The 56,741-nt window shown below is 71.9% G+C and carries 52 protein-coding genes and 1 riboswitch (2 of these 53 running past the window's edge); of the genes, 21 read left to right on the forward strand and 31 right to left on the reverse strand.

All coding sequences use genetic code 11. The features are described from left to right. The 4 genes in view from ACZ6TU_RS10705 to ACZ6TU_RS10720 are tightly spaced (at most 1 nt apart) and all read left to right on the forward strand, a layout consistent with a single transcriptional unit that may run on beyond the window. A protein-coding gene (locus ACZ6TU_RS10705) for a pectinesterase family protein (RefSeq protein ID WP_467673757.1) crosses the window boundary here: on the forward strand, positions 1–110 show its 3' end. Its footprint begins 1,015 nt before the window's first position; only the last 110 of its 1,125 coding nucleotides appear in the window; its start codon lies off the left edge, out of view; its stop codon occupies positions 108–110. Position 111: 1 nt separating this feature from the next. After that, positions 112–1,143, forward strand: a complete 1,032-nt coding sequence (locus ACZ6TU_RS10710; RefSeq protein ID WP_469547770.1) for a pectinesterase family protein — start codon at positions 112–114, stop codon at positions 1,141–1,143. After that, the gene (locus ACZ6TU_RS10715) at positions 1,136–2,401 is read left to right on the forward strand and encodes a pectate lyase family protein (RefSeq protein ID WP_469547772.1); all 1,266 of its coding nucleotides are present in this window, start codon (positions 1,136–1,138) and stop codon (positions 2,399–2,401) included. Before ACZ6TU_RS10710 ends, ACZ6TU_RS10715 begins: the two co-directional genes overlap by 8 nt. Beyond that, positions 2,388–3,545 (forward strand): dienelactone hydrolase family protein, encoded by a 1,158-nt coding sequence (locus ACZ6TU_RS10720; protein WP_467673751.1) that lies wholly within the window; start codon positions 2,388–2,390, stop codon positions 3,543–3,545. Before ACZ6TU_RS10715 ends, ACZ6TU_RS10720 begins: the two co-directional genes overlap by 14 nt. A gap of 3 nt (positions 3,546–3,548) precedes the next feature. Here ACZ6TU_RS10720 and ACZ6TU_RS10725 read toward each other — a convergent pair whose 3' ends face one another. After that, complete coding sequence (locus ACZ6TU_RS10725) at positions 3,549–5,756, reverse strand: glycoside hydrolase family 43 protein (protein ID WP_469547775.1); 2,208 nt, start codon at positions 5,754–5,756, stop codon at positions 3,549–3,551. A gap of 265 nt (positions 5,757–6,021) precedes the next feature. On the opposite strand from ACZ6TU_RS10725, the gene ACZ6TU_RS10730 reads away from it, so the two are divergent. After that, entirely contained in the window at positions 6,022–7,176 is a 1,155-nt protein-coding gene (locus tag ACZ6TU_RS10730; protein ID WP_467673747.1) for a right-handed parallel beta-helix repeat-containing protein, read from the forward strand. A gap of 246 nt (positions 7,177–7,422) precedes the next feature. Here the strand turns inward: ACZ6TU_RS10730 and ACZ6TU_RS10735 are convergent, their stop codons facing one another. The 3 genes from ACZ6TU_RS10735 to ACZ6TU_RS10745 all read right to left on the reverse strand — a co-directional run bounded on the left by ACZ6TU_RS10735 (position 7,423) and on the right by ACZ6TU_RS10745 (position 9,788). After that, positions 7,423–8,256 carry a pectate lyase gene (locus ACZ6TU_RS10735; RefSeq protein WP_467673745.1) on the reverse strand — a complete coding sequence of 278 codons (834 nt, stop codon included), beginning with the start codon at positions 8,254–8,256 and terminating at the stop codon, positions 7,423–7,425. Positions 8,257–8,340: 84 nt separating this feature from the next. After that, entirely contained in the window at positions 8,341–9,186 is an 846-nt protein-coding gene (locus tag ACZ6TU_RS10740) for a hypothetical protein (RefSeq protein WP_467673743.1), read from the reverse strand. Continuing rightward, entirely contained in the window at positions 9,183–9,788 is a 606-nt protein-coding gene (locus tag ACZ6TU_RS10745; RefSeq protein WP_467673741.1) for a SigE family RNA polymerase sigma factor, read from the reverse strand. The genes ACZ6TU_RS10740 and ACZ6TU_RS10745 overlap by 4 nt, the downstream gene beginning before the upstream one ends. A gap of 270 nt (positions 9,789–10,058) precedes the next feature. On the opposite strand from ACZ6TU_RS10745, the gene ACZ6TU_RS10750 reads away from it, so the two are divergent. Next, positions 10,059–11,516 carry an NCS2 family permease gene (locus ACZ6TU_RS10750; protein WP_467673739.1) on the forward strand — a complete coding sequence of 486 codons (1,458 nt, stop codon included), beginning with the start codon at positions 10,059–10,061 and terminating at the stop codon, positions 11,514–11,516. A 69-nt stretch (positions 11,517–11,585) separates the two neighbouring features. Here the strand turns inward: ACZ6TU_RS10750 and ACZ6TU_RS10755 are convergent, their stop codons facing one another. The 6 genes from ACZ6TU_RS10755 to ACZ6TU_RS10780 form a co-directional block, all read right to left on the reverse strand. Then, positions 11,586–13,043: a peptidoglycan D,D-transpeptidase FtsI family protein gene (locus ACZ6TU_RS10755; RefSeq protein WP_469547856.1), complete on the reverse strand. Its 1,458-nt coding sequence runs from the start codon at positions 13,041–13,043 to the stop codon at positions 11,586–11,588. 54 nt (positions 13,044–13,097) lie between these two features. Continuing rightward, positions 13,098–13,760, reverse strand: coding sequence for a response regulator transcription factor (locus ACZ6TU_RS10760; protein ID WP_467673737.1), 663 nt, complete (start codon positions 13,758–13,760; stop codon positions 13,098–13,100). Next, on the reverse strand, positions 13,757–15,028 hold the full coding sequence (locus ACZ6TU_RS10765; RefSeq protein ID WP_469547781.1) for a sensor histidine kinase: 1,272 nt from the start codon (positions 15,026–15,028) through the stop codon (positions 13,757–13,759). The genes ACZ6TU_RS10760 and ACZ6TU_RS10765 overlap by 4 nt, the downstream gene beginning before the upstream one ends. Beyond that, the gene (locus ACZ6TU_RS10770) at positions 15,025–16,032 is read right to left on the reverse strand and encodes a hypothetical protein (protein ID WP_469547783.1); all 1,008 of its coding nucleotides are present in this window, start codon (positions 16,030–16,032) and stop codon (positions 15,025–15,027) included. The genes ACZ6TU_RS10765 and ACZ6TU_RS10770 overlap by 4 nt, the downstream gene beginning before the upstream one ends. Before the next feature lie 87 nt (positions 16,033–16,119). Beyond that, positions 16,120–16,590, reverse strand: a complete 471-nt coding sequence (locus tag ACZ6TU_RS10775) for a GNAT family N-acetyltransferase (protein ID WP_467673731.1) — start codon at positions 16,588–16,590, stop codon at positions 16,120–16,122. A 3-nt stretch (positions 16,591–16,593) separates the two neighbouring features. Next, a complete protein-coding gene (locus tag ACZ6TU_RS10780; RefSeq protein WP_467673729.1) occupies positions 16,594–17,367 on the reverse strand; it encodes an IclR family transcriptional regulator in 774 nt (257 codons plus the stop codon). Positions 17,368–17,499: 132 nt separating this feature from the next. Between ACZ6TU_RS10780 and ACZ6TU_RS10785 the strand changes: the two genes are divergently transcribed. From ACZ6TU_RS10785 to ACZ6TU_RS10805, 5 genes are all read left to right on the forward strand, one after another. Further along, the gene (locus ACZ6TU_RS10785; protein ID WP_467673727.1) at positions 17,500–19,029 is read left to right on the forward strand and encodes an aldehyde dehydrogenase (NADP(+)); all 1,530 of its coding nucleotides are present in this window, start codon (positions 17,500–17,502) and stop codon (positions 19,027–19,029) included. A gap of 100 nt (positions 19,030–19,129) precedes the next feature. Continuing rightward, positions 19,130–19,738 carry a DUF1349 domain-containing protein gene (locus tag ACZ6TU_RS10790; RefSeq protein ID WP_467673725.1) on the forward strand — a complete coding sequence of 203 codons (609 nt, stop codon included), beginning with the start codon at positions 19,130–19,132 and terminating at the stop codon, positions 19,736–19,738. Between the two features lie 44 nt (positions 19,739–19,782). Further along, a complete protein-coding gene (locus ACZ6TU_RS10795) occupies positions 19,783–20,286 on the forward strand; it encodes a GNAT family N-acetyltransferase (protein WP_467673723.1) in 504 nt (167 codons plus the stop codon). 76 nt (positions 20,287–20,362) lie between these two features. Then, positions 20,363–21,076 (forward strand): DsbA family oxidoreductase, encoded by a 714-nt coding sequence (locus tag ACZ6TU_RS10800; RefSeq protein WP_467673721.1) that lies wholly within the window; start codon positions 20,363–20,365, stop codon positions 21,074–21,076. A 95-nt stretch (positions 21,077–21,171) separates the two neighbouring features. Further along, positions 21,172–22,224 (forward strand): aminotransferase class V-fold PLP-dependent enzyme, encoded by a 1,053-nt coding sequence (locus ACZ6TU_RS10805; RefSeq protein ID WP_469547787.1) that lies wholly within the window; start codon positions 21,172–21,174, stop codon positions 22,222–22,224. Between the two features lie 83 nt (positions 22,225–22,307). Here the strand turns inward: ACZ6TU_RS10805 and thpD are convergent, their stop codons facing one another. The 6 genes from thpD to ACZ6TU_RS10835 form a co-directional block, all read right to left on the reverse strand. Next, entirely contained in the window at positions 22,308–23,207 is a 900-nt protein-coding gene (gene thpD, locus ACZ6TU_RS10810) for an ectoine hydroxylase (RefSeq protein WP_467674408.1), read from the reverse strand. A 16-nt stretch (positions 23,208–23,223) separates the two neighbouring features. Next, positions 23,224–23,622, reverse strand: coding sequence for an ectoine synthase (locus tag ACZ6TU_RS10815; RefSeq protein WP_059422332.1), 399 nt, complete (start codon positions 23,620–23,622; stop codon positions 23,224–23,226). A 42-nt stretch (positions 23,623–23,664) separates the two neighbouring features. Beyond that, positions 23,665–24,936, reverse strand: a complete 1,272-nt coding sequence (gene ectB / locus ACZ6TU_RS10820) for a diaminobutyrate--2-oxoglutarate transaminase (RefSeq protein ID WP_467673717.1) — start codon at positions 24,934–24,936, stop codon at positions 23,665–23,667. 52 nt (positions 24,937–24,988) lie between these two features. Then, positions 24,989–25,495 carry a diaminobutyrate acetyltransferase gene (gene ectA, locus ACZ6TU_RS10825; protein WP_467673715.1) on the reverse strand — a complete coding sequence of 169 codons (507 nt, stop codon included), beginning with the start codon at positions 25,493–25,495 and terminating at the stop codon, positions 24,989–24,991. A gap of 338 nt (positions 25,496–25,833) precedes the next feature. After that, positions 25,834–26,373 (reverse strand): DinB family protein, encoded by a 540-nt coding sequence (locus ACZ6TU_RS10830; RefSeq protein WP_467673713.1) that lies wholly within the window; start codon positions 26,371–26,373, stop codon positions 25,834–25,836. Positions 26,374–26,416: 43 nt separating this feature from the next. Continuing rightward, the gene (locus tag ACZ6TU_RS10835) at positions 26,417–27,517 is read right to left on the reverse strand and encodes a pyridoxal-phosphate-dependent aminotransferase family protein (protein ID WP_469547790.1); all 1,101 of its coding nucleotides are present in this window, start codon (positions 27,515–27,517) and stop codon (positions 26,417–26,419) included. 186 nt (positions 27,518–27,703) lie between these two features. Between ACZ6TU_RS10835 and ACZ6TU_RS10840 the strand changes: the two genes are divergently transcribed. From ACZ6TU_RS10840 to ACZ6TU_RS10865, 6 genes are all read left to right on the forward strand, one after another. After that, positions 27,704–28,543, forward strand: a complete 840-nt coding sequence (locus tag ACZ6TU_RS10840) for a basic amino acid ABC transporter substrate-binding protein (RefSeq protein WP_467673709.1) — start codon at positions 27,704–27,706, stop codon at positions 28,541–28,543. Further along, complete coding sequence (locus ACZ6TU_RS10845; protein WP_467673707.1) at positions 28,540–29,376, forward strand: amino acid ABC transporter permease; 837 nt, start codon at positions 28,540–28,542, stop codon at positions 29,374–29,376. Before ACZ6TU_RS10840 ends, ACZ6TU_RS10845 begins: the two co-directional genes overlap by 4 nt. Beyond that, entirely contained in the window at positions 29,373–30,164 is a 792-nt protein-coding gene (locus ACZ6TU_RS10850) for an amino acid ABC transporter ATP-binding protein (protein WP_467673705.1), read from the forward strand. The genes ACZ6TU_RS10845 and ACZ6TU_RS10850 overlap by 4 nt, the downstream gene beginning before the upstream one ends. Positions 30,165–30,185: 21 nt before the next feature. After that, positions 30,186–31,277, forward strand: coding sequence for an amidohydrolase family protein (locus tag ACZ6TU_RS10855; protein WP_467673703.1), 1,092 nt, complete (start codon positions 30,186–30,188; stop codon positions 31,275–31,277). Positions 31,278–31,446: 169 nt separating this feature from the next. Further along, the gene (locus ACZ6TU_RS10860; protein ID WP_467673701.1) at positions 31,447–32,355 is read left to right on the forward strand and encodes an SCO1860 family LAETG-anchored protein; all 909 of its coding nucleotides are present in this window, start codon (positions 31,447–31,449) and stop codon (positions 32,353–32,355) included. Between the two features lie 95 nt (positions 32,356–32,450). Beyond that, positions 32,451–33,104, forward strand: a complete 654-nt coding sequence (locus ACZ6TU_RS10865; RefSeq protein WP_467673699.1) for a hypothetical protein — start codon at positions 32,451–32,453, stop codon at positions 33,102–33,104. A 4-nt stretch (positions 33,105–33,108) separates the two neighbouring features. On the opposite strand, the gene cobC is transcribed toward ACZ6TU_RS10865, so the two are convergent. From cobC to ACZ6TU_RS10935, 14 genes are all read right to left on the reverse strand, one after another. Beyond that, positions 33,109–34,200, reverse strand: a complete 1,092-nt coding sequence (gene cobC / locus ACZ6TU_RS10870) for an Rv2231c family pyridoxal phosphate-dependent protein CobC (RefSeq protein ID WP_467673697.1) — start codon at positions 34,198–34,200, stop codon at positions 33,109–33,111. Beyond that, positions 34,190–35,116 (reverse strand): sirohydrochlorin chelatase, encoded by a 927-nt coding sequence (locus ACZ6TU_RS10875; protein WP_467673695.1) that lies wholly within the window; start codon positions 35,114–35,116, stop codon positions 34,190–34,192. Before ACZ6TU_RS10875 ends, cobC begins: the two co-directional genes overlap by 11 nt. Before the next feature lie 40 nt (positions 35,117–35,156). Further along, a complete protein-coding gene (gene cobJ, locus ACZ6TU_RS10880) occupies positions 35,157–36,839 on the reverse strand; it encodes a precorrin-3B C(17)-methyltransferase (protein WP_467673693.1) in 1,683 nt (560 codons plus the stop codon). Between the two features lie 49 nt (positions 36,840–36,888). After that, on the reverse strand, positions 36,889–37,707 hold the full coding sequence (cobM, locus tag ACZ6TU_RS10885; protein WP_467673691.1) for a precorrin-4 C(11)-methyltransferase: 819 nt from the start codon (positions 37,705–37,707) through the stop codon (positions 36,889–36,891). 54 nt (positions 37,708–37,761) lie between these two features. Then, positions 37,762–38,511, reverse strand: a complete 750-nt coding sequence (cobI, locus tag ACZ6TU_RS10890) for a precorrin-2 C(20)-methyltransferase (protein WP_467673689.1) — start codon at positions 38,509–38,511, stop codon at positions 37,762–37,764. Next, a complete protein-coding gene (locus ACZ6TU_RS10895; RefSeq protein ID WP_467673687.1) occupies positions 38,508–39,971 on the reverse strand; it encodes a cobyrinate a,c-diamide synthase in 1,464 nt (487 codons plus the stop codon). The genes cobI and ACZ6TU_RS10895 overlap by 4 nt, the downstream gene beginning before the upstream one ends. Then, positions 39,971–40,570 carry a cob(I)yrinic acid a,c-diamide adenosyltransferase gene (gene cobO / locus ACZ6TU_RS10900; RefSeq protein WP_467673685.1) on the reverse strand — a complete coding sequence of 200 codons (600 nt, stop codon included), beginning with the start codon at positions 40,568–40,570 and terminating at the stop codon, positions 39,971–39,973. Before cobO ends, ACZ6TU_RS10895 begins: the two co-directional genes overlap by 1 nt. Beyond that, positions 40,570–42,585, reverse strand: a complete 2,016-nt coding sequence (locus ACZ6TU_RS10905; RefSeq protein ID WP_467673683.1) for a putative cobaltochelatase — start codon at positions 42,583–42,585, stop codon at positions 40,570–40,572. The genes cobO and ACZ6TU_RS10905 overlap by 1 nt, the downstream gene beginning before the upstream one ends. Next, the gene (gene cobN / locus ACZ6TU_RS10910) at positions 42,582–46,244 is read right to left on the reverse strand and encodes a cobaltochelatase subunit CobN (protein ID WP_467673681.1); all 3,663 of its coding nucleotides are present in this window, start codon (positions 46,242–46,244) and stop codon (positions 42,582–42,584) included. The genes ACZ6TU_RS10905 and cobN overlap by 4 nt, the downstream gene beginning before the upstream one ends. Further along, complete coding sequence (locus tag ACZ6TU_RS10915) at positions 46,241–47,752, reverse strand: cobyric acid synthase (protein WP_467673679.1); 1,512 nt, start codon at positions 47,750–47,752, stop codon at positions 46,241–46,243. The genes cobN and ACZ6TU_RS10915 overlap by 4 nt, the downstream gene beginning before the upstream one ends. Then, complete coding sequence (locus ACZ6TU_RS10920) at positions 47,749–48,690, reverse strand: cobalamin biosynthesis protein (RefSeq protein ID WP_467673677.1); 942 nt, start codon at positions 48,688–48,690, stop codon at positions 47,749–47,751. The genes ACZ6TU_RS10915 and ACZ6TU_RS10920 overlap by 4 nt, the downstream gene beginning before the upstream one ends. A 101-nt stretch (positions 48,691–48,791) precedes the next feature. Continuing rightward, positions 48,792–48,930: riboswitch (cobalamin riboswitch) on the reverse strand. Positions 48,931–49,107: 177 nt separating this feature from the next. After that, positions 49,108–49,329 carry a hypothetical protein gene (locus ACZ6TU_RS10925; RefSeq protein ID WP_467673675.1) on the reverse strand — a complete coding sequence of 74 codons (222 nt, stop codon included), beginning with the start codon at positions 49,327–49,329 and terminating at the stop codon, positions 49,108–49,110. Between the two features lie 34 nt (positions 49,330–49,363). Next, entirely contained in the window at positions 49,364–50,614 is a 1,251-nt protein-coding gene (locus tag ACZ6TU_RS10930; protein ID WP_467673673.1) for an inorganic phosphate transporter, read from the reverse strand. A 144-nt stretch (positions 50,615–50,758) separates the two neighbouring features. Then, on the reverse strand, positions 50,759–51,511 hold the full coding sequence (locus ACZ6TU_RS10935) for a lysozyme (protein WP_467673671.1): 753 nt from the start codon (positions 51,509–51,511) through the stop codon (positions 50,759–50,761). A gap of 196 nt (positions 51,512–51,707) precedes the next feature. Here ACZ6TU_RS10935 and ACZ6TU_RS10940 point away from each other — a divergent pair, with 196 nt between their 5' ends. The 3 genes from ACZ6TU_RS10940 (at position 51,708) to ACZ6TU_RS10950 (ending at position 55,792) form a co-directional block, all read left to right on the forward strand. Next, positions 51,708–52,439, forward strand: a complete 732-nt coding sequence (locus ACZ6TU_RS10940) for a class II aldolase/adducin family protein (protein WP_467673669.1) — start codon at positions 51,708–51,710, stop codon at positions 52,437–52,439. Between the two features lie 556 nt (positions 52,440–52,995). Next, positions 52,996–54,123: an alpha/beta hydrolase gene (locus ACZ6TU_RS10945; protein WP_467673667.1), complete on the forward strand. Its 1,128-nt coding sequence runs from the start codon at positions 52,996–52,998 to the stop codon at positions 54,121–54,123. A 343-nt stretch (positions 54,124–54,466) separates the two neighbouring features. Beyond that, a complete protein-coding gene (locus tag ACZ6TU_RS10950; RefSeq protein ID WP_467674406.1) occupies positions 54,467–55,792 on the forward strand; it encodes a hypothetical protein in 1,326 nt (441 codons plus the stop codon). A gap of 23 nt (positions 55,793–55,815) precedes the next feature. Here the strand turns inward: ACZ6TU_RS10950 and ACZ6TU_RS10955 are convergent, their stop codons facing one another. Beyond that, positions 55,816–56,229 (reverse strand): VOC family protein, encoded by a 414-nt coding sequence (locus tag ACZ6TU_RS10955; RefSeq protein WP_469547799.1) that lies wholly within the window; start codon positions 56,227–56,229, stop codon positions 55,816–55,818. Positions 56,230–56,477: 248 nt separating this feature from the next. On the opposite strand from ACZ6TU_RS10955, the gene ACZ6TU_RS10960 reads away from it, so the two are divergent. Further along, positions 56,478–56,741, forward strand: the 5' end (the start) of a protein-coding gene (locus ACZ6TU_RS10960) for an ABC-F family ATP-binding cassette domain-containing protein (protein WP_467673663.1). It continues 1,335 nt past the right edge of the window; only the first 264 of its 1,599 coding nucleotides appear in the window; it begins with the start codon at positions 56,478–56,480; the stop codon falls past the right edge of the window.

Consider the following 56,741-nt stretch of genomic DNA (forward strand, 5'->3'; position numbering starts at 1 on the left):
GCGCCGTCGTCACCGTCCCGGAGAACCGGCCCCAGCTCACCGACGAGCAGGCCCGGTCGGCGACCCGTGCCACCTGGCTCGGCGACTGGCGGCCACCGGGGGCGTGCTGAGATGCGCCGCCGCACTCTCCTGCTCACCTGCGTCGCCGGCGGCCTGACCGCCGCCGGCTCCCGGTCCGCCTCCGCCGCGCCGCGCCACCGCGTCCTGCACGTCCGCCCCGGCGGCTCGGTCCAGGCGGCCGTGGACGCCGTGGCCGGGCCGGGCTGGACCGTCGTCGTGCACCCGGGGACGTACCGCGAGGTCGTCAGCGTCCCGGCGGGGAAGGAGGGGCTGACCCTCAGGGGCGCCACCCGGGACCCGCGGGACGTCGTCATCGTGTACGACAACGCCAATGGCACACCCAGGCCGGACGGCTCGGGCACGTACGGCACGGCGGGCTCGGCGACCTTCACCTCGGCGGCCCCCGGCCTGACCGTCCGCGACCTGACCCTGGCCAACGACTGGCTGCGCGCCGACCACCTCGACATCACCGGCACGCAGGCGGTCGCGGCGTACACGTACGGCGACCGCACCCGCTTCGAGAACGTCCGGCTCCTGGCCCACCAGGACACCCTCTTCGTCGACACGACCGCGCTCGGCACCTTCGACCGGCAGTACTTCCGGCACTGCTACATCGAGGGCGACGTCGACTTCGTCTTCGGGCGGGCGACCGCCGTGTTCGAGCAGTGCCACTTCCGCACGCTGGCACGGGACGTGGACTTCACACCCAAGGGCATGGTCTTCGCGCCCTCCACGGCCCGGGCGAACCCGTACGGCATCCTCGCCGTCCGCTGCCGCATCACCTCCGGCGCCGAGGCCGGGGCGTACAAGCTGGCCCGGCCCTGGGTGCCGTCGTACGAGACCACGGCCTGGCCGTCGCTGGTGGTGCGGGAGACCCGGATCGGGCCGGGCATCGACGCGGTCGCCCCGTACACCAACATGCGCGAGGCCTATCCCTGGCAGTCGATGCGGTTCGCCGAGTACCGCAACACCGGGCCGGGCGCCGCCGTCTCCGTGCCGGAGAACCGGCCGCAGCTCAGCCGCGCGCAGGCCGCGCCGCACACCAAGGAGACGTACCTCGGCGACTGGCGGCCCGGTGCGTAGGGCCGCGGCGCTCCTCCTCGGTGTGTGCCTGCTCTGGCCGGCCCCTGTGGCCTCCGCCGCCGAACGCGCCCCCGTCGGCTGGGCCTCGGCCGGCTCCGGCACCACCGGCGGGGCGGGCGGCAGGAGCTGGACGGTGGACACGCGCGCCGAACTCAAGACGGCCCTGGCGAACGACGGCGATCCCACCGCTCCCAAGGTCATCCGGATCGTGGGTGACATCAACGGCCACGAGAGCGACGACGGTTCCCTGCTCGGCGAGCAGGACTACGCGCCCGGGTACGACCTCCGCAGGTACATGTCCTGCTTCGGCGAGGACGGCGCCGTCTGGTCCGACACCCGCTTCGACCACTGCAAGCAGCAGCGGCAGCTGCGCCAGACCGGGTCGAACAAGGAGAAGGCGCAGATCCAGCTCACCGTGCCGAGCAACACGACCCTCGTCGGCGCGGGCCGGGACGCCCGGCTGCTCGGGGTGTTCCTGACGGTCAACACCGGCAGCAACATCGTCGTGCGGAACCTGCATCTGGAGGCGCCCGTCGACCACTTCACCAGCTGGTCCCCGGGCGACGGCACACGGGGCAGCTGGGACGCCCGCTTCGACGCACTGACCGTGATCACCGGCAGGAACATCTGGATCGACCACTGCACCTTCACCGACGGCCGGTTCCCCGACCGCGAGGCACCCTTCGGCTTCCATGGCGAGCGCGTCCAGCGGCACGACGGGCTGCTGGACATCGAGGACGGCTCCGACTTCGTCACGGTCTCCGACAGCCGGTTCGAGGATCACGACAAGGCCATCCTGATCGGGTCGGGCGACGGACGCGGCGACCGGGACCGGGGGCATCTCAAGGTGACCTTCGTCCGCAACCTGTTCAGCGGCATCGTGCAGCGGGCCCCGCGCGTCCGCTTCGGGCAGGTGCACGTCGTCAACAACGTCCACCGGGGGCAGGCGCCTCTCTACGCCCTGGGCGTCGGCGTGGAGTCCGCGATCTTCTCCGAGCGCAACGTCTTCCGGTATCCCGGGGGACGGCCGTCGCTCGCCGTCGCGGACTACGGGGGCGAACGGTTCCACGACACCGGCTCCTGGTTCAACGGCCGGCCCGCCCGGCTCAACGCCGTGGCGAGCGGTCTCGGCCTCGGGACCGATGTCGGCTGGGATCCGGCCGGTGTGTACGACTACCGCGCCCTGACGTCCCCGTCGGCGGTAGAGCGGTACGTGCTGCGGCACGCCGGAACAGGGAGGTCGTATGGGCACCCATGAGCCGCTCGGACGGCGGACGTTCGTGGTCGGGGCGGGCACGGCCCTGCTGACCGGGGGAGCGGTGAGCGGGGCGGAGGCAGCGGTCGTGGACGGCCCGCTGCCCGACTTCCACCCGGCGCTGAAGGACGCCCTGACCTTCCCGCTCGCCTGGGGGAGATCCCCGATCAGTGACTTCCGCGCCTGGCGGCGTGCCGCCCGGGCCACGGTCGAGGAGCACCTCCTCGTCGAGCGGCAGGACCGGACGCCGTACGCACCGGAGATCGTTGGGCGTGCCCAAGGGGAGGGATACACACGGGAGTTGGTCACCGTCGCCCTCACCCGCCACGAGCGGGTGCGCGGCGCCCTGCTCACCCCGCACGGCCGCGGCCCCTTCCCCGCCGTGCTGCTCCTGCACGACCACGGCGCCAGGTTCGACATCGGGAAGGAGAAACTCGTCCGGCCCTGGTACGACGACACCCGTCTCGCCTCCGCCCGGGCCTGGGCGGACAAGTACTTCAGCGGGCGGTTCGTCGGCGACGAACTGGCCCGGCGCGGCTATGTGGTGCTGTGCCTGGACGCGCTCGGCTGGGGCGACCGCGGGCCGCTCACCTACGAGCAGCAGCAGGCCCTCGCCTCCAACTTCTACAACCTCGGCTCCTCGCTCGCCGGGCTCATGGCCCGGGAGGACCAGCGGGCCGCCGCCTTCCTGGCGGGGCTCGACCGGGTGGACGCCCGGCGGGTCGCGGCCGTCGGCTTCTCCATGGGCGCCTACCGGGCCTGGCAGACCGCCGCCCTCAGCGACCACATCGCGGCCGCCGCGAGTGTGTGCTGGATGACCGGTCTGAAGGAGATGATGGTGCCCGGCAACAACACGCTGCGCGGGCAGTCGGCGTACTACATGCTGCACCCGGGGCTCGCCCGGCACCTCGACATCCCCGACGTGGCGAGCATCGCCGCGCCCAGGCCGATGCTGTTCCTCAACGGCGGGCTCGACCCGCTGTTCCCGGCTGAGGGCGTACGGGTCGCGTACGACAAGCTGTGTGCCGTGTGGCGGTCGCGCCACGCCGAGGGGCGGATACGGACGAAGACGTGGCCGGAGCTCGGCCACGTCTTCACCCACGAGATGCAGGACGAGGTCTTCAGCTGGCTCGACGACGTCCTGTGAGGTTCATCGCCGTACCGGCTTGATCCCCTCCAGGGTCGGCACCACCGGCTTGATGCTGCCGTCGGCCGCGAACTCCATGCGGTCGATGGTGGTCTCCCGGTGCATGCCGTCGCCGCCCGGCCTGCCGGGGCCGTTGAGGGCGAAGCGGTGGTAGACCATGTACCAGTCGTCGGTGCCGGGGGTGTTCACCACCGAGTGGTGACCGGTGCCGAGGATGCCGTACTCGGGCCGCTTCTCGAGGATCGTCCCGCGCTTGGTCCACGGGCCGAGCGGGGACGGCCCGGTCGCGTACGCCACGTGGTAGTTCTCGCTGCGGGTGTCGTCCTCCGACCACATGAAGTAGTACGTGCCCTTCCGCTTGATCACGAAGGAGCCCTCGCGGAAGTTGTCCGGGGTGATGTCCTTCACCTTCGACGCGTCGAAGGACACCATGTCGTCGTTGAGGGGCACGACGTACCCGCGCCCGTTGCCCCAGTACAGGTACGCCTGGCCGTCGTCGTCCGTGAAGACCGACGGGTCGATCATCTGGCCCTTGAGCGCCCCGCCCTTGGCGACCAGCGGCTTGCCGAGCGCGTCCTTGAAGGGGCCGGCGGGGGAGTCGGCCACTGCCACGCCGATCTGCTGCTCGGCGCAGAAGTAGAAGTAGTACTTGCCGTTCCGCTCGGCGATCGCGGGCGCCCAGGCGTTCTTGTCGGCCCAGCTCACGTCCGGCCCGAGGTCGACGATGACGCCGTGGTCCTTCCAGTGGACCAGGTCCTTCGACGAGTACGCCTTGAACTTGGTGCCGCTCCAGCCCTGGAAGCCGTCCGTCGTCGGGTAGATCCAGTATCTGCCGTTGAGGTAGTGGACGTCGGGGTCGGCGTTCAGACCGGGCAGCATGGGACTGCGGGTGCGGACCGCCTCGACCGTCCAGGTGCGCTTGGTGCCGTCGGCCGCTGTCACGGTGTACTTCTGCGGCGTGCGGAAGTCGCGCCGGGTGCCGGACTTCGGGCTCAGCGTGGCGCCCTCACCGGCCCACAGCTTCGGGGCGAGGCCCCGGAGGTCGGCCGCGGGCTCCATCGGCAGGACGACCTTCGAGGCGGTGTCGGTGACGATCGAGTACCCCTTCTGGTGCTTGGCCGTCGCGTCCACCACGGAGGTGGGAGTGCTCGGGTATGCCGCCAGCAGCCGGTCGTACTCCTTCTGCGTCACCGGGAGCACCGTGCCGTGCCGAGGGCTCGCCGGGAGCTGGTAGTCCGTGGACGGGGTCCACTTGCCCGAGGCGAGGTCGGTGGTCTCGAACGGGACGTAGCCGCGGCCGCCGTACTCGTCGATGAACAGGTACCACTTCTTCTCGGTGTTCGACTTGAACACCGTCGGGCCCTCACCGCGGTCCATCGCGCCCTTGCCGATGCAGTCGGCCACGAAGTCGTACTTCGTCGCGGTCAGGGACGTCGACTTCTCACCGGTGATGAACTTGGAGCAGGGGCTGGAGGAGCTGGGGTCCCGCTCGTCCTTGGTGTAGCGGTAGTAGGTGTCCTTGTGCTTCACGACCGTGGAGTCGATCACCGAGTAGCCGGGGTCGTTCCAGATCTTCGGCTCGCTGAAGGTGCGGAAGTCCTTCGTCGTCGCGTACATCATCTTGTTGTACGTGTTGCCCTTGTGCTCCGGGTCGTCGTCGGCGTACAGCTTCGACGCCCAGAAGACGACGTACTCACCGAGCTCGTCGTCCCAGTAGGCCTCCGGGGCCCAGGTGTTGCCCGCGTTGTCCGGGGAGACCTTCACCAGGCGCTGGTCGGTCCAGTTGACCAGGTCGGTGGACTCCCAGACCATGATCGACTTGCTGCCGTGCCGCTGGACCTGGTCCCAGCTGCCGCTGGAGTTCTTGTACATCCTCAGGTCGGTGGCGATCAGGTAGAACTTGTCGCCCTTGGGGGAGCGGATCACGAACGGGTCCCGCAGGCCCTTCTCGCCGATCGTCGACGTCAGGACCGGCTTGCCGGCGTTCAGCTCACGCCAGTGCAGCGCGTCGTTGCCCCGGCTGAGGGCGTAACGGATCTGCTCGCCGTCGGCGGTGCCCTCGCCCGTGAAGTAGGCGAAGAGATAGCCGGCGTACTTGGACTGCTTCACGGGTGGTGCTCCGGAGTCTGCGGTACTGGGTGGCGCCGTGAGAAGGGTCAGGAGGAGGCCGGTCAGGGCCAGGAACGGCAGCAGGAGCGTGCGGGGGCGCATGACACTTCCTGTCGGAGTCTGGGGGATTCTGTTGGATAGCGGCCTTCGGAGTTTCACCGGACGGGGACAGGGCGTCAACGGGTGTGCGTGAGGCGGGTGGTTCCGAAACTTTCGGAGACTCGGGCACGCCCGTGCACGTGACAGCGGCAACGGTGGCAACGGCGGCAACCCTTTCGCGGCGCGGCGGCGACTGCTGGTCGGAAACGGGTCGGAGCGGGCCCCTCCGGACCGTTTCCGTCCCCATCGCCTAGGAAAGGAACGCTCCGTGCTGCTCAGCACAGGACGCCACCGCAGGACCCGTACGCTCACCATCGCCGCCGCGGTGGTCTGTGCCTCGGGGGCGGGCGGCGTCTATCTCGGGCTCTCGGGCGGCGGTGCGCAGGCCGCCTCGTCGACGGTCACCGTGTCCACCGCGGCCCAGCTCGAAGCGGCCGTGAAGAACGCCACCGCAGGTACCACCATCCAGGTACGCGGCGGCACCTACTACCCGACCGCGACCCTCAAGTCCACGGCGAACGGAAGGAGTTCGGCACGCATCACCCTGCGGGCACACGGCAGCGAGAAGGTCCGGATCGACGGCTCCAAGCTGCCCGCCGGATCCTGGCTGGCCGCCATCCACGGCGACCACTGGACCGTCGAGAACCTCGCCTTCGTCAACTCCCCGGCCCAGGGCTTCGTCGCCACGTCCTCGGCCGGCGGCGTCTTCAAGAACCTCGTCACCGCGGACAACGGCGACTCGGGCTTCACCCTGCGAGGCGACGGCACCACCGGCAACCTCGTGCAGAACCTGGACAGCCACGGCAACTACGACCCGGCCGGTCACGGCCAGAACGCCGACGGCATCGCCGTCAAGTTCGGCTCCGGGACGGGCAACAGGATCACCGGCGCCCGGCTGTTCAACAACTCCGACGACGGCCTCGACCTCTGGCAGTTCTCCTCACCGGTCACCATCGAGCACTCCTGGGCCTTCGGCAACGGCGAGAACCGCTGGAACGACCCGGCCTTCGAAGGCAACGGCAACGGCTTCAAACTGGGCGGCGGGGGAGCGTCGGTCGCCCATGTCGTCAACAACAACGCGGCCTGGGAGAACACGCTGCACGGCTTCACCGAGAACTCCAACACCGGCGCCATCGCCCTGAACCGCAACACCACGTACGCCAACGCCCAGAACGGTTTCTACTTCGCCACCGGCAAGGCCCGCCTCGGCAAGAACCTCGCCGTGAGCGACAAGGGCGGCCTCGCCAAGCCGGGATCCGCGGCCGTCTCCGCGGGCAACAACTGGGACAGCGGCGTGGCCACCCCGCCCTTCCGGTCGACGGACGCGAAAAGCGCGTACGGGGCGCGCGGGGCGGACGGCTCCCTCCCGGCGACGAGGTTCCTGACGACCGGCTCCACGACCATCGGGTCGACGATGGACTAGGGGGTGTCCTTCGACCGTGCGCACACGACGACCGAGTGCACACACGACGACGCCCCCGCCGGTGCGAACCGGCGGGGGCGTCCTGCCGACCGGCCGAGGGGGGCTCGGCCAGGGCTGTTCGGCCGTCCGGAGGGGGGCTCCGGAGGGCCGGGGTGCCGGGGAGTCCGACTGGGGGCCCGGACATCCGGCATCCGGCCAGGCCCGAGGGGGATTCGGGCCGGGCCGGAGCTCACACGTGCTGCGGCATCACTGGTAGCTGATGTCCGAGGCCTTGAACTTGCAGGTCTTGCCGTCCGGGCCGGGCGGGGTCAGCTCCTTGGGCTCCTTGCCCGTGTTGTTGCCCTCGAAGCGCACACACGTCTTGATCTTCTTCTTGCTGTCGCCGTGGATGCGGATCTTCGACAGCGTGGCGGTGTCGCCGTAGTTGGCGTTCACGCCGACGATCGAGTTCATCGGCGCCGTCACGTCGATGTCGTTCAGCACGACCGTGCGCTTGTGCTGCGTTCCGCAGTTGCCGCAGGAGCGCACCAGCTTCCCGGCGTTCTGCACCTGGAAGCCCGACACGTTCAGCGTTCCGGCGCCGTTGAACTGGAGCACCTTGTCGTCGGCGTTCTTCGCGCCGCCGCCGATCACCTTGTACACGGCCGACGACGACTTGCCCTTGAAGCTGGCCGCGTCCTCGCCGACGTCCGTCCACCACACGTTCTGGAGCGTGCAGCTACCCTTGCAGTGAACGCCGTCCGCGGCCGGGGTGCCGATGATGACGTTCTTGAGGACCGCGCCGTCGGCCAGCTCGAAGAGGGGGTCCTGGCCCTCGTCCTGGCTGTCTCCGCCGAGCGCGCCGGTGCCGTAGAACATCTTCATCCCGCCGTCGCGGACACCGGAGACCGGGATGGTCTTCGACACGGGCGTCTTGCCCTTGTCCGTGGGCCAGGAGGACGCGGCGCCCGCGGTGGACAGCATCGACGTGGTGACGATCGCCGCTCCCGTGATGCCGAACGCGGATAACCCGGCGATCACCGCCCGCCGCTTGGTGACCCGGCGGCGATGGCGGACGCGCTGTTCTGCTGGTGCAGTCATGTACCGATTCCTCAATGGGGGGTGACTCTTGCGCCTGGTGGTCGCCACCGGTGAGGAAAGGGTTGCCATGACTTCAGGAATTTTTCACGAGTCGTCTTCGGTGTCGTCCACGGCCGCGAAACCGCCGCCCACGGACAGCCGCTCCGAACCGGCGGCGGCCGTCACCGCGTAGCGGTCGGCGCCGGCGTCACGGCCACCGCGCTCGTGGTCGAACTGGCCCGCGAACACCCACTCGCCCGCCGGGACCTTACGGCCCTCCTTCAGTGTCCAGGTGTAGACGAGGAAGCCGTCCCGCTCACCGACCGTGAGCGAGAAGTCCTGCTCGGGCAGCGACCGCCAGGCGCCCGCGTCGGAGACCCCGCCGGTCTGGGCCACGCTCAACCGCACGGTCAGCGCGGTCAGTTCCTCGCGCGTCTTGATCGTGATGTTGCTCTGCGCCCAGAAGTCGTTGCTGTGCGGGTCGACCGAGCCGTCCGACCACAGCGGCCCGTCCTCGGTGGCGGCGGGCGGCCGCCCGGTGACGGAGGTGCTCGGTGTCCGCGAGGGCGGTGGAGCGGACTCGCGGCGCTCCGGCGGGGCGGACGGTGTGGGATCCACCGGCGGCTCGGGGGCCCGGCTCGTCGCCTCCGGCGACGGCGTGGGCGTCGGCGACGTCGCCACGTCCTGCTGCTGCGGGGCGGTCTCCTCCTTCACCGCGGACGCGACCGCGTAACCACCCACCGCGAGCACACTCGCCACCGCGGCCGTCGCACCGGCCACCCGCATCCACCCGAACACCGGCGGACGCGTCGCCCGGTGGCCGGAACCGGCCGGACCGGCCATGCCGCGCTCGACGCGGGCCAGGATGCTCTCCCGGTCGGGCTCGTGCGCCCCGGCCGCCTCGTGCAGCCGGGCGCGCAGCTCCTCGTGCACGTCCCGCCGCATCGTCATCGGTCCCTTCCTTGGCCCTCACCGGTGCGCGTCCGCAAGCTTTCCACGGGCGGCGAGCAACGGGCAGCGCCCACCGTCACGTGCATCCGCTGCGGCACTCCCTGTGTGCCCAGCAACCGCTGGAGTTCGGCCATTCCCTTGGAGGTCTGGCTCTTCACCGTACCCACCGAGACGCCGAGGGCGAGCGCGGTGTCCTTCTCGGAGAGGTCGAAGGCGTGCCGCAGCACCACACAGGCCCGCTTGCGGAACGGCAGCCTGCGCAACGCCTCCTGGACGTCGACCACGCCCGCGACGTCCGGGTTCTCGGTGTTCTCCTCGCGCTGCGACCAGAACAGGGCGATGCGCCGCCGCTCGCGCACGGCGCTGCGGATCCGGGTGCGGGCCAGATTGGCGACCACCCCGCGCGCGTACGCCGCCGGATGGTCGGCCGCGCGCACTCGGTCCCAGCGGTGCCACAGCGCCAGCAACGCGTCCGCCGCCAGATCGTCGGCGGTGTCCGACTCGCCTGTCAACAGGTAGGCCAGACGGGACAGTTCGGCGTAGTGACGCTCGAAGAAGGCGTGGAACTCCACGGAGGCGGCGTCGTCGACGACTGTGCCCACGGGCGACCTCTCCTCGCAGCGGCTTCGGGCACTCCCGGCCGGGGTGCCCTGTGAGTGTCATGTAGATGACATGTGATCATCCGGGGGAGGTCCGGACGAGATCGGGAAGCGTAGCAGCGTTCTCAGGATGGTTCGTACGGAGCTTCGAACAGCGTATGGCGGGCCGGACTCTGATTCCGTAACACGAAGAAAACCTGAACGTGGTTCAACGAGGGAACAATCCAGCCAGCATCCGCACACCGATCACCCAGGCACCAAGGAGCACTCGCCATGTCCGAACCACAGAAGGTGACCGACCGGCCCGGCGCCGCACCACCCGCGGTGAGCAGCGTCGACCGGTTCTTCAAGATCTCCGAGCGGGGATCCACCTTCGGCCGTGAGATACGCGGCGGCTTCGCCACGTTCTTCACGATGGCCTACATCCTTGTCCTGAATCCCATCATCCTGGGCAGTGCGAAGGACAAGTTCGGGCACCAGCTGGACGCCGTCCAGCTCACCACCGCCACCGCCCTGGTGGCCGCGGTCATGACGATCATCATGGGCGTGGGCGGCAATCTGCCCCTCGCGCTGGCCGCCGGACTCGGCCTGAACGCCGTGGTCGCCTTCCAGATCGCCCCGCTGATGAGCTGGGACGACGCGATGGGCCTGATCGTCCTCGAAGGCCTGCTGATCTGCGTGCTGGTGGTGACCGGGCTGCGCGAGGCCGTCATGCACGCCATACCCCAGCCGCTCAAGCAGGCGATCAGCGTCGGCATCGGCCTGTTCATCGCCTTCATCGGCTTCGTCGACGCCGGGTTCGTCAGCCGCATCCCGGACGCCGCGAACACCACCGTGCCGGTTCAGCTGGGCGGCACGGGCACGCTCACCGGGTGGCCGATTCTCGTCTTCTGCCTCGGCGTTCTGCTGACGATCGGCCTGCTCGCGCGCAAGGTCAAGGGCGCCATCCTGATCAGCATCGTCACCATGACGGCGGTGGCGATAGTGATCAACTCCATAGCCGACATCAAGACCTGGGGTCTGACCACACCGTCCTGGCCCGCCCGGCTCGTCGACGCCCCCGACTTCGGACTCATCGGCGACTTCGACCTGTTCGGCGCCTTCAGCGCCCCAGGTGTCGGGGTCATCACCGTCGTCCTGCTGGTCTTCACCCTGATCCTGTCCGACTTCTTCGACACCATGGGCACGGTCGTCGGCATCAGCGCCGAGGCGGGCCTGCTCGACGAGGAGGGCAAGGTCCCGAACCTCGGCCGGGTGCTGCTGATCGACGGTGCCGCGGCGGTCGCGGGCGGCGCGGCCTCGGCCTCCTCGGCGACCTCCTACATCGAGTCGGCGGCCGGCGTCGGCGAGGGCTCGCGCACCGGCTTCTCCAACCTCGTCACCGGCGGCCTGTTCGGCCTCGCGCTGTTCCTGACGCCGCTGCTGACCATCGTCCCGCTCCAGGCGGCCGCCCCCGCCCTGGTCGCCGTCGGCTTCCTGATGATGACGCAGGTCAAGCACATCGACTGGGACCGGTACGACATCGCCATCCCCGCGTTCCTCACCATCGCCGTGATGCCGTTCACCTACTCCATCACCAACGGCATCGGCGCCGGCTTCCTCGCCTACGTCGTCATCAAGACCGTGCTCGGCAAGGCCAAGGAGGTCCACTGGCTGCTGTGGGGGACCTCGGTGCTGTTCCTCGTGTACTTCGCGATCGACCCGATCGAGCAGCTCCTCGGAGCCAGGTAACGGCGACGGGCCGCCCCCGGGGGGAACGGGGCGGCCCATCTGTACAGACGCCTTCCGGGCGGCGGAGGTTCAGTCCTTCAGCGCCGCTTCCATCATCGCCCTGGCGACCGGCGCCGCCAGGCCGTTGCCGCTGACCTCCGAACGGGCCGCGTTCGACTGCTCCACGACGACCGCCACGGCGACCTCCTTGCCCGACGAGTCGGACTTCCCGTACGAGGTGAACCAGGCGTACGGCACCTGGCTGTTGTTCTCGCCGTGCTGGGCCGTACCCGTCTTGCCGCCGACCGTCGCGCCAGGGACCTGGGCGTTCGTGCCCGTGCCCTTCTCCACGACCGTCTGCATCGCCGACTGCAACTGCTCGGCGGTCGAGGAGCTGACGATCTCCTTCGAGCCCGCGTCGTCGTCGTAGTCCTGCAACACATCACCGCCACTGTTGGTGATCTGCGAAACCATATGCGGCGAAACCAGCTTGCCGCCGTTGGCTATGGCCGCCGACACCATGGCCATCTGGAGCGGCGTCGCGGTGACGTCGAACTGGCCGATGCCCGTCAGGGCCGTCTGCGACGGGTACATGTCGGACGGGTACACGCTCGTGTAGGCCCGCACCGGCACGTCCAGCTTGTCGTCGTTGAAGCCGAACTTCTCGGCCATCGCCTTCACCTTGTCCTGGCCCAGCTGGACGGCCATCTTCGCGAAGACGTTGTTGCACGAGTACTCCAGCGCCCTACGGATCGTGGCGTTCGTGCAGGGTGCGTTCGGGTTCTCGTTCGTCAGCTCCCGCGTGGTGCCCGGCAGCGTGTACGGGTCGGGGCTGGTCGTGTTCTCGTCCACCGACGAGTACAGCCCGTCCTCAAGCGCGGCCGCCGCCACGACCAGCTTGAACGTCGAACCCGGCGGCAGCGGCTGCCGCAGCGCACGGTTGACCAGCGGTTTCTCCGGGTCCGCCGTGAGCTTCTTCCAGGCCGCGCCGGCGGAGTTGGCGTCGGTCAGCGACGAGGGATCGTACGACGGGGTCGACACGACCGCGAGGAGCTTCCCGGTCTTCGGGTCGATGGCGACGGCGCCGCCCTTCTTGTCGCCGAGTGCGTCGAACGCCGCCTTCTGCACGGCCGGGTCGATCGTCGTGACCACGTTGCCCGGGTCGGCCCGCTGGTTCGTGATGGTGTCCATCACGGACTTCAGCCGGCTGTCCGTGCCGTTGAGCAGGTCGGTGTAGATGCCCTCCAGCTGGGTCGGCGCGTACGCCTGCGAGGCGAACCCGGTCACTGCCGCGTACAGCTCGCCGTCCGTGTACGTGCGCTTGTACTTGAGGTCGCCCGTCTTCGTCGGGGCCGAGCCGGTGACCGAACGGCCGCCCACGATGATGTTCCCGAGCGGCGCCGAGTACGTCTCGATGGCGTTCCGCCGGTTGTCCTTGTCGTCTGCGAGCGCCTGGCCGTCGTAGAACTGCACCCAGGTCGCCCTGACCAGCAGAGCGAACACCAGGAGCAGCGCGAAGACCGATGCGCGCCTGATCGTCTTGTTCATCCCGAACATGAGGACGAGCCAGGAGGGGCGGATCGTTCCCACCCGTCCGTTTTCTCATCCGGCGTTTAGGAAGCCCGCCTCGTACGCCGCGATGACCGCCTGTGTACGGTCCCGGGTGCCCGTCTTGGCCAGGACCGCCGCCACGTGCGACTTCACCGTGGCGGGGCCGACCTCCATGCGGCGGGCGATCTCCGCGTTGGTCAGACCTTCCGCCATGTGCCGCAGCACCTCCCGCTCGCGTCCCGTCAGCTTCGCCACCCACGCGGGCGGCGCCGGGTGAGCGCGTACGTGCTCGGTCGCGAGGGTGCGGACGGCCGCCGGGAACAGCAGGCTGTCGCTGCGCGCCACCAGCCGGACCGCCTGCACGAGCGCGTCGGCGTCCGCCCGCTTCAGCAGGAACCCGGCGGCTCCGGCGCGCAGCGCGTCGTACACGTAGGAGTCGTTCTCGAAGGTCGTCACGACGACGATCCGGGGCGGCGCGTCCAGGGTGGCGAGGATCTGCTCGGTGGCGCGGATGCCGTCGATCTCCGGCATGCGGACGTCCATGAGGACGACGTCAGGCCGCAGGTCCCGTACGACCGAGACGGCCTCGGCGCCGGTGGCCGCCTCGCCCACCACCTCCAGGTCCGGCTCGGCGGAGAGGATGGCGCGCAGCGCGGTGCGGACCATGCGCTCGTCGTCGGCGAGGACGACACGGATCGGCGTCGGGCGGGTCATGCGGGTCCTTTCATCGGCAGACGTATGTGCAGCCGCCAGGTCTCCCCGGCCGGTCCGGACGATCCGGCGGCCGGTCCGGCCGTCATGGTCCCGCCCAGCAGCCTGACCCGGTCCGCTATGCCGCGCAGCCCGTGGCCGCCGCCCGGACGGGAGGACGCGGGGCCGGTCACCGGATTCTCCACGGTGATCTCCAGCCGCCCGCCCGTCACCGCGATCCGCACGTCCACGGCGACCCGGTCGCCCGCGTGCCTGAGGGCGTTGCTCAGTCCTTCCTGCACGATCCGGTAGCCCTCACGGGACAGCAGCGGGGGCAGGGCCTCCGGCTCGGTGTCGATCGTGGCCGTCACGCGCCGTCCACCCGCCCGGGTGCGACGCAGCAGACCGTCGAGGTCGGCCGCGAGGGTCGGGGCCGGGGCCGTGCCGGGGGCGTCGCCCTCGCGCAACACGCCCAGCACGGCGTCGAGTTCGCCGACGGTACGTCGGGTCGTGTCCTCGATCGCGGCGAGGGCCTCGCGGACGAACTCCGGGTCGGAGTCGAGGACGCGGCGCGCCGCGCTCGCCTGGAGCGTGACCGCGCTCAGCGCGTGGCCGACGGAGTCGTGCAGCTCCCGCGCCAGCCGGTTGCGTACGGCAAGGTCGGCGGCGCGTGCCTCGGCGGCCGCGAGCCGGCCTTCGGGAGACGGGCCGAGCAGCGCGGGCGCCCAGCGGGCCAGCAGCGCACCGCTGCCGGCCGCGCAGCCGGCGAGGGCCACGAGCATCGCCGCGCCCGCGACCGGAGCGAGCGCCAACGCCCAGGCGTGGCCGAAGACTTCGGGCAGCCCGAGCCGGGTGCCGTCCAGTCCCGCGAAGACCGGCAGCACGATCAGCACGGCGGCGAACGGCGGCACGGCCAGCGACATCCCGGCGATGATCCCGCCGACCCCGAGATGCAGCGTGAACCAGCCCGCCGTACGGCCCTTCTCGCCCCGCGTCCGGGCCGGTCCGAAGGCGAGCCCGTCCGCGTCGACACCGCACAGCCAGCGCACGGCGGCGGCCTCCAGCGGCCGGGTCAGCGGGAACAGGGACGTGGCGGCGGCGAGCGGCAGTCCCACGCCGAAGGAGGCGAGCTGGAGCGGAAGTGACCCGAACACGTTCGTGCTGCCGGTGGCCGGGCCGATGATCACCGAGCCGACCAGGACGTACGGCATGGCGAGCGCGCCGCCGAGGATCAGATGTATCCAGCGCAGCCGGGCCTGCCGGCCGAACAGGGACCGGGCGGCCTGCCTCACGCGGCCCGCCGTGCGGCCCCGGCCGAGCGCTCCGCGAAGTAGTAGGCGCCGATGGCGGCGACGAGGAAGCCGACGAGCATCTGCCCAGCGTAGGCGAGGTTCATCAGCGGCGTCGGGCGGTCGGCGATGTCCTCCGCGCCGCCGAGGGAGGCGAGCGACAGCCAGCCGCCCCAGCAGGCCGCGGCGCCCGAGCCGACCCAGGCCAGGCCGAGCGGCACCGCCACGGGCAGCGCCCGGCCGCGCCGGAAGGCCAGCAGGAACCCGCCGGCGACGGCCGCGACGAGGAACAGCACGAAGACGGCTTCCAGGACGTAGAAGTCACCGCCCCGGCCCGCCGCCCGGCCCTCGCTGAGCCCGGCGGTGCCGCCGAAGGCCCACAGGAGGTGAAGGGTGAGCGGCAGCAGGGCGAGTACGGCGGCCGCGACGGCGAGGGCACGGTGGGCCGGCCCCACGACACCCACCGGCAGCTCCCACACCCGCCCGCGCCACAGGTGTCCCCAGCGGTCGCGGGCGTAGAGCACGAACAGGGCGCCCAGGGCGAGCCCTTGGAGGATGAACCCCGTGTACACCACGGTGAACACCCACTCGTGGAGGAAGGGCTCATGGCCCCGGTCCGGTACGGAACCGCCCCCGAACGCCTTCACGGCCAACTGCGCCGGGAACCCGGCCATGATCGGCGCGAGCAGCCCGGTGGCGACCCACACGGGGACCGTCAGCAGCCACGCGGGCACCCGCAGCCCCCACGGCCGGGTCAGCACCACCGCCAGCACGATCACCGCGCTGTCCAGCAGCACGGAGAGGCCGTTGATCACGGCCATGCCCACCCGGTCGTCGAGCAGTCGGCTCCCCTCGGGGATGCCGACGTGGCTCCCGGCGATCCAGGCGGCCTTGAGCCCGAGGTACGGCACGCAGGAGAGGACGGCGACGGCACGGAGGATCCGCCGGGGGCGGCTGAGAGGGACGTCGGGGCCGGCGACGGCTGCCGGAGCGAGTGACTGCGTCATGCGCTCAGGCTCCCGCGCGGCAGGCCGGCGGCACCTCCTGCACGACGACGATCCGCCTCCGCCGGATGGGGGAGGGGGGAGGGGGCCTCAGCCCTCCAGGAGGAGCACCGTCTCGTCGATCTCGGCGCCCCGGGCCTGCGCGTACCCCCTGGCCGCCGCCACGGCACGGAACCCGCACTTCTCCAGTACCCGCAGCGACCCCGCGTTGTCCGAGGCGGCCCGCGCGTACAGGGGACGCTCGGGTACCTCGGCCAGCAGCGCCCGCAGGGCCGCCGTGGCGATGCCCTTGCCCCAGGAGGCGCGGTCGACCCAGTACGTCACCTCGCGCTCGCCCGGCACCCCGTACACCGCCGCGCTGCCGACCACGTCGCCGTCGGCCAGGACGGTCCGCACCACGGCGGACGAGGACCGGATCTTCGCCCAGTGGGCGTCGAAGGCGTCCCGGTCGGCCGGGTCCTTGGGGACGAAGGCCGCCATGTGAAGAGCCTCGGGGTCGTTCATCTGCCGGAAGAAGACCGGCAGATCGCTGTCGTGGACCTGGCGCAGCTCGACGTTCATGCCTCAGAGCCTACGGGTGGCCAGTGTCAGCCGGTCCCGCGCGTCGAACAGCGCGTCCTTCACCAGCTGTTCGTGCGCCGGCGTGAGCCGCGCCACCGGCACCGAGCAGCTGATGGCGTCCCGCGCCGGTGTGCGGTACGGAATGGCCACCCCGAAGCAGCGCAGCCCCAGCGTGTTCTCCTCGCGGTCCACGGCGAAGCCCTGCTCCCGGACCTGGTGCAGCTCCTCGATGAGCTTCTCGCGGTCGGTGATCGTGTTCTCGGTCAGCGCGGGCAGCGTCTCCGGGAGCATCTTGCGGACCTGCTCGTCCGCGTAGGTGCTCAGCAGCGCCTTGCCGAGGGACGTGGAGTGCGCGGGCAGCCGGCGGCCGACCCGGGTGAAGGGACGCAGGTAGTGCTGCGACTGGCGGGTGGCGAGGTAGACGACGTTCGTGCCGTCGAGGCGGGCGAGGTGGATCGTCTCGGTGGTGTCGTCCGAGAGCCGGTCCAGCGTGGGGCGGGCCGCCGCCACGACCTCGTCGCCGTCGATGTAGGAGGTGCCGACCAGCAGGGCCCGCACCCCGATGCCGTACCGCGTGCCCGTCGCGTCGGTCTCCACCCAGCCCAGCTCGACAAGCGTGCGGAGCAGCATGTAGAGACTGGACTTGGGGTAGCCGACGGCCTCCTGGACCGCCGCGAGGGAGTGCATACCGGGACGCCCGGCGAAGTATTCGAGCAGTTCAACCGTTCGTACCGCGGACTTGACCTGCGCCCCGCCGCCCGTCTCGCCAGCCGACATCGCCCTTGACCCCTTCGTTCGACGGGAAATAGTCTCCACAGCATATTCATCATCAGAGACAGCGTTCAGTATATCGAACGCCCCTGGTGGATGACCCAGTACTGCGGCATTACATGTGTGGAGGGACCCGCGGTGGCAGCAGCACCAGTCTGGAGTGTCGACCCCCGAACCGGGAAGCAGCGTGAACAGGTTGCGGTGGAGGCCACAGCCCAGGAGGTGGACGCCGCCGTCCGCGTCGCGCACGAGGCGCGCGGCTCACTCGCGGACCGCGCCGTCCGCGCGGCCTTCCTGCGCAGCGCGGCCGAGGAGCTGGAGGCGGCCAAGGACGGTCTCGTCGAGACCGCCGACGCCGAGACCGCGCTCGGCCCGGTCCGGCTGACCGGCGAGCTCGCCCGCACCTGCTACCAGCTGCGGGCCTTCGCCGACATCGTCGACGAGGGCGCTTTCCTCGACGTCGTCATCAACCACCCCGACGACACCGCCACCCCGCCGATCCCCGACCTGCGCCGCTACAAGGTGCCCCTGGGCGTTGTCGCCGTCTACTCGGCGTCGAACTTCCCGTTCGCCTTCTCGGTCGCCGGCGGCGACACCGCGAGCGCCCTCGCGGCCGGCTGCCCGGTCGTGGTCAAGGCCCACCCGGACCACCCCGGCCTGTCCGAGTACGTCGCCAAGGTGCTGCGCCGCGCCGCCGCCCGGCACGACATCCCCGAGGGCGTCCTCGGGCTGGTGCACGGCTTCGAGGCGGGCGTCGAGCTGATCAAGCACCCGCTGGTCTCGGCGGCCGGTTTCACCGGGTCGGTACGCGGCGGCCGGGCCCTCTTCGACGCGGCGGCCGCCCGCCCCGTGCCGATCCCCTTCCACGGCGAGCTGGGCTCCCTGAACCCGGTCGTCGTCACCGAGGCCGCGGCCGCCGAGCGGGCCGAGACGATCGGCGCGGGCCTCGCCGGTTCGATGACGCTGGGTGTCGGCCAGTTCTGTGTGAAGCCGGGCCTCGTCCTCGCGCCGGCCGGCGCCGCCGGTGACGCCCTGCTGAAGTCGCTGACCGACGCCGTCAGCGACACCGACGCCGGGGTCCTGCTCGACCACCGCATGCGCGACAACTTCGTCGCCGGCGTCGCCGAGCGGGCCGAACTGCCCGACGTCGAATCCCCGGTCACGCCCGGCGCGGGCGGCGAGCACACCGTCAGCGCGGGCTTCCTCACGGTTCCGGCGAGCAGGCTGGCGGCGGAGGGTGAGCACGACCTGCTCCTGGAGGAGTGCTTCGGGCCGGTCACCGTGGTGGCCCGCTACGAGGACGAGGCCGAGGTGAAGGCCGTGCTGACGCGTCTGCCGGGCAACCTCACGGCGACGGTGCAGCTGTCCGAGGAGGAGGCCGCCGGCCAGGGCCGGGGCGCGGAGCTTCTGCAGGAGCTGACGCCGCTGGCCGGGCGTGTGCTGGTGAACGGCTGGCCCACGGGTGTCGCCGTCGCGCCGGCTCAGCATCACGGCGGGCCGTACCCGGCCACGACGTCGACGTCCACGTCGGTGGGCGGTACGGCGATCGAGCGGTGGCTGCGGCCGGTGGTGTATCAGAACGCGCCGGAGGCGCTGCTTCCGGCGGAGCTGCGGGACGAGAACCCGTTGGAGCTGCCTCGTAGGTTCAACGGGCGTTTGGAGCGGTGAGCGCCGGAGGGGCGCGGGTGATCTGCGGGGTGCCGGTCGGTAGTGGTTGATCGCGCAGTTCCCCGCGCCCCTCGGGGGCGGAGCTGAAAGACTCGGTCGAATGGATCTCGAACTTCCCGAACTTCCCTTCCCCCTGCGCTCTTACGGCCCCGAGGCCCACTGGTCCTACGAGGACGGGGCGCTGACCGGGTGGGCCGGGTCTCGGCAGGATCGGTTCGTGCCGCCCACCGGGGAAGGCCTGGACCCCGCCTCCGACGCGCCGAGGCTGCTCGGGGCGCCCGAAGGGGACTTTCAGCTGATCGCCCGGGTCACGGTCGGGTTCGGCGCGGCCTTCGACGCCGGGGTGCTCTACGTCCATGTCGGTGAGCGCGCCTGGGCCAAGCTCTGCCTGGAGTACTCCCCGGACGTGCCCACCGTCTGCACGGTGGTCACCCGGGGACACTCCGACGACGCCAACTCCTTCACCGTCGACGGCAGTTCCGTCTGGCTGCGCGTGAGCCGCACCGGCCGCGCCTTCGCCTTCCACGCCTCCCGCGACGGCGAACGGTGGACCTTCGTCCGCCTCTTCACCCTGGGTGACGAGAAGGAGACGGGCGCGGCCCTGATCGGCTTCATGACCCAGTCGCCGATGGGGGAGGGCTGCGTGGTGACGTACGACCACATCGAGTTCAGGCCGCACTGGCCGAAGGACCTGCGCGACGGCAGCTGAGGCCGTCGGGGAACCGCGTCCCGGCCGGGGACGTCCTCCGCTGCATGATCAGGAACCGAGTGGCCCCGGGCCGGGTGATCCGTACCGTCCTGCCCGCCGAGGTGGCGGACGTCGTCGCGCTGCACGCGCGTGCGCGGGCGACGTACTACCCCGGCGGGCTGCCGCAGGACGGCACCGACTGGCTCGCCGCCTGGCAGAGCGTCCTCGCGCGACCGGACGGCCAGGTGCTGTGCGTCGTCGAGGCGGGCCGGATCATCGGCCTGGCTTCCTTCCGCACCCCCGAGGGCGCCCCGGCGGACACGGTGAAGCTGTTCCAGTTCCACGTCGACCCCGATCACTGGCGCCGCGGCGTCGGCACCGCCCTGCACACGGCCTGCGTCGAGGCGTGGACGTCCGACGGCAAGCGGACGGCCGTCCTCGACGTGCATGTCGACAACCGGCGCGCGCAGGCCTTCTACGCTCGGCGGGGCTGGATCCCGGATCCGGAGAACCCACCCGCCGAGGGTGATCACCACCGGTATCTGCGCTTGGAGATGGCCGCGGAATGAACCCGGCTGCTTGAACGTTCACCAACTCGGCGGAGGGAGTCTCCGCACCCCGTACGAGCTGGAGAGAGCCGAAGACATGCGCGTCGAGATCTGGAGCGACATTGCCTGTCCCTGGTGCTACGTGGGCAAAGCCCGCTTCGAGAAGGCGCTGCGGGACTTCCCGCACCGCGACGAGGTCGAGGTGGTGCACCGCTCCTTCGAGCTGGACCCGGGCCGTGCCAAGGACGACATCCAGCCCGTGATCACGATGCTCACCAGGAAGTACGGGATGAGCGAGGCGCAGGCCGAGGCCGGTGAGGACAACCTGGGCGCGCAGGCCGCCGCCGAAGGGCTGGACTACCGCACCCGGGGCCGCGACCACGGCAGCACCTTCGACATGCACCGACTGCTTCACTTCGCCAGGGAGCAGGGGCGTCAGGTGCAGCTGCTCGACCTGCTGTACCGGGCGAACTTCGCCGAGGAGCGCTCCGTCTTCAATGACGACGAGCGGCTGGTGGAGCTCGCCGTGGCCGCCGGGCTGGAGGCGGAGGCCGTCCGTGCGGTGCTCGCCGACCCCGGCGCCTTCGCCGACGACGTACGCGCCGACGAGCGCGAGGCCGCGCAGCTCGGCGCGAGTGGTGTGCCGTTCTTCGTGCTCGACCGCAAGTACGGCGTCTCCGGTGCGCAGCCCGCAGAGGTCTTCGCCCAGGCCCTGACCCAGGCGTGGGGCGAGCGCTCGCCCCTGAAGATCGTGGACAGCGGAGACGCGGACGCGTGCGGCCCGGACGGCTGTGCGGTGCCCCAGCGCTGAAACCGCAGGTCGGGGCGCATCTATAAGTGCTCCTTAGCGACATCGCGCAGGAATCGGCAATGGACGGGGAGATCCAAGGGACGCAGAGTGGTTCCATGGAGACCTTCGAGAACCTCGTCCGTGCCGAGTTCGCCCCGAAGCACACCTACCTCAACACCGCGAACAACGGGCTCCTGCCCGCCCGTACCGTCACCGCCGTACAGCAGGCGGTGCGGATGCGCGCGGAGGGCACGCCCCTGGGCCCCCTGTACGAGGACGTCGAGGCCGCCCGCGCTTCCTTCGCCCGGCTGGCCGGCGTGCCGGCCGAGCGGGTCGCCACCGGCGCCTCGGTCGCCGAGTACGGCGGGCTGATCGCCGCCTCGCTGCCCGCGGGCGCCGAGGTCCTCACCGTGGAGGCCGACTTCGCCTCCCTGGTGAACCCGTTCCACGCGCGCGGCGACCTCAAGGTGCGCGCCGTGCCCCTGGAGCGGCTCGCCGAGTCCGTCCGCCCCGGCACCGCGCTCGTCGCGGTCAGCACCGTCCAGTCCGCCGACGGCCGGCTCGCCGACCTGCCGGCCGTGCGCGAAGCGGCCCGGGCGCACGGGGCCCGTACCTACGTCGACGCCTCCCAGTCGGCCGGCTGGCTGCCGATGGAGGCCGACGCCGACGACTTCCTGGCCGCAGCCGGCTTCAAGTGGCTGCTCGGGCCGCACGGGGCCGCGTTCTTCGTCGCCCCGCAGGACTTCGGGGGGCTCACACCGCTGCTCGCCGGCTGGGCCGCCGGTGAGATGCCCTGGGAGAGCTGCTACGGCCCCGTCGAGGAACTCGCCCACTCCGCACGGCGCTTCGACATCAGCCCCGCACTCTTCACTTACGCCGGGCTGCGCGCCTCCCTGGAGCTGCTGGAGGAGATCGGCATCGACGTCGTGCACGCCCACGACGTCGCCCTCGCGGACCGCTTCCGTGTCGGGCTCGCCGGGCTGGGGCATGAGCCGGTGCCCGCGCCGGGCTCGGCGATCGTGTCCATGCCGGGGCTGGGCCACCGGCAGGGCGAGCTGGGCCGGGCGGGCATCGAGGTGTCCGACCGGGCGGGGAACCTGCGGGCGGCGTTCCACCTCTACAACACCACGGCGGACGTCGACCGTCTGCTCGAGGTTCTGGCCGCATGACAAAACCGGGTGGGGCCTCCCGTCCCACACGAGGAGGCCCCACCCGGCAGCCCGTCACACGGTCACTTCACCGGCGAGAGCGGTCACCGCACGGGCGTGAAGTCCCGCGCGCCAATGAACTCCGGACGCCGCACCGGCGCCGCGAACGGCTCCACCGCCGTGTTCTCCACGCTGTTGAACACGATGAACACGTTGCTGCGCGGGAACGGCGTGATGTTGTCGCCGGAGCCGTGCATGCAGTTGCAGTCGAACCACGTCGCCGAACCGGCCTTGCCCGTGAACAACTTGATGCCGTGCTGCGAGGCCAGCTGGGTCAGCGCCTCGTCCGACGGCGTGCCCGCGTCCTGCATCTGCAGCGACTTCTTGTAGTTGTCCTTCGGCGTGGCCCCCGCGCACCCGAGGAACGTCTTGTGCGACCCCGGCATGATCATGAGCCCGCCGTTGGTGTCGTAGTTCTCGGTCAGCGCGATCGAGACCGACACCGTGCGCATCCGCGGCAGACCGTCCTCGGCGTGCCACGTCTCGAAGTCCGAGTGCCAGTAGAAGCCACTGGCCCCGAAGCCCGGCTTGACGTTGATCCGCGACTGGTGGACGTAGACGTCCGAGCCGAGGATCTGCCGCGCCCGGCCGACGACCCGCTCGTCCCGCACCAGCTTGGCGAACACCTCGCTGATCTTGTGCACCTCGAAGACCGAGCGGATCTCCTTGGACAGCGGCTCCACGATCGACCGCTCGTCGGCACGGATGTCCGGGTCGTTCACCAGCCGGTTCAGCTCGTTCCGGTAGATGGCGACCTCGTCGTCGGTGATCAGCTCGTCGATGGCGAGGAAGCCGTCACGCTCGAAGGACAGCAGGTCGGCCGGCGCGACCGGACCGGGCGCGTCGGGGGCGCCCCAGACGACCGGGTCCTGGCGCGGGGTGAGCACCTCGGTGGCGCCCCGACTGGGATACAGGTCGGGGATACCGGTGGTGGTGTCGGTGATGGCGGTCATGGAAACGTCACACCTCCTCGGTGAGCAGCGGGTAAACGCCGTTCTCGTCGTGGTCCTCCCGTCCGGTCACGGGCGGATTGAAGACGCAGAGGCAGCGGAAGTCCTTCTTGATCCGCAGCGTGTGCTTCTCGTGCCCGTCCAGGAGGTACATGGTGCCGGGCGTGATGGTGTACGACTTCCCGGTCTCGCGGTCGGTCAGCTCGGCCTCGCCCTCCACGCAGACGACGGCCTCGATGTGGTTCGCGTACCACATCGACGTCTCCGTACCCGCGTACAGGATCGTCTCGTGCAGGGAGAAGCCGACCTTCTCCTTGGCGAGGACGATGCGTTTGCTCTCCCACGTGCCGGACGCCGACTTCACGTGCCGGTCGGTACCTTCGATCTCCTTGAACGAACGGACAATCACGGTGCTGCGATGCCTCCTAGGTGGGTGGTGCCGGTTGCTCGGTCAGGCGGTCTCGCGGACGGCGCGGGCCAGCGTCGACAGGCCCTCGTCCAGTTCCTCGGGCGTGATGGTCAGGGCGGGGAGCAGTTTCACGACCTCGCTCTCGGGCCCGGACGTCTCGATGAGGAGCCCGAGCTCGAAGGCGCGCTTGGCGACCTTGCCCGCGCGGTCCTTGTCGTGGAACTCCAGGCCCCACACCAGGCCGCGGCCCCGGTACTCCTTGACGTCGGCCAGGTTCTCCTCGGTGATGGAGATCATGGCCTGCTCGACCTGCTCACCGCGCTTGCGGGTCTGCTTCTCCATCGCGGAGCCGTCGGCCCAGTACGCCTCCAGGGTCGCGGTGGCCGTGACGAAGGCGGGGTTGTTGCCGCGGAAGGTGCCGTTGTGCTCGCCGGGCTCCCACACGTCGAGCTCGGGCTTGAACAGGCACAGCGACATGGGCAGGCCGTAGCCGCTGATCGACTTCGAGACGGTGACGATGTCCGGCGTGATGCCCGCCTCCTCGAAGGAGAAGAAGGCGCCGGTACGGCCGCAGCCCATCTGGATGTCGTCGACGATCAGCAGCATGTCCTGCCGCTCGCACAGCTCGGACAGGGCGCGCAGCCACTCGGGCCGGGCCACGTTGATGCCGCCCTCGCCCTGCACGGTCTCGACGATCACGGCGGCCGGCTTGTTCAGGCCGGAGCCCTGGTCCTCCAGCAGCCGCTCGAACCACAGGAAGTCCTCGACGGTGCCGTCGAAGTAGTTGTCGAACGGCATCGGGGTGCCGTGCACCAGCGGGATACCGGCGCCGGCCCGCTTGAAGGCGTTGCCGGTCACGGCCAGCGAGCCCAGCGACATGCCGTGGAAGGCGTTGGTGAACGACACGATCGACTCGCGCCCCTTCACCTTCCGCGCCAGCTTCAGCGCGGCCTCCACGGCGTTGGTGCCGGTCGGGCCGGGGAACATGACCTTGTACGGCAGGTCGCGCGGGCGCAGCAGCAGGTTCTGGAAGGCCTCCAGGAACGTGCGCTTGGCGGTGGTCGACATGTCGAGCCCGTGCGTGACGCCGTCGCGCTCCAGGTAGTCGATGAGCGCGCGTTTCAGGACGGGGTTGTTGTGCCCGTAGTTCAGCGACCCCGCTCCGGCGAAGAAGTCGAGGTACTCATGGCCGTCCTCGTCGTACATGCGGCTGCCCACCGCACGGTCGAAGACGGTGGGCCAGCCGCGGCAGTAGCTGCGCACCTCGGACTCAACGGTCTCGAAGACACTCAGGTCGGGCTGGGTGATGGTCACGACGAATCGCTCCTCGGTGCGTGGGGGAAGTCTGAGGGAGTCAGGGGGGAAGTCAGTGGGCCAGCGGGCCGATGCGGTACAGGACCTCGGGGTCGTGCGGCCCGTCGGGGAACACGGCCGTGTCGAACAGCACCTCGCGCTCCAGCCGGGCGCCGTGCCGCTCGGCGAACGACGTGAACAGGCGCTCCGAGGCGGTGTTGCCCGGGGTGATGGTGGTCTCCACCGTCGTCACCCCGCGCTCGGTGACGGTCCGGGCGACCAGACCGTCGAGCAGCGTGGCGGCCAGCCCGCGCCCGCGGTGGGCCTCGTCCACCGCCACCTGCCAGACCAGCAGGGTGCGCGGGCTGTCCGGCCGCACGTACCCGGTGATGAAGCCCATCGGCTCGCCGTGCTCGTCACGCGCTACGGCCGACGTGGCCGCGAAGTCGCGGCACCACAGCAGATAGCTGTAGGACGAGTTCAGGTCGAGAACCTTCGAGTCCTTCGCCATCCGCCAGAGCGCGGCTCCGTCAGCCACCGTGGGGCGGTCGATTTGCGGATCTGCTTGTACGGCAGTCATGCGAATTGAACTTACCCAGTGAAATTCAAAATTGCATCGCCGATAGGGGTTACGTATGAGCCGGTCCTGTGTTATCGCGCGGGCGTGAGTCTTTACGCAAGAGGGCGACGAGATGCCCGATATTGTCCGGGTAATACCGGACGAAGCGGTCACGGTGTGTAACGCGTCACAGCCATGTAATCCCCACGAGATCTTCTCGAATTTCCCCTACAGGTGTCCTCAAAATCTTTGGGTTTAGGATCGAGGAAAGCGGGCAGAAGAATACGGGAAGCTATTCTTGAAAGAATTCTTAATTGTGTGCCAGCTTACATGTGGTCGTCTCGGAAAACACGTTTAATTCAGGCCCCGGTCACTCCGTCGATACGTTCCCGCAGGAGATCGGCATGACCGTTGTGCCGGGCGTACTCCTCGATCATGTGAATCAGCACCCAGCGCACGCTCACCTCCATCCCGGGCACCGGCCCCTCGGCGACCCGCCCGATGTGGTCCAGCGGCAGCCCCGCACAGAGCTCCCGCCCCCGCGTGATCTCCCGCCGCCAGATCCCGAGCGCCTCGTCGAGCCCCCGCCCCGGGGCCAGCGTGTAGCCGGTGCCGTCCTCGTACACCGGCGGCACATCGAGCCCGGCGGCCACCCGCTGGAACCAGTTCCGCTCGACCTCGGCGAGATGCTGGACCAGCCCGAGCAGGGTCAGCGTGGACGGCTCGGCCGACGCGATCCGCACCTGCGCGTCGTCCAGCCCGGCGCACTTCAGCGCCAGCGTGGCCCGGTGGAAGTCCAGCCAGCTCTCGAGCATGGCCCGCTCGTCACCGGTGAGGTGCGGGACGGGACGGCCGTCGGGAAGGGTGTGGGGGTTATCGGCAGGGGTGTCGGTGGTCATGCGAGGAGCATGGCACGGGCCACTGACAACGGCGGGGCCCCGACTACCGCCATGCCTCCTCGGCCGCCCGCAGCGCCCCCTCCACATCCACCGACAGCCCCGCCTCCGAGAGGGCGGCCCCCAGTGCCGCCAGACTCGCCCGCACGGCCCCCGGCGTCGCGTCGGCCCCATAGTGATTGACCCGGATCATCTCCTTGGCCAACGCACCCCCGCCGGCGGCGACCGGCACCGCCGGATCCGCCTCCAGCGCCCTGGCCACCAGCTCCGACGCCACCACCCCGGACGGCGCCCGGAGCGTCGTGGCGACGGGCGCCGCGTCCCGCGCCTCGTACACGTACGGCTCCAGGCCGCCGCCGAGCGCGATCGCCCCGGTCCGCGTGGCCGCCGCCGCGGAGGCGTGCCGGGCCATCACGGCGTCCGGCCCCACCGCCTCGATCCGCTCCACGCACGCCTCCAGCGCCAGCATCTCCAGCTGCGCCGGGGCGTGCAGCAGCGCCTTGCGGCCGCCGTCGATCCACCGCTCCTTCCAGTCGAGCAGCGACAGATACGACCGGCGCGGCGCGCGCGGGTTCGCCGCCATCCGGGCCCAGGCCCGCTCGCTCACCGAGACGGCCGACACGCCGGCCGGCCCGCCCATCGCCTTCTGCGCCCCGATCACGCACAGGTCCACGCCCCACGCGTCCGGCAGCACCGGCTCGGCGCCGATCGACGCCACCGCGTCCAGATAGAACAGGGCTCCGTGCTCCCGTACCACCTCGCCGATCTCCGCGACCGGGTTGGTGTTGCCGGTCGCCGCCTCCGCGTGCACCAGGGACACGAAGTCGATCTCCGGGTGCTCGGCGAAGGCCTGCCGGATCTGCTCGGCCGTGACCGCCGTGTGGAAGGGCACCGTCAGGTCGACCACCGTCGCCCCGCAGTCCCGCAGCCAGTCGCCGAAGGTCTGCCCGTACGGGCCCGTGATGACGTTCAGGGCCGTCGTGCCCGGACCGGCCGCGGCGCGGATCGCGCCCTCCAGCGGCAGCAGCGCCTCGCCCTGCATGATCACGACGTCCTGCTCGGTGCTCAGCAGCCGCGCCACACGGTCCTCGATCGCGGCGAAACGGTCCGCCCCGAGCGGGGCCAGGTCCAGAAACGGATGCGTCACGGTGGCACTCTCTTCACGTGCGGGGACTACTCGCGGGAACAACGGGAACGAGCGTAACCGCCGCGCCCCAGCCCTCTACGACCGGTGACTTCGCAGGCCCGACGCCCCTGCGGCCATCGGATTGTTTTCAGCCACCGAAATTCTCCTTATGGTCGGAACCCACAGGTCACTCACAGGAGGCTCTCCGTGAACACGCATCCCGGGCATCGGGCCCGCATCCTGGCCGCCACCACAGCGACGGCCGGGCTGCTGCTCGTGGCCGGCTGTACCTCCACCGACGACGGCGGCACGAAGACGGCCGCGGGCGGCGTCGAGCTCGTCAAGGCGGGCCGGCTCACCACCTGCACCCACCTGCCGTATCCGCCGTTCCAGTCGGAGATCGACGGCAAGGTGCAGGGCTTCGACGTCTCGCTGATCGACCTGGTCGCCAAGGACCTGGGCGTGAAGCAGGACATCCTCGACACGCCCTTCGAGAACTTCAAGACCGGCGCGTTCCTCAACTCCGGCGAGTGCGACCTCGCCGCGGCCGGCATGACCATCACCGAGGAGCGCAAGAAGAACGTCGACTTCTCCGACCCGTACTTCAACGCCACCCAGGCCGTGCTGGTGGACAAGAAGAGCGGCATCGGCTCCTTCGCCGACCTGAAGGGCAAGAAGCTCGGCGCCCAGGCGCAGACGACCGGTGAGGACTACGCCAAGAGCAAGGGCCTCGACCCGGTCTCCTTCGAGTCCTCCGACGCCGTCCTCAACGGCCTGCGCACCGGCCAGGTCCAGGCCGTGATCATCGACTACCCCGTCGTCCAGGGCTGGCTGAAGGACAAGGCCAACGCCGACGCCTTCAAGGTCGTCGACAACCTCGACACCGGTGAGCAGTACGGCTTCACGGTGAAGAAGGGCAACACCAAGCTCCGCGCCGCCATCAACAAGGCGATCGAGGACGCCAAGGCCGACGGCACGTACAAGAAGCTGTACGAGCGGTGGATCGGCCCGTACGACGAGTCCGCCGCGTCGCCCGCCGCCTCATGACCGACACCACCACGGCCGACGTCCAGCCGAGGAAGAAGGGCCTGACCCGGCGGCAGAAGCGCAGCGTGTCGCGCGGCGTCCAGTACGCCGTCTTCGTCGCGGCCGTGATCGCCTTCGCGGTCGCCGCCGACTGGGACCGGCTCCAGAACCAGTTCGCGCAGGCGGACATCGCCGAGCGCATGTTCCCGGACGTCATCACGCTGGCGCTGAAGAACACCGTGCTCTACACGGTGACCGGCTTCGCCGTGGGGCTGGCCCTCGGCATGGTGATCGCGCTGATGCGGCTGTCCTCCGTGGGTCCGTACCGCTGGCTCGCCGGGATCTACATCGAGATCTTCCGCGGTCTGCCCGCCCTGCTGATCTTCATCTTCATCGGCGTCGCCGTGCCGCTGGCCTTCCCCGGCACCGAGATCATCGGCGGCACCTACGGCAAGGTCGCCCTCGCGCTCGGCCTGGTGGCCGCCGCGTACATGGCGGAGACGATCCGCGCCGGCATCCAGGCCGTGCCCAAGGGGCAGATGGAGGCGGCCCGTTCGCTCGGCTTCTCGCCCGCGCGGGCCATGATCTCCATCATCATCCCGCAGGCGTTCCGCATCATCCTCCCGCCGCTCACCAACGAACTGGTGCTGCTGTTCAAGGACTCCTCGCTGGTGCTGTTCCTCGGCGTCACCCTGGAGGAGCGCGAACTGTCCAAGTACGGCCGCGACCTGGCCAGCCAGACCGCCAACTCCACGCCGATCCTGGTCGCCGGACTGTGCTACCTGCTGGTCACGATCCCGCTCGGCTTCGTCGTACGCCGCATGGAGGCGAAGGCCCAGGAGGCCGTGAAATGAGCCGACCCGAGATCGAGGTGCGCGCGCTGCACAAGTCGTTCGGCGCCAACGAGGTGCTGCGCGGCATCGACCTGGAGATCGGCCGGGGCGAGGTCGTCTGTGTCATCGGCCCGTCCGGCTCCGGCAAGTCGACGCTGCTGCGCTGCGTGAACCTGCTGGAGGAGCCGACCAAGGGGCAGGTCTTCGTGGGCGGCACCGAACTGACCGACCCCGACGTCGACATCGACGCCGTACGCCGCCGCATCGGCATGGTCTTCCAGCAGTTCAACCTGTTCCCGCACCTGACGGTGACCGAGAACCTCACGCTGCCCCAGCGCCGGGTGCTGCGCCGCGACAAGGCGGCGGCCGCGAAGGTGGCCGCCGAGAACCTGGCGCGCGTGGGCCTGTCCGAGAAGGCGGCCGACTACCCCTCCTCCCTCTCCGGCGGCCAGCAGCAGCGCGTCGCCATCGCCCGGGCCCTGGCCATGGGCCCCGAGGTGATGCTGTTCGACGAGCCGACCTCGGCGCTGGACCCCGAACTGGTCGGGGACGTCCTCGCGGTGATGCGCATGCTCGCCGACGAGGGCATGACGATGATGGTCGTCACCCACGAGATGACCTTCGCCCGCGAGGTCGCCGACCGGGTCGTCTTCATGGACGGCGGCGTGATCGTCGAGGACGGCACCCCCGAGCAGGTCATCGGCAACCCGCGCCACGACCGCACCCGCCACTTCCTCTCCCGCCTCCTCGACCCCGCCATGGCCGAGGTGGAGGAGGAGACCTCGGACCAGGTGGGCAAGGCCGACTAGCGGCTGACTAGGGTGCCGTACATGAGCGATCGCACGGTGCTGCACGTGAAGGGACGGGTGCTCGTCGGGCCCGAGGAGGTCCGCGACGAGCTGTGGGTCGTCGACGGCCGGATCTCCTACGACCGTCCCGCCGGCGCCCGCGACATCCGTACCGTCAGGGGCTGGGCCCTGCCCGGCCTCGTCGACGCGCACTGCCATGTGGGACTCGACCGGCACGGCGCGGTCCCGCAGGACGTCGCCGAGAAGCAGGCGCTGACCGACCGGGACGCCGGCACGCTGCTGATCCGCGACGCGGGCTCGCCCTCCGACACCCGCTGGATCGACGACCGCGACGACCTGCCGAAGATCATCCGAGCCGGGCGGCACATCGCCCGCACCCGCCGCTACATCCGCAACTACGCCTGGGAGATCGAGCCGGACGACCTGGTCGCCTACGTCGCCCAGGAGGCCCGGCGCGGCGACGGCTGGGTGAAGCTGGTCGGCGACTGGATCGACCGCGACCTCGGCGACCTGTCGGCCTGCTGGCCGCGCGGGGCGGTGGAGGCGGCGATCGCCGAGGCACACCGCCTGGGCGCCCGGGTCACCGCGCACTGCTTCTCGGAGGACTCCCTCCAGGACCTCGTCGAGGCGGGCATCGACTGCATCGAACACGCGACGGGCCTGACCGAGGACCTCATCCCGCTGTTCGCCGAACGAGGCGTCGCCATCGTCCCGACGCTGGTCAACATCGCGACCTTCCCGCAGCTCGCCGACGGCGGCGAGGCCAGGTTCCCGCGCTGGTCGGCCCATATGCGCCGGCTCCACGAGCGCCGCTACGACACGGTGCGGGGCGCCTACGACGCCGGGATCCCGGTCTTCGTCGGCACCGACGCGGGCGGCGGACTCGCCCACGGCCTCGCGGCGGCCGAGGTCGCCGAACTGGTCACCGCGGGCATCCCGCCCGTCGAGGCGCTGGCCGCGGGGACCTGGACGGCCCGGGCCTGGCTCGGTCGCCCCGGTCTGGACGAGGGCGCCCCGGCCGACCTCGTCGTCTACGACGAGGACCCGCGGGCGGACGTGGGCGTGCTGGCGGCGCCGCGCCGGGTGGTGCTGAACGGGCGCGTGGTCGGGTAGCCGCGCGGGTGACGCCGGGGAACGTCTGTGGTGGGGGACGTGGCGGGCGATTCGAAATCATCCACGGTCTCGCCACGTTGGGGTGAAGAGGCGCCAGAACGCTGACGGCGTGCGCCGGGTGCGCGACTCTTTGCGGGTCCCGAGCCCGTCTCATCTGGGAGTCCCCACCGTGAACATCCCTTGCTTCCGCATGCCCGCACGCCGTCTGGCGACCGTCGCGACGGCCACGGTCCTCGCCGCGGGACCCGTGGCACTGACCGGCGTGAGCCCTGCGCACGCCACCGGCGACCACGGCCGCGCGAGCGCCGCCGTCCTGCGCACCGACCTCGATGTCTCCCTGCTCAGCAAGTCGGTGAACGTCCCCCTCGCCGTCTCCCTCAACGAGGTCCAGGCCCCGCGGAGCGCCGAGAAGACCACGCTGACGGCCCGCCTGGACGCGGTGAACGGCGGACAGCTCTTCAGCGTGCTGCGCGCGGAGGCGGCACGGGCGAGAGCCACGACGACCGCCACGAAGGCCGAGGCGACCACCACCCTGGCCCACGCCCGCCTCCACGTCCCCGGCCTGCCGCTGCTGTCTCTGATCGAGGTCGAGCAGGTCACGTCCAAGGCCACCTGCGAGGCCGGGAAGAAGCCGGTCGCCACGACCGACCTGCCCGGCTCGGTGACCGTGCTCGGCAAGCGCGTGACACTGACCGCCGGTGGTCCGACGGACGTCGAGGTGCCGGGCGTCGGCGAGGTACGCCTGGACCTGTCGAACACCCGGAGGACCTCCCGCGCGACAGCCGCCACCGCCCTCGAACTCAAGGTGTCCGTCAACCCGTTGAAGCTGAACGTCGCTGAGGTCGACGGCACCCTCACCCTGGCCGAGGCGACCTGCACGACACCCGCGCCGGCCGCCGCCCGGCCATCGGCCGAGCCGTCCGCCGCACCCGTCGGCGTCAAACCCCAGGGAGCACCCGCCGAGGAGGGCCTGGCCGAGACGGGCGGCGGCTCGACGACCCCGTACCTCGTGGGCGGCGCGATCGTCCTGCTCGCGGCGGGCGGGGGAGCGGTGGTCCTGGCACGCCGCCGGGGCTGACCTCCGGATCCCGGGCCCGGATGGCGGGGCACAAGGACCTCTGGGAGCGTGGCAGACATGGGGGCGGACCGGACCCTGGAGGGCGGGAGGTCACCATGCGCATCGCACCCCTGACCGGTCTGGTGGCCGTCGTCCTGACGCTCGTCGGCTTCCTGCTGCTCGGCGACACACCCGGCTACGACGCCACCGGCTCGGAGGTCAGGGTCTTCTACGAGGACCACCGGACGCAGACCGGAGTGAGCCTGTACCTGCTGGTGCTGGCGGCGGTCTTCTTCGTCTTCTTCGCCGCCCATCTGGCCCATGTAGTACGGGACGTCCCGGCGAGCGGCGGCTGGCTGCACCGGGTGATCCTCGGCGGCGGGCTGCTGCTCGCCATCGGCTTCCTGGCCGGGTCCTCGCTGATCCTGGCCCTGCTGGACCTCGCCGACGAGCCGACGGCCTCCGGCCCCGCGCTCCAGGCCCTCAACACCCTGAACGAGGAATTCTTCATCCCCGTCTTCGTCGGCATGGCCCTGATGCTGCTGGGCGCGGGCCTGGCCACCGTCCGCGCCGCCGTCAGCCCGCTGCCCCGCTGGCTGGCCTGGGCCGCCGTCGTGCTCGGCGTCCTGGTCTTCATTCCCTGGGTCAGCTACTTCGCCTTGCTGGCCTCGTACCTGTGGGTCGCCGTCACCAGCGCCCTGCTGTCCCGCCGCCCCCAGGACGGCACACCGACCGGGAGGGAGACGGCCGGGACCGCCGCCCGGCGGTGAGGCGTCAGCCCGCCAGCGCACGCTCCAGCGCCCGCAGGAACCCGTCCACCGTCCCCCGGTCCCGCACCGCCAGCCGCAGCCACTCCTCGTCCAGGCCGGGGAAGGTGTCCCCGCGCCGCACGGCGTAGCCGAGGTCGCGCAGGCGGCTGCGTACGGCCGCCGCGTGCGGCAGGCGGATCAGGACGAACGGGCCCTCCGCGGGTTCGACCACCCGCAGCCCGGCCGGGGCGAGGCGGGCGAGGCCCGTCAGCAGGTGGGCCCGGTCCGTGGCGACGCGATGGGCCGCGTGGGCCGCCTCCGCCACCGCCCGTGGCCCCACGCACGCCTGCGCCGCGGCCAGCGCCGGCGTCGACACCGGCCACAGCGGCTGCGTCCGCTCCAGAACCTCGACGGTCTCCGGCGCCGCCAGCACGTACCCGATCCGCAGCCCGGCCAGCCCCCATGTCTTGGTCAGGCTGCGCAACACCACGAGGCCGGGTACGTCGACGCGGTCCGCCAGGGCCTCCCGCTCGCCCGGCACCGCGTCCATGAACGCCTCGTCCACCACCAGCAGCCGCCCGGGCCGGGCGAGAGAGGCGATCACGTCCGCCGGGTGCAGCACCGACGTCGGGTTCGTCGGATTGCCGATCACCACCAGGTCCGCGGCCTCGGGGACGGCCGCCGGGTCCAGCCGGAACCCGTCCTCCTCCCGCAGCAGCACCCGGTCGACCGTGTGCCCCGCGTCGCGCAGCGCGGCCTCCGGCTCCGTGAACTGCGGGTGGACGACGACCGGCCGCCGCACCTTCAGCGCCCGCGCCAGCAGCACGAACGCCTCCGCCGCCCCGGCCGTCAGCAGCACCCGCTCCACCGGCAGGCCGTGCCGCGCCGCCACCGCCGCGCGTGCGGCCCGCCCGTCCGGGTAGGCCGCCAACCCGCCCAGCGACGCGGCGATGTGCTCCCGCAGCCACACCGGCGGGGTGTCCGCGCGGACGTTCACGGCGAGGTCGACGAGCGAGCCGCCGTCGTCCCGGACCTCCGCGTCCCCGTGGTGCCGCAGATCGTGGCCGCTCTCCGTGCGCAGGGGATTCTCCGCGCCCATGGGATGCTCAGTGGGCATGGGAGTGCGCCCCGTGGTGGTGCCCGTGCCCGTGGTGGTGGCCGTCGTCGTCCGGGTGGAAGTGCGGCTGCTGCGGCAGCCCCACCTTGTCCTCGAAGCCCGGCAGCGCGACGCGGTACACGCACGAGTCGCAGTTCATCCGCAGATCACCCTCGACGGCCTCCGCGTACCGCTCCCACACCAGGTCCAGCAGCTCCGGCTCCGGCCCGATGACGTCGGCCGAGCGCACCTCGACCTCCGGGTGCGCCGCCGCCCAGCCCTCCGTCTGAAGCCGCACCCGGTCCGGCAGGATGCCGGTGAACAGGAAGTAGGGGAGCACCACGATCCGACGGGCGCCCAGCCGCGCGCACCGGTCGAGTCCGCTCGGCACGTCCGGCGCCGCCAGCGACACGAACGCCGTCTCGACCCCCGCGTACCCGCGCCCCTCCCACAGCAGCCGCGCCGCCTTGTACACCTCGGCGTTGGCGTCCGGGTCCGTCGACCCGCGCCCCACCAGCAGCACCGTCACATCGGCCCGGTCACCCGGCCTGCGCCCCGCGGCGCCGCCCAGCGCCTCGTCCAGCCGCCGCTCCAGCACGTTCAGCAACGACGGGTGCGGGCCCAGCGGACGCCCGTACGTGTACGAGATCCCGGGGTGCCGCTCCTTCTCGCGGGCCAGCGCCGCCGGGATGTCGCCCTTGGCGTGCCCGGCGGACACCAGCATCAGCGGCACGGCGGCGAACCGCTGCACGCCCCGCTCCACCAGCTCGGTGACGGCCTCGCCCAGCGGCGGCGGGGACAGCTCGATGAAGCCGCCCGCGACGGGCAGTTCCGGGTGGCGGGCCCCCAGCTCCCGCACGAAGTCGCGGAACGCCTCGGCTCCGGCGTCGTCACGGGTGCCGTGGCCGGCGATGAGCAGGGCGGGCGGGGTGGTCACAGGTTCTCCTCGGCGGACGTGGGGTGGTGGACGACGCGGTTCACTCGGACTCCTCCTGCCAGCGGTAGCCGCGCGGCGTCACCATGCGCCCGGCGATCTCGCGGGTCGCGGTGTTGCCCACGGTGACGACCGTCATCATGTCGACCGTCGCCGGGTCGAGCGCGGTCAGCGTCGTGAGCCGGGCGGACTCGTCCGGCCGCGAGGCGTTGCGCACGACACCGACCGGCGTCGTCGGCGCCCGGTGCTCGGCGAGGATGTCCAGCGCCTTGGGCAGCTGCCAGTCGCGGCCGCGCGAACGCGGGTTGTAGAACGTCACCACGATGTCGGCCTCGGCCGCCGCCCGCACCCGCCGCTCGATGACCTCCCACGGCGTGTGCAGGTCGGACAGGCTGATCGACACGTGGTCGTGGCCCAGCGGCGCGCCCAGGATCGCGCCGGCCGCGAGCGCCGCCGTCACGCCGGGCACACCGACCACGTCGATGTCGTCGGAGGCCTCGGCGAGCGCGGGGGAGGCCATGGCGTACACGCCCGCGTCCCCGCTGCCGATCAGCGCGACGGCCCGCCCCTCGCGGGCCTCCTCGACGGCCGTGCGCGCCCGCTCCTCCTCGGCCCCCAGCCCCGACTCCAGGATCCGGGTGCCGGGCCGCAGCAGATCGCGGATCTGGTCGACGTACTGGTCGAGCCCGACGAGTACGGAAGCGCGCCGGAGCTCCGCCTTCGCACGCGGCGTGAGCAGGTCCCGGGCGCCCGGCCCGAGCCCGACCACCGCGAGCCGCCCGCGGCCCGGCCGCCGTACGACGGCACAGGTCGCCATGGCAGGGCTCGCGGCGGACTTCCGCTTGGGGAGGAGGAGTTCGCCGCCGCGCAGGAGGGCCGCGGCCTCCGCGACCGAGGGCGTGCCGACGGCGGCGAGCGGCGCGTCGGACGGATTGGGCACGTCCACCCCGGCCAACTCCCCGGCGGAGTACGTCACCAGGGGCACACCGAGCCGCCGCGCGGCCTCGACGAGGCCGGGCTCCTCGGCCTTGGCGTCGACGGTGGCGAGCTCGGCGACCGACGCCGCGGACAGCCCGGCCTCCCGGAGGGCACCCTCGATCAGCCCGAGCACCTCCTCGACGGGGGCCCCCTTCGACGCCCCGACCCCGACGACCAGTGACGGCGGGCGCAGCACCACCTCGCGCTCGGCCGCCTGGACGAGCCGGTCGGTCAGCCGGATCGTGTACGCCCCCTCGGCGGCCACCGGGAGCGGCGGCAGCGGCCAGGCAACCTCGGCCCGCAGCGCCACCGCCTCACCGTCGAGCAACGCCCGGGAGACCCCGGCGACATCGCCCTCCACGGGCAGGCCGAGGGTGTCCAGGCCGGGCAGGCCGACGGCATCCGTCGCCGTGGTCACCACCGGCTCGGCGCCCAGCAACTCCCCGACTTCCCGGGCGAGTTCGTTGGCCCCGCCCGCGTGCCCGCCCACCAGGGACACCGCGAACCGCCCACTCTCGTCGACGCACACCACGCCCGGGTCCGTCGTCTTGCCGGACAGCAGCGGCGCCACCAGGCGCACCACCGCCCCCGTCGCCAGGAAGCACACGAGCTGCTCGCACTGCGCGAACGCGGCCCGTACGGCGTCCCCGACGGGACCCTCGTACACACGCGTGCGGTCCGGCCACGCGGCGGCCAGCCGGTCCCGCGCAGCCGCTCCCGCCGCGGTGGCGGAAATGAGGCCGATCACTGAGCGACTCCTTCTTCGGTTTCCTCGATACCTGCAGGAGGCCGGACGATCATCTACTGGCACCCCGTTCGCGCAGTGCCTTGCGGGCCTCGGGGTCGGCCTTGCGGTAGCCGTGGAAGTGACCCGGGTGGTACAGGTGCGAGCGCGTGCCGTGCGCGTCGAGCGCCGGGCCGACCAGGAACAGCGTGTGCTTCCAGAGCTTGTGTTCCTTGACCGTCTCCTCCAGCGTGCCGATCGTGCACTTCACGACCAGCTCCTCCGGCCAGGTCGCCTGGTACGCGACCACCACCGGGGTCGTCGTCGGATAACCGCCCTCCAGCAGCTCCCGCACCAGCTGCCCGCTGCGGGCCGCGGAGAGGAAGATCGCCATGGTGGTGCCGTGCCGGGCGAACTCGCGGACCTCCTCCCCGGGCGGCATGGGTGTCTTGCCGCCGCCGAGCCGGGTCAGGACGACGGACTGCGCGACCTCGGGAATGGTCAGCTCGCGCTGTGCGAGCGCTGCGACGGCGGAGAAGGCGGACACCCCGGGCACGACCTCGGTCGCGATGCCGACAGCGGCACACCGGTCGAGCTGCTCCTGGGTGCCGCCCCACAGTGCGGGGTCACCGGAGTGGATCCTGGCGACGCGCAGGCCCTCCTCCCGGGCCCGCCGGTACACGGCCACGACGTCCTCCAGGGACAGGGCCGCCGAGTCGAGGATCTCCGCGTCCTCGCGCGCGTGCTGGAGGACCTCCGCCTGGACCAGGCTCGCCGCCCAGATCACCACGTCGGCCTCGGCGATGGCGCGCGCGGCACGGAACGTCAGCAGGTCGGCGGCGCCGGGGCCGGCACCGACGAAGGTCACCTTGCCGGTGGGGGCGTCGGCCATGGGTTGGTCCTCTCGTACAGGGGGTTCCGGTAGGCGGGGTGATGCACGGGCGGGTCAGAGCTTTCCGCCCCGCCCGCCGTCACGCCGCGCGGGGGAGATGAGCGTCGACAGATAGGGCAGGGGAGCGCCGTCCAGGTCGGCGGCCGGCCGGATCGACTCCTCCGTCAGCCCCAGCGCCGACCCCCACACCGCGTCACCGATCCGGCCGGTCTCGCGCAGCGCCTCGGCGACCTCGTTCGCCTGCCGGCCGAACTTGTAGGCGACGACGGTCCCGGGCCCGGCGAGGGCCTCCTTGAGCACGGTCGCCCCTGCCGTGACGGGCACGAGCGTGAGCGGCTCGGTCCCCTCGGTCAGCACGGCGCCCGACCGCGCGGCGAGGTCCTGCATGGCGGTGATCCCGGGCACGGTCTCGACGACGGTCCCCGGCACCAGCTCGGCGATGGTCTGCGCGAGATACGTGAACGTGGAGTACACGTTGGGATCCCCGATGGTCGCGAAGGCGACGGCACCGCGCCCGCGCAGCAGCTCGGCCACCCGCTCGCCCGCCGCGTCCCAGGCGGCCTCGCGCCGCGCCCGGTCGCTCCGCTCGTTCAGCGCGAATACGACCCGGACGACCTTCTCCTCGGGCACGTAGTGCAGCACGGTCGCCTCGGCGCGCCCGCGTTCGCCGCCGTCTTTTCCATCAGATGCAGCCATCACGGGCACTACGACGACTTCGGCCTCCCGCAGGGCGTTCACGCCCTTGACGGTCACCAGCTCCGGATCCCCGGGCCCGACCCCGACACCGATCAGCCTGCTGCTCATGACGTCCGGCACCTCTCCACGAACCGACGGGCGACACCGGGCTGTGCCGCCCAGTGCGTGTGCAGATAGCTCGCGTGCACACCGCGCCGCACGAACCCCTCGACGCGCCGCTGAGGGGTCCTGAGGCCCCAGGCGGGTTCTGCCCCCGCCCCGGGCTCCACGGCGGTCCGGTGGAACTCGTGCCCCCGCATCCGTGTCCCCGCCGCCGCGAGCACACTGTCGCCGACGGCCACGGCGTCCCGGTACCCCAGGGTCAGCCGCCCGGTCATCCGCGCCCCGGCGTCCAGCACCCCGCACATCGGCAGTCCGTCCAGCTCCCGGCACAGATACAGCAGCCCGGCACACTCGGCGGCCACGGGCGCACCGCTCTCCGCCAGGTGGGCAACGGCCTTGCGCAGGGGCTCGTTGGCGGACAGCTCGGCGGCGTACACCTCGGGGAACCCGCCCCCGATCACCAACCCCCGCGTCCCTTCGGGCAGTTCCTCGTCCCGCAACGGATCGAAGGGCACGACGTCGGCACCGGCGGCAGTGAGCAGCTCGGTGTTCTCGGCGTAGGAGAAGGTGAACGCCTCACCGCCGGCGACGGCGACGACCAGCCCGTCCGGCGTTTGAGGACGAGGCCGTTCAGGCCGATCGGGGGCCCAGGGGGCGGAGCCCCCTGGCGGGGTCGAAGGGGCGGAGCCCCTGGAGGATGGGACGGGTAGGGGCGGCGGGGGCGAGGAAACAGCCTCAGCCGCATCCCAAGCCGCACCCGACAACACCCCCGCACTCCGGGCCAGCTCCATCAACCCGTCGAGATCACAACCGCCGGAGACCTGCGCGGCCATCGCCGCAACCGCCTCCACCGCCTCGGCCCGCCGCTCGGCGACCGGCACCAGCCCCAGATGCCGCGACGGCGTGTCCACCTGCGGAGCCCGCCGCAGCACCCCGAGCACCGGCACCCCCGTCTGCTCCAACGCCTCCCGCAGCATCACCTCGTGCCGGTCCGAGGCGACCTTGTTCAGAATCACGCCCCCGACCCGCACCTCCGGATCCCAGGAGACGAACCCGTGCACCAGCGCCGCCACCGACCGCGACTGCGACGACGCGTCGACGACCAGCACCACCGGCGCCCGCAGCAGCTTCGCGACATGAGCCGTGGAGGCCAGCTCCCCTTCCCCGGCGGCCCCGTCGTACAGCCCCATCACGCCCTCGACGACGGCGACGTCACACCCGCGCGCCCCGTGCAGGAACAACGGCCCGACCAGCTCAGGCCCGCACAGATACGCGTCGAGGTTCCGCCCCACCCGCCCGGTCGCGAGCGCGTGGTACCCGGGGTCGATGTAGTCCGGCCCGACCTTGTGCGGGGACACGGCGAGCCCCCGCGCGGCGAACGCGGCCATCAGCCCCGTGGCGACGGTGGTCTTGCCACTGCCCGACGAGGGCGCGGCGACGACCAGCCGGGGCACGGACGAGGACATCACCACTCGATGCCCCTCTGCCCCTTCTGCCCCGCGTCCATCGGGTGCTTCACCTTGGACATGTCGGTCACGAGGTCGGCGAAGTCCACGAGCTTCTCGGGAGCGTTGCGCCCCGTGATCACCACATGCTGGGTCCCGGGCCGGTTCCGCAGGACGTCCACGACCTCGTCGGTGTCCACCCACCCCCAGTGCAACGGGTAGGCGAACTCGTCCAGCACGTACAGCCGGTACGTCTCCGCAGCCAGGTCCCGCTTGACCTGCTCCCAGCCCTCCCGGGCCTTCTCCTCGTTGTCCAGCTGTGCGTCGCGCTGCACCCAGGACCAGCCCTCGCCCATCTTGTGCCAGGCGACGGACCCGCCCTCGCCGGAGGCACCGAGCACGCGCAGCGCGTTCTCCTCGCCGACCTTCCACTTCGCCGACTTGACGAACTGGAACACCCCGATCGGCCAGCCCTGGTTCCAGGCCCGCAGCGCGAGCCCGAAGGCGGCCGTCGACTTGCCCTTGCCTACGCCCGTGTGCACGACGACGAGCGGCCGGTTCCGGCGCTGTCGGGTCGTCAGACCGTCGTCCGGAATGACACTCGGCTGTCCCTGCGGCATTACGCGGCCCTCCTCGAAGTCCCCTGCACATCCCTGACCAGCCCGGCGATCGAGTCGGCCCGCAGCTCGTCCAGCGTCACGGCCGTGCCGCCCAGCTCACCGGCGAGCTGCCCGGCGAGCCCCAGCCGCACCGGCCCCGACTCGCAGTCCACGACGACGGACGCGACGCCCTCGGCCGCGAACAGCCGAGCCGCCCGCCCGGCCAGGGCGACCGGCTCCGGGCCCCCGGTGGCCCGCCCGTCCGTCACCAGTACGACCAGCGGCCGCCGTGCCGGATCCCGCAGCCGCTCCACCCGCAGCACGTCGTGCGCGCGCAGCAGCCCGGCGGCGAGCGGCGTGCGCCCCCCGGTCGGCAGCGACTCCAGCCGGGTCGCCGCCGCGTCCACGGACGAGGTCGGCGGCAGCGCGACGTCCGCGCCCGAACCCCGGAACGTCACCAACCCCACCTTGTCCCGCCGCTGGTAGGCGTCCAGCAGCAGCGACAGAACGGCCCCCTTCACGGCACTCATCCGCTGCCGCGCCGCCATCGACCCGGAGGCGTCCACGACGAACAGCACGAGGTTGCCCTCGCGCCCCTCGCGGGTGGCCTGCCGCAGATCGTCCCGGCGCACGACCAGACCCGGCCCGGACCGCCCGCGCGCCCGCTGGTGCGGCGCCGCGGCCTGCACGGTCGCCGCCAGGTGCAGCTTCGTGAGCGCGCCCCGCGGCCGCCGGGCCCCGGTCGTCCGCCCGTGCTCGGTCCGCGCCCGCGAACGCCGCCCGGCGGCACCCTCGCCGATCCCGGGCACGCTCAGCACCTTGGTCCGGAACGGCTCGGCAGACCGTGCGGCCGACTGCTCACCGGCCCCCGACGGCTGCGGCTGTCCGTCCTGCCCGGCCTCGGGCGTGGCGCCGGTGTCGTCGCCCTGCGGCCCGTCGTCGGGCTCCGGCTGCCCACCGCCCCCGCCGGGCCCGCCGGGCCCGTCCGGGCCCTGGTCCGGGTCCGGGTCCGGGTCGTCGTCCCCGGAGAACTCCTCCAGGGTCTCGTCCAGCTTGTCCTCGTCCAGTCCCGGCGCGTCGAAGGGGTTGCGCCGCCGGCGGTGCGGCAGCGCGAGCAGCGCGGCCTGCCGTACGTCCTCGGCGAGCACGTCCGTACGCCCCGCCCAGGCCGCCAGCGCCGTCGCCGTGCGCGCCATCACGATGTCGGCGCGCATGCCGTCGACCTCGAAGGCCGCGCAGGTCGCCGCGATCTGCCGCAGCGCCCCGTCGCCCAGCCGCACGGACGGCAGCAGCTCCCGCGCCGCGACGATCCGCGCCCGTACGTCGGCCTCCTCGTCCGCCCACCGGGCCGCGAAGCCGTCCGGATCGTCGTCGTAGGCGAGCCGTCGCCTGACGACCTCGACCCGCTGGTCGGGCTCCCGCGAGGCCGCGACCTCGACGGTCAGCCCGAACCGGTCGAGCAACTGCGGCCGCAGCTCGCCCTCCTCGGGGTTCATGGTGCCGACGAGCAGGAACCGCGCCGCGTGCCGCACGGAGACGCCCTCGCGTTCCACGTACGAGGCGCCCATCGCCGCCGCGTCCAGCAGCAGGTCGACCAGGTGGTCGTGGAGGAGATTGACCTCGTCCACGTAGAGGATGCCGCGGTGCGCGTCGGCGAGCAGGCCGGGCTCGAAGGCCTTCACGCCCTCCGACAGCGCCCGCTCGATGTCCAGCGCGCCCACCAGCCGGTCCTCCGAGGCGCCGACGGGCAGTTCGACCATCCGGGCCGGACGGGACTTGCCGTCGGTTCCCGGGGTGTGCGGCCCGTCGGGGCAGGCGGGGTCGGGGGAGGAGGGGTCGCAGGAGAAGCGGCACTCGGGGACGACGTCCACCTCCGGCATGAGCGCGGACAGCGCCCGCACGGCCGTCGACTTGGCGGTGCCCTTCTCACCGCGCACCAGCACACCGCCGACCGCCGGCGACACGGCGTTCAGCAGCAGCGCGAGCCGCAGGTCGTCCTGGCCCACCACGGCCGTGAACGGGAACGGGGTGCTCACTTCTCGTCACCTTCCAAGTCGCCTTCGAGCTCCAGGTAGGTGGCACGCAGCCGGTCCAGCGTCTCCGCGTCCGGCTCCGCCCACAGTCCGCGGTCGGCGGCCTCCAGCAGCCGCTCGGTGATGCCGCGCAGCGCCCAGGGGTTGGACGTCTTCATGAACTCCCGGTTCTCCGGGTCGAAGACGTACTCGGCGCTGAGTTTCTCGTACATCCAGTCGTCCACGACCCCGGCCGTGGCGTCGTACCCGAACAGGTAGTCCACCGTCGCGGCCATCTCGAAGGCGCCCTTGTAGCCGTGCCGCCGCATGGCCGCCATCCAGCGCGGGTTGACCACCCGGGCGCGGAACACCCGGTGCGTCTCCTCGCCCAGCGTGCGGGTCTTCACCTGGTCCGGGGTGGCCGAGTCGCCGACGTACGCCTCGGGGCTCGCGCCCGTCAGATGGCGGACCATGGCGACCATGCCGCCGTGGTACTGGAAGTAGTCGTCGGCGTCGACGAGGTCGTGCTCACGCGTGTCGACGTTCTTCGCGGCGACCGCGATCCGCCGGAACGCCGTCTCCATGTCCCCGCGCGCGGCCCGGCCGTCGAGCCCCCGCCCGTAGGCATAGCCGCCCCACACCGCGTACACCTCGGCGAGGTCCGCGTCGGAGCGCCAGTTGCGCGCGTCGATCAGCGGTAGCAGACCCGCCCCGTACGCCCCCGGCTTGGAGCCGAAGATCCGGGCGGTCGCCCGGCGCCGGTCGCCGTGCTCGGCGGTGTCCTCGTCGGCGTGCGCCCGGACGTAGTTCAGCTCGGCGGGCTCGTCCAGCTCGGCGACCTTGCGGACGGCATCGTCGATCAGCCCCACCACATGCGGGAACGCGTCCCGGAAGAAGCCCGAGATACGGACCGTCACGTCGATGCGCGGCCGGCCGAGCTCCTCCGGGGAGATCACCTCGAACCCGGTCACCCGGCGCGAGGCGTCGTCCCACACCGGCCGGCAGCCCAGCAGCGCCAGGATCTCGGCGATGTCGTCGCCCTGGGTGCGCATGGCCGAGGTGCCCCACACCGTCAGGCCGACGGACTTCGGGTACTCGCCCGTGTCGGTCAGATACCGCTGCACCAGCGAGTCCGCGAGCGACTGCCCGACCTCCCAGCTCAGCCGGGACGGGATCGCCTTGGGGTCGACGGAGTAGAAGTTGCGCCCCGTCGGCAGGACGTTGACCAGGCCGCGGGTCGGCGAGCCGGAGGGACCCGCCGGGACGTAACCGCCGTCCAGCGCCCGCAGGACGTGCCCGATCTCGTCGCTCGTCCTGGCCAGCCGCGGCACGACCTCCGTGCAGGCGAACTCCAGCACCGCCACGGCGTCGGCGACGTCCCCGCCGAGCACCTCCCGGACCAGCGCCGGGGCCTCGGCGACCGCCCAGCCGCGCTCCTCCATGCCCTCCGCGATCCGCCGGCACAGCTGCTCCAGCAGGTCGATCGCGTCGGCGGCGGTGCGCGCCGGCCCCGCCACCAGGCGCGTCAGCTCCGCCGACACCTTCACCGGAGCGCCCGGCTCGGCCAGCAGCTCCTTCTCCACCAGCCCGAAGTGCTCCGCCAGCGCCGCCCTGAGCCCCGGCAGCGCGTCGGCCTGACCGCCCCACACCTGCGAGGCGCGCAGCACCGCCAGCACGAGGTTGACGCGCGGTTCACCCACCGGGCCGCCGCCCAGGATGTGCAGGCCGTCGCGGATCTGCACGTCCTTGATCTCGCACAGATAGCCGTCGATGTGCATGACGAACTCGTCGAACGCCTCGTCGTCCGGCTGCTCGTCGACATGCAGGTCGTGATGCAGCTCGGCGGCCTTCACGAGGGTCCAGATCTGCGCGCGCACGGCCGGGGCCTTCGCCGGGTCCAGGTCGGAGACGAGCGCGTACTCGTCCAGGAGCTGCTCCAGCTTGGCCAGGTCGCCGTAGGTGTCGGCACGGGCCATCGGCGGCACCAGGTGGTCGACGACCGTGGCGTGCCCGCGCCGCTTGGCCTGGGTGCCCTCGCCCGGGTCGTTGACGATGAACGGGTAGATCAGCGGCAGCTCCCCGAGCACGGCGTCCGGGGCGCAGCCGCCACTGAGCCCGAGGCCCTTGCCGGGCAGCCACTCCAGCGTGCCGTGCTTGCCCATGTGCACGATCGCGTCCGCGCCGAAACTGTTCTCCAGCCAGCGGTAGGCCGCCAGGTAGTGGTGGGACGGCGGCATGTCCGGGTCGTGGTAGATCGCGATGGGGTTCTCGCCGAAGCCGCGCGGCGGCTGGATCATCACGACGACGTTCCCGAACTGCAGGGACGCCAGCACGATGTCGTCCCCGTCGACGTACAGGCTGCCCGGCGGCTCGCCCCACGCCTCGGTCATGGCGTCCCTCAGCTCCGGGTCGAGCTGGTCGAACCAGGCCCGGTAGTCCGCCAGCGGCACCCGCGCGGGCGCGGCGGCCAGCTGCTCGTCCGTCAGCCACTCCACGTCGTGCCCGCCGGCCGCGATGAGCCGGTGGATCAGCTCGTCGCCGGTTTCGGGCAGCTCGCCGACCTCGTACCCGGCATCGCGCAGTGCTTTCAGCAGCACGAGAGCCGACGCTGGTGTATCGAGCCCTACAGCGTTGCCGACCCGGGAGTGCTTGGTGGGATACGCGGTGAAGACCAGCGCGAGCTTCGGCTCACCTCCGCCACTGCGGAGATAACGCAGTCGGGCATGCCTGTAGGCGATACCCGCGACACGCGCAGCACGCTCCGGGTCGGCAACGTACGTGAAGATACCGTCTTCGCTGGGCTCCTTGAACGAGAACGGCACGGTGATCAGCCGCCCGTCGAACTCCGGGATCGCCACCTGCATCGCGGCGTCCATGGGGGACAGGGCGGCGTCGGAGGCCTCCCAGGCGCGCCGCGAGGACGTCAGGCACAGCCCTTGCAGCACGGGGATGTTGAGCTCGGCGAGGGCGCCGATGTCCCAGGACTCCTCGTCACCGCCCGCCGAGGCCTGCGAGGCGTGGGTGCCGCCGGCGGCGAGGACGGTGGCGACGAGGGCGTCCGCCCGCCCGAGGATCTCGTACAGCCCCGCGTCGGCCCCGCGCAGCGAACCGCAGTACACGGGAAGCGCGTTGGCGCCCCGCGCCTCGATCGCGTCGCACAGGGTGTCCACGAAGGCGGTGTTGCCGCTCAGCTCGTGCGCCCGGTAGAAGAGCACGCCGACGGTCGGCCGGCCCTCGACCTGTGCGCGCTCGCCCCGGACGCCGTACTCCGGCATCCGCTGCGGCGCCGCGAACCCCTCACCCGTGAGCAGCACGGTGTCGGACAGGAACCGCGCCAGCTCGGTGAGGTTGGCCGGCCCGCCCTCCACGAGGTACTTCAGCGCCTCCGCCACGACACCGGCCGGCACCGACGACTCGGCCATCAGCTCCGCGTCGGGCACCGCCTCGCCGCCCAGCAGCACGGTCGGGACGCCGGACGCCTTCAGCGCGGCGAGCCCGTCCTCCCAGGCCCGCTTGCCGCCGAGCAGCCGCACGACGGCGATGTCCGCGCCGTCGAGGAGCGCCGGAAGCTCCTCCCCGACGTCCACGCGGGTCGGGTTGCCGATCCGGTACGAGGCACCGGAGGCGGCCCGGGCCGCCAGCAGGTCCGTGTCGGCGGTCGACAACAACAACACAGTGCTCATGCGGGTGCTCCCGGTGGAATGAAGGGCAGTCCTCGCGGCGCGCCCGACTCGATGAGCCGCCACAGCGCGTCCGTGTCCGCGTGCTGTTCGATCAGGTCGCCGAGCCGGTCGAGCTGCTCCTCGCGCAGCGCGGCGAACGAGGTGTCCGGCGCCGGCACGAAGCGGCGCCCCGCGGCGGCGGCCACCTCGCGCAGGAAGGCCCGCCGGAACCCGTCCGACTCCAGCGAGCCGTGCCAGTGCGTGCCCCAGGTCTGGCCGACCCGGCAGCCGTCCAAGAAGGGGTTCCCTCCGGTGACGTCGGCGACCCCGTGGTGGATCTCGTAGCCGTCCACGCGCTCCCCGAGGGCCTCGCCCTCCGGCCGCGTGAGGGTCTTCTCGCGGGCGAACCGCACCCGCACGGGCAGGACCCCGAGCCCCTCGACATGGCCCCGGCGGCTCTCCACGTCGTCCTCGATGTGCTCGCCGAGGATCTGGAAACCGCCGCAGATCCCCAGGACGGGCCGCTGCTCGGCGGCCCTGCGCACGAGAGCGCCGGCCAGCCCGCGCTCCCGCAGCCACTCCAGCGCACGGACGGTCCCCCGGGTCCCCGGCACGACGACGAGGTCGGCGTCGGCGAGTTCCTCCGGCCGGTCCACGAACCGCACCACGACACCCGGTTCGGCGGCCAGCGCGTCCACGTCCGTGAAGTTGGACATGAGCGGAACGGCGCACACGGCGACGCGCAGCACGTCCTCGCCGACCGGCGGGGCGACGACGGACTCCCGGACCGTCCCCCGCAGGGAGACGCGCAGCCCGTCCTCCTCGTCGATCCCGAGCCCGTGCCGGAAGGGCAGGACGCCGTACGTACGCCGCCCGGTGAGGCCCTGGAGCATGTCGAGACCCGGCTCCAGCAGGGAGACGTCCCCCCGGAACTTGTTGACGAGGAACCCGGCGACGCACTCCTGGTCCTCGCGCGACAGCAGCGCGACCGTCCCGAAGAACGAGGCGAAGACACCGCCCCGGTCGATGTCGCCGACGACGAGCACGGGGAGCCCGGCGTTGCGGGCGATCCCCATGTTGACGATGTCCGTCCGGCGCAGATTGATCTCGGCCGGACTGCCCGCCCCCTCACAGATCACCGCGTCATACGTGCCCCGCAACTGCTCCAGACAGTCCAGCACGGTCCCGAGCAGCATCTGCTGCCGTCCGCCGTGGTACCCGCGTGCGCTGAGCTCCCCGACCGGCTTGCCCAGCAGCACGACCTGGCTGCTGCTCTCGCCACCGGGCTTGAGCAGCACCGGGTTCATCAGCGCGCTCGGCTCGACGCGGCAGGCCTGCGCCTGCATGGCCTGCGCCCGGCCGATCTCGGCGCCCTCCTTCGTCACGAAGGAGTTGAGGGACATGTTCTGCGCCTTGAAAGGCGCGACCTTGACGCCCTGCCGCACCAGCCACCGGCAGATCCCGGCGGTCACGACGCTCTTGCCGGCGTCGGAGGTGGTACCGGCGACGAGAAGCCCACCGCCCGTCATGACGTACGCCCTTTCGCGATGCGGCGCGCGGCGACACAGACGCCGAGCGCGAGCCAGCCGACACGCCTGGACAGCCGTACGGCCCGTTCGATGTCCCGTGTGGCGACGGCGCGCCCGGCCCTGTTGAGCACGGGCCGGTGCTCGACGCGCCCGCCGTAGGACAGGGTCCCGCCCAGCCGCACCCCGAGCGCCCCCGCGAACGAGGCCTCCACCGGCCCGGCGTTGGGGCTCGGATGCTTGGCGGCATCGGCACGCCAGGCCCGCACGGCTCCCTGCGGATCGTCCCCTGCCAGGGCCGCGAGCACGGCGGTCAGCCGGGCCCCCGGCCATCCCGCGAGATCGTCCAGCCGCGCGGAGGCCCACCCGTAGCGCCGGTACCGGGCCGACTTGTGCCCGACCATGGCGTCGAGGGTGTTGACGGCCCGGAACCCGAGGAGCCCCGGCACACCACCGACGGCCCCCCACACGAGCGCCCCCACGACCGCGTCGGAGGTGTTCTCGGCGACGGACTCGACCACGGCCCGGGCGATCCCGTCGGCGTCGAGCGCCTGCGGATCCCGCCCGCACAGGTGTGGCAGCCGCGCCCGGGCCGCCTCGACGTCCCCCGCCTCCAGGGCACGCCCGATGGCCTGAGCCTCCCGCGCGAGCGAAGTCCCCCCGACCACGGCCCAGGTGGCGGCACCGGTCAGTGCGACGGAGGCGACGGTGGAGTTCCGCACGACACGCGCGGCGACGCCCCCGAGCGCGACGGAGCCTCCGGCACACACCACGGTGTGCAGCGCGCCCCACCCCCGGTGGTCCCGCCACAACACCCGTTCCACGGCCCCCGCGGCCCGCCCGAACACGGCGACCGGATGCCCCCGGCGAGGATCGCCGAGCAGCAGGTCACCGATCAGACCGGCGGCGGCGCCGTACGCGAAGACGCGACCGGCACCCATGGGCTCAGCCGGCCGCGGGGGCAGGCAGGGGTGGGGTACTGAAGCTCGATCGGCAGCCGCGCATGGCGATATGTCCTCACTCAGGGTGTCCACGCCCTGGTTCGACTGGACCGGCGGTGAGAGTTCCTGGCTCCCGGGGATTGCTACCCCGGTGACAGTGGCGGGACCGCGCCGGACTTCCACCGGCTTCCTCTCCTGCCGCCGTACTGGCCCCGGCAGTCCACCACGGCCGGGAACAGCCGTCAACTTGCCGTTGACCTGCGAGGGGAGAGTGTGGAGAAGCCCACACCGCCAGGGTGCGGACCTGCGGAAAGGGCGGGACCGGTGCGCTACGACGCCGAGTTGTCCCCCCCGGCCACACGACAACCGGGCGGCACAGAACCGAAGTCCCGTACCGCCCGGCAGAAGTGACCGTGATCAGGCCACGATCAGATAGATCCCGTACCCGACGGCCGCCGCACACGCCGCGAAGCACGCGTACGCGCCCGTCACGGCAAGTCCCGCGGATCCGCCCGCAGTCACCGCCCGCTCGCGGCGGGACAGGCCGGTGATGCCGAGGGTGAACAGGCCCACGAGGGCCACGGTGACCACGAGGCTGACGCCGAAGACGGAGCCGAGGGCCGCCCAGTCGATCTTCATGGCAGAGGTTCTCCTTGTAACCGCGTGGGCGGGGTCAGACCGGGGTGGTCGTGGTGGAGGGAGTGCGTTCGGTCTGGGCCTGCGCCGGGATCGTGACGCTCGGCCCGTCGGTGGCCGTGCCACCCGCCGGGGGCGGTGTCACCGCGGCCATCGCCGTGGTCACCACACCGGCCGGCTCCACCTCGTCGGCGTCGTTGACGTTGGTGTGGTCGACGACCTCACGCCGCGAGATCTTCCAGATCGCCGCGCTGGAGGCGACGAGGAAGACGGCCACCACCGCGGTACCCCAGCTGCCGAAGCCGGTGACGTACTCGGCGAGCGCGGCCACCAGGGCCGCCGCCGGCAGCGTCAGACCCCACGCGACGAACATCCGCGTCGCCGTCGACCAGCGGACGACACCGCCCTTGCGGCCGAGGCCCGCGCCCATCACCGAGCCGGACACGGAGTGGGTGGTGGAGAGGGAGAAACCGATGTGCGAGGAGGCCAGGATGACCGTGGCCGCGCTGGTCTGGGCGGCGAAGCCCTGCTGCGGCTGGAGGTCGGTCAGGCCCTTGCCCATGGTGCGGATGATGCGCCAGCCGCCGAGGTACGTGCCGAGGGCGATGGCGAGACCCGCCGAGAGGATGACCCACATGGGCGGGTCGGAGTCGGGGGCGACGGCGCCGCCGGCGACCAGGGCGAGGGTGATGACACCCATCGTCTTCTGGGCGTCGTTGGTGCCGTGGGCCAGGGAGACCAGGCCCGCGGAGGCGATCTGGCCGGCGCGGTAGCCCTTTTCGGAGGCCTTGCCGTCGGCCTTCTTGCCGAGGGAGTACGTCAGCCGCGTGGCGAGCAGCGCCGCGACGCCCGCGACCAGCGGGGCGGCGATCGCCGGGATCAGCACCTTGGTGACCAGGACGTCACCGTGCACCGCGCCGACGCCCGCCGAGGCGATCGTGGCGCCGATCAGGCCGCCCATCAGGGCGTGCGAGGAACTGGACGGCAGGCCGACGAGCCAGGTCAGCAGGTTCCAGAGGATCGCGCCGACCAAGGCGGCGAAGATGACCTCGGGACGGATGCCGGTCTCGTCGACGAGACCCTTGGAGATCGTGTTGGCGACTTCCACGGACAGAAAGGCGCCGACCAGGTTGAGAACGGCGGACATGGCGACGGCGACCTTGGGCCTCATGGCACCCGTGGAAATGGTCGTGGCCATCGCGTTCGCGGTGTCGTGGAAACCGTTCGTGAAATCGAACGCGAGTGCGGTTATCACCACAATCGCGAGGATCAGCGAGAAGCTTTCCATTTACCCAGGCAATCGTTCGAGGTCATTGGTTGGACGAACGTAGGCAACCCGAGTGAACGGAAGATGAACTGGGAGGGGCGTAGGGGTGTCCGCAATCGAGGGTTGTCGTTCCGCCCTGCTGTCAGGCTCCCCACGCCCCGAGAACTAGGTGCCTCGCGCGAACTGTTTCAGCTGATCGAGTGACCCGCCGAAGAGGTTCTGGTCGCCCGGCAGGCTCCCGGAGCCGTTGTCGTACTGCCAGAAGGTCCACGACGACCAGCCGGCCGGGAGCGTGCCCGCGCCGGTGGCGTTGTAGCGGGCGATCCACAAGGGGTGGTCGGCGGCGAAGGCACGGCTGTTGCCCGTGCACGTGTTCCACCAGTGGGTGGTCGTGTAGATCATCGGGCGGCGGCCGGTGAGCCGCTTGACCTCGTCGCTGAACGACTTGATCCAGTCGACCATCCTCGCCTTGTTCAGGCCGTAGCACCTGCGCTTCTTGTCGTACGGGTTGTATTCGATGTCGAGCGCGGGCGGCAGCGTCCAGCCGTCCGCGGTCCAGCCGCCGCCGTTGCGCACGAAGTACGCCGCCTGCGCCTGGCCCGACGAGCTGTTGGGCAGCGCGAAGTGGTAGGCGCCGCGGACGAGACCCGCCTTGCGCGATCCGTTGTACTGCTGGCCGAAGTAGGGGTTGCGGTAGGTGGTGGACTCGGTCGCCTTGACGTAGGCGAACCTGGCGCCCTTCGCCTTTGTGCTCTGCCAGTCGATGTTCTTCTGGTGTGACGAGACGTCGTGTCCCTTCGGGCGGCTCGCCCCGAGGGCCGGAGCCTCGGCGAGGGCGGTGCCTCCCAGTGCGAGTGCCGCCGCGCACGCGGCGAGCCATCGGCCGCGGTGTCGGGACGGTGTGTGGTCACGGGCCATGTTTCCCCCCGGAATGGCGACGTGCACGGCAAATCCCCCAGAGAGTACTGGAAGATCATTGAATGCCCGAAGATCTCCGGCCAAGAGGGATCCGTGCGGCGTTTGTGCCGATACGCGCCCTTACGAATGCCCGGCTTCCGGCCTAAAGTGCCCCCGCCCGGCGGCGCGTTGAGGGCCTGCCTGGCAGGATCGCCGCATGGCTGAGCAGCGAGGCGACGGACGGGGTACGGGGGACGTCCGGAGCGGCGGGCAGGATGTGGGGGAGCCGCGGCGGAGGGGTGCGCGCCCCGAGGAGGCGCGCGCCTGGGAGGAGCTCGTCACGACGGCCCGCCGGACCGTCTCCGACGGACTCGTCGTCGGCACGTCCGGGAACGTCTCGGTGCGCGTCGGGGACACGGTGCTGGTCACGCCGTCGGGCGTCCCCTACGACCGGCTGGAGCCGGCCGACGTGACCGGCGTCGGCCTCGACGGCCGGCAGGTCCTCGGCACGCTCGTCCCCACCAGCGAGCTGCCCATGCACCTCGCGGTCTACCGCACGACCGGCGCCCGTGCCGTCGTCCACACCCACGCCGTGCACGCGACGGCCGTCTCGACGCTCGTGAGCGAGCTGCCGCTGATCCACTACATGGCCGCCGCGCTCGGCGGACCCGTCCGGGTTGCCCCGTATGCCACGTACGGCACCGACGAGTTGGCCGAGAACATGCTCCGCGCTCTCGCCGACCGCTCCGGCTGCCTCCTCCAGAACCACGGCACCATCACCCACGGCGCGTCACTGGACCAGGCCTACGACCGCACCGCCCAGCTGGAATGGATGTGCCGCCTGTGGCTGACCGCCACATCGGTACCGGGCCTGTCCCCGAGCCTGCTGTCCGGGGAGCAGCTGGCGGAGGTCCAGGAACAGCTGCGCGGGTACGGCCAGCGCCGCTGACCTTCGGCCCCGGACGCCCTGGTGCCGCCGGGCCGGCCGGCCCGTCCTGACCGCCTCGGCCCACCGGCCGGGGAGGCCGCCCGCCGACTACCGCCGCGTCCGACCCTCGTGTCCCCCCGGGGTACCGCTCACGCCGCCCTGTGGGTACGGAGATCACGGTGTGGCGGGGTTCGGCCGCCCTGCCCTCCGGGCGCAGCGGTCGCGCCGCCCATCCTCGCGTGTTTCCCCGGGGGCAAGTCACGCCGCCCGCTGCTCGCGCCGTCGCCCTGTAGGTACGGAGACCACGGAGGGCGTGCAGGATGCGCTCGCGCCACCCTCCGGGCGCAGGCGTGACGCCGCCGACACGGGCGCCCTGCCCGCCCAGCCACCACACCGTCGGCCGCCGATACGGGCACCCTGTCCTCCGGGCACACCATGAGGCCGCCGCCCCGCCCGCGTCCCGCCCTCCAGCACAGCCGCCCCCGCCGACTACCCACGCCCCACCCGGCTTCCCACCCCGTCACCCCGCCGCTGCCTCCCACTGGTCGCTCGCCCGGTCCGCCAGGACACTGGAGCCGTGCGCACTGCCAGAGCGACGGCCGCCGCCGTCACCGCCGTGATCGGAGTCGGCGCGGCCGCCGTGGCCGCCGGGCGGTTCGCCAGTGACGCCGCGCTCAAGGCGCCTCCCGGCCGGCCCCTGCCCACCCAACCCCGGCTCACCGTGCACGGCACCGCCGCGGGGCAGATCAGCCTCACCCGGGACCTGGCCGCCCTGCGGCCCGGCCGCTACGGCCTGTCCGGCAACGGCTCCCACGCGGTCGTCGGCCCCGTTCTGGCCGACGCCCCGCACTCCGCCGACACCGTCGTACGCCGCCTGGAGCGGGTCACGCACGGAACCCTGAAACCCGGCGACAAGGCCTGGCTCACCCCGAACCTGTACGTGGGCAACCCGAGCGCCGCCCTCGGCCTCGAACACGCCGACATCGACATCCCCGGCGAACTCGGCGCCCTGCCCGCGTGGTTCGTGCCCGGCGCGCGGGACACCTGGGTGATCGCCGTGCACGGACTCGGCGCCACCCGGGAACTCGCCATGAACGTCATGGGGTTCCTGCACCGCAACCACTTCCCGGTGCTCGCCCTCGCCTACCGCGGCGACGTGGGAGCACCCCGCCCGCCCGACGGCCTGAACCACCTCGGCGAGACCGAGTGGCGCGACCTGGACGCGGCGATCCGCTACGCCGTGCGGTTCGGCGCCCGGCAGGTCGTCCTGCACGGCTGGTCCACCGGCGCCACCATGGCCCTGCGCGCCGCCGCCCACTCGGGGCTGCGCGACCGCGTCTCCGGGCTCGTCCTGGACTCCCCGGTGCTCAGCTGGGAGGCCACCGTGCGCGCCCTCGCCGCGGCCCGCCGCACCCCGGGCGCGCTGCTGCCCCTGGCGGTCCGCGCCGCACAGGGGCGCACCGGCCTGTACGGCGACCGCGTCGGGGGCACGGACCCCTCCGCCGGGCTCCGGATCCCGGCGCTCGTCTTCCACGGACCGGACGACACCGTGGCCCCCTGGCAGCTCTCCCGCCGGCTCGCCGAAGCCCGCCCCGACATGGTCGCCCTCCGCACCGTCGGCAACGCTCCCCACGGAGCGATGTGGAACGCCGACCCGAACTCCTACGAGGAGGCGCTGCGGCGCTTCCTGACGCCTCTCATGTGACCCCGTTCATATCCGCTCCAGTGACCCCGTGAAGAGGGCGATCTGCCGCCGATGCGTCACGCACCCCCCGTTCACGCCCCCTTCGCCCCGTCGCAACCACGTCCCGTCCCGCTCCCCGCCGACCGGTCGCGACGATTCCGTTTAGCGTCGTACCACTGGCCTGTTTGCGGCCCTCGACCACTCACGGGACCCCGTGCGTTGGCCATCCCCGTCGCCCGCCGTGACATTCCGTTTGGGTTTTCGGACCGTCAACCGGAAGACTGCCCCCGTGACGTCCCGTATCCCGCGCGACTCCAGGCTTCGACTCGTCCGCCCGCGACCCCTGGCCGCCGCCCCCAGAGCGATGAACCAGCGGCGCTCGCGCCGCCCCGCACCGCGCCCCCCGGAGGGCACCCCGGCACCGGCGGAGCTGGCCAGAATGGCACGCTCAGGTCTTGCCGACGCGGCCCGCGTCGCCCGCTGGGCCGACACCGAGCTCGGCCCCGGCCGGGGCAGCGCCACCGCCGACGGCAAGGCCACCCTCTCCGCCGCGACCGCCGAACGGGCCGCCCGCGAGCTGGGTCTGACCCCGGATCAGGTCAGAGCCGACTGGGACACCGCCCGTCTCGCCGGTCTCGTCGAGGTGCACGGCGACAGCGCCCGCCCCGGCTGGCGGCTGCGCGCGTGGGACCGCGACGACAGTGCCGTACTGCGCGGCTGGGTCGCCCTCTTCGACGCATGGTCGCTCGCCTATCCGGAACCCGAGGACCACGAGCTCGCCGCTGTCGCCGAGGTCGTCTCGGCGATGCCGCAGGCGCTCTCGTTCCTCCAGCTGTCCGCCGGGCCCGTCCCCGTGGAGCAGCTCCTCGACCTCCTGGAGCAGCGCGTCACCGAGCTGCGCACCGCACGCTGCGAGATCCCCTACGGCCCGCAGCCCGAGCCGCCGGCCGAACCGGCAGCCACCGACGCCCCGCTCGCCCCGCTCCTCGACTGGGCCCTGCGCGCCCTCGCCTCCGTCGGCGCTCTCACCTACGGCGACGGCCAGGCCACGCTCACCCCGCTCGGCAGCTGGGCCGTCTGGGTCAAGCTGGAGCAGATCTGCGTCGCCGCGCAGAGCCCCGCCGGGAACATCGAGCAGGCGGCCGAGGACATGCTCCGCGGCTGTGCCCAGCTGCGCCCGAACGCGGCCCGCGCCGAGTACCGGGCCTGGCTCGCCGCCCGCCCCGTCGGCAGCGCCGTCACCGAACTCCTCGGCGCCGCCCGCGGCGAGGACGCCCTGCTGCGCGGCCTCGCCTTCGAGGCGCTGCGGGTGGTCGGCGCCCCCGCCGAGCCGGACGTCCGCGCCGTGCTGGCCGAGCCGACGCTCAGGCCGTACGCACTGCTGTGGCTGGCCGAGCACGACGGTGTCGACCCCGAGGACGCCCACGAGGTCCTCACCCGGGAGGAGGCGACCTGGCTGTGGGTGGACACCGCCGCCGCCGTCGCCGACCACGGCGAGGCCCCGCTGCTCGTCCGCCATCTGGAGTCCGCCGTGCAGCCGACCATCCCGATGCTGCTGGACGAGGTGCGGGCCGTGGGCCACCCGCGGACCGTGCAGGTCCTGGTTGCCCTCGCCGCGGCACACCCCGACCCGGCCCTGGCCAAGGCCGTACGCCGGGCCGCGTTCCAGGTGCACACCGGAGGCAACTAGCCCGCGCCCGCCGCTGTGGGCCGTCAGCCCGCTATGTCGGGCGCGTACGTCCCGAAACTCCACACATTGCCCTCGAGGTCCCGGGTCATGTAGTCCCGCGAGCCGTAGTCCTGGTCCGTCGGGGGCATCAGGATCTCCACGCCGTGATCCAGGGCGCGGCGGTGGTGTGCGTCCACGTCGTCCACCACGACGTACACCCCGGTGGTGCCCGCGTCCTTCATGGCCGCGTCGAACACGCCGCCGCGGCCCTTGCTGCCGACCATCACCGCGCCGTTGCCCTGCACCAGCTCGGCGTGCATCACCGCGCCGTCCTCGCCCTCGTACACCGACAGCTCCGTGAAGCCGAAGGCCTCCGTGAGCTGCCGGATCGCCGCCTTCGCGTCGGCGTACAGCAGCGTGGGGTAGATGCTCGGACGCCCGCCGGACGTGCCTGCCATACCGATCACTCCCTTGTGTTCGGCCGCCGTAAATCCGGTGATCCGGTTCTGCTGCTCAGTCTCGCACCCACCACTGACAACGACCCGGCGGGACGAGACCGGGCGAGACCAATCGAACACCCGCACGCAGAAAAAGTGGTTGCACCGCCCCGTTAGACTGTCCCCTATGGCCTTTCTCCTCGCGCATTAGACGGCGGGAACGTCCTCAGCCGCCCATCCCGCCCCCGTATCCGCCCTGGAGTCTGTCCGTGATCTCCGCCTCCGGTATCGAGCTGCGCGCCGGTGCCCGCGTCCTCATCGAAAACGCCACCTTCCGTGTCGCCAAGGGCGACCGCATCGGCCTCGTCGGCCGCAACGGCGCAGGGAAGACCACCCTCACCAAGTGCCTGGCGGGCGAGGGCATGCCCGCCGGCGGCACCATCACCCGCTCCGGCGAGGTCGGCTACCTCCCGCAGGACCCCCGCACCGGCGACCTCGACATCCTCGCCCGCGACCGCATCCTCTCCGCGCGC

Source organism: Streptomyces sp. NPDC052064, assembly GCF_055585925.1.

Coding starts and splice junctions, on each gene's coding strand:
- ACZ6TU_RS10710 (WP_469547770.1), top strand. CDS start 112: ATGCGCCGCCGCACTCTCCTGCTCACCTGCGTCGCCGGCGGCCTGACC.
- ACZ6TU_RS10720 (WP_467673751.1), top strand. CDS start 2,388: ATGGGCACCCATGAGCCGCTCGGACGGCGGACGTTCGTGGTCGGGGCG.
- ACZ6TU_RS10725 (WP_469547775.1), bottom strand. CDS start 5,756: ATGCGCCCCCGCACGCTCCTGCTGCCGTTCCTGGCCCTGACCGGCCTC.
- ACZ6TU_RS10735 (WP_467673745.1), bottom strand. CDS start 8,256: ATGACTGCACCAGCAGAACAGCGCGTCCGCCATCGCCGCCGGGTCACC.
- ACZ6TU_RS10740 (WP_467673743.1), bottom strand. CDS start 9,186: ATGACGATGCGGCGGGACGTGCACGAGGAGCTGCGCGCCCGGCTGCAC.
- ACZ6TU_RS10750 (WP_467673739.1), top strand. CDS start 10,059: ATGTCCGAACCACAGAAGGTGACCGACCGGCCCGGCGCCGCACCACCC.
- ACZ6TU_RS10755 (WP_469547856.1), bottom strand. CDS start 13,043: ATGAACAAGACGATCAGGCGCGCATCGGTCTTCGCGCTGCTCCTGGTG.
- ACZ6TU_RS10760 (WP_467673737.1), bottom strand. CDS start 13,760: ATGACCCGCCCGACGCCGATCCGTGTCGTCCTCGCCGACGACGAGCGC.
- ACZ6TU_RS10770 (WP_469547783.1), bottom strand. CDS start 16,032: ATGACGCAGTCACTCGCTCCGGCAGCCGTCGCCGGCCCCGACGTCCCT.
- ACZ6TU_RS10775 (WP_467673731.1), bottom strand. CDS start 16,590: ATGAACGTCGAGCTGCGCCAGGTCCACGACAGCGATCTGCCGGTCTTC.
- ACZ6TU_RS10780 (WP_467673729.1), bottom strand. CDS start 17,367: ATGTCGGCTGGCGAGACGGGCGGCGGGGCGCAGGTCAAGTCCGCGGTA.
- ACZ6TU_RS10790 (WP_467673725.1), top strand. CDS start 19,130: ATGGATCTCGAACTTCCCGAACTTCCCTTCCCCCTGCGCTCTTACGGC.
- ACZ6TU_RS10795 (WP_467673723.1), top strand. CDS start 19,783: ATGATCAGGAACCGAGTGGCCCCGGGCCGGGTGATCCGTACCGTCCTG.
- ACZ6TU_RS10800 (WP_467673721.1), top strand. CDS start 20,363: ATGCGCGTCGAGATCTGGAGCGACATTGCCTGTCCCTGGTGCTACGTG.
- ACZ6TU_RS10805 (WP_469547787.1), top strand. CDS start 21,172: ATGGAGACCTTCGAGAACCTCGTCCGTGCCGAGTTCGCCCCGAAGCAC.
- ectA (WP_467673715.1), bottom strand. CDS start 25,495: ATGACTGCCGTACAAGCAGATCCGCAAATCGACCGCCCCACGGTGGCT.
- ACZ6TU_RS10830 (WP_467673713.1), bottom strand. CDS start 26,373: ATGACCACCGACACCCCTGCCGATAACCCCCACACCCTTCCCGACGGC.
- ACZ6TU_RS10845 (WP_467673707.1), top strand. CDS start 28,540: ATGACCGACACCACCACGGCCGACGTCCAGCCGAGGAAGAAGGGCCTG.
- ACZ6TU_RS10850 (WP_467673705.1), top strand. CDS start 29,373: ATGAGCCGACCCGAGATCGAGGTGCGCGCGCTGCACAAGTCGTTCGGC.
- ACZ6TU_RS10855 (WP_467673703.1), top strand. CDS start 30,186: ATGAGCGATCGCACGGTGCTGCACGTGAAGGGACGGGTGCTCGTCGGG.
- ACZ6TU_RS10865 (WP_467673699.1), top strand. CDS start 32,451: ATGCGCATCGCACCCCTGACCGGTCTGGTGGCCGTCGTCCTGACGCTC.
- cobC (WP_467673697.1), bottom strand. CDS start 34,200: ATGCCCACTGAGCATCCCATGGGCGCGGAGAATCCCCTGCGCACGGAG.
- cobM (WP_467673691.1), bottom strand. CDS start 37,707: ATGGCCGACGCCCCCACCGGCAAGGTGACCTTCGTCGGTGCCGGCCCC.
- cobI (WP_467673689.1), bottom strand. CDS start 38,511: ATGAGCAGCAGGCTGATCGGTGTCGGGGTCGGGCCCGGGGATCCGGAG.
- ACZ6TU_RS10895 (WP_467673687.1), bottom strand. CDS start 39,971: ATGTCCTCGTCCGTGCCCCGGCTGGTCGTCGCCGCGCCCTCGTCGGGC.
- cobO (WP_467673685.1), bottom strand. CDS start 40,570: ATGCCGCAGGGACAGCCGAGTGTCATTCCGGACGACGGTCTGACGACC.
- cobN (WP_467673681.1), bottom strand. CDS start 46,244: ATGAGCACTGTGTTGTTGTTGTCGACCGCCGACACGGACCTGCTGGCG.
- ACZ6TU_RS10915 (WP_467673679.1), bottom strand. CDS start 47,752: ATGACGGGCGGTGGGCTTCTCGTCGCCGGTACCACCTCCGACGCCGGC.
- ACZ6TU_RS10920 (WP_467673677.1), bottom strand. CDS start 48,690: ATGGGTGCCGGTCGCGTCTTCGCGTACGGCGCCGCCGCCGGTCTGATC.
- ACZ6TU_RS10925 (WP_467673675.1), bottom strand. CDS start 49,329: ATGAAGATCGACTGGGCGGCCCTCGGCTCCGTCTTCGGCGTCAGCCTC.
- ACZ6TU_RS10930 (WP_467673673.1), bottom strand. CDS start 50,614: ATGGAAAGCTTCTCGCTGATCCTCGCGATTGTGGTGATAACCGCACTC.
- ACZ6TU_RS10935 (WP_467673671.1), bottom strand. CDS start 51,511: ATGGCCCGTGACCACACACCGTCCCGACACCGCGGCCGATGGCTCGCC.
- ACZ6TU_RS10940 (WP_467673669.1), top strand. CDS start 51,708: ATGGCTGAGCAGCGAGGCGACGGACGGGGTACGGGGGACGTCCGGAGC.
- ACZ6TU_RS10950 (WP_467674406.1), top strand. CDS start 54,467: ATGAACCAGCGGCGCTCGCGCCGCCCCGCACCGCGCCCCCCGGAGGGC.
- ACZ6TU_RS10955 (WP_469547799.1), bottom strand. CDS start 56,229: ATGGCAGGCACGTCCGGCGGGCGTCCGAGCATCTACCCCACGCTGCTG.